The organism is Filomicrobium sp., assembly GCF_025698805.1.
Lineage (GTDB): Bacteria > Pseudomonadota > Alphaproteobacteria > Rhizobiales > Hyphomicrobiaceae > Filomicrobium > Filomicrobium insigne.
On record NZ_JAILWT010000003.1, the window covers coordinates 513,576 to 571,246 of the forward strand.

General features: G+C 58.2%; 48 protein-coding genes and 2 tRNA genes (2 of these 50 cut by a window edge). 12 read left to right on the forward strand and 38 right to left on the reverse strand.

Going from position 1 to position 57,671, the window contains the following annotated elements:
• From surE to K5845_RS09870, 12 genes are all read right to left on the reverse strand, one after another.
• Positions 1 to 268 carry the start of a 5'/3'-nucleotidase SurE gene (gene surE / locus K5845_RS09815; protein ID WP_046479120.1) on the reverse strand. The gene continues 524 nt to the left of window position 1, outside the view, so the window shows 268 of its 792 coding nt (coding positions 1-268); it begins with the start codon at positions 266 to 268; its stop codon lies beyond the left edge, outside the window.
• 19 nt (positions 269 to 287) lie between these two features.
• Positions 288 to 1,568: a serine--tRNA ligase gene (serS, locus tag K5845_RS09820; protein ID WP_287958900.1), complete on the reverse strand. Its 1,281-nt coding sequence runs from the start codon at positions 1,566 to 1,568 to the stop codon at positions 288 to 290.
• Positions 1,569 to 1,676: 108 nt separating this feature from the next.
• Positions 1,677 to 2,489, reverse strand: a complete 813-nt coding sequence (tatC, locus tag K5845_RS09825; protein ID WP_046479122.1) for a twin-arginine translocase subunit TatC — start codon at positions 2,487 to 2,489, stop codon at positions 1,677 to 1,679.
• Positions 2,486 to 2,962, reverse strand: coding sequence for a Sec-independent protein translocase protein TatB (gene tatB, locus K5845_RS09830; RefSeq protein ID WP_287958901.1), 477 nt, complete (start codon positions 2,960 to 2,962; stop codon positions 2,486 to 2,488). Before tatB ends, tatC begins: the two co-directional genes overlap by 4 nt.
• Positions 2,963 to 3,048: 86 nt before the next feature.
• Positions 3,049 to 3,285 carry a twin-arginine translocase TatA/TatE family subunit gene (locus K5845_RS09835; protein ID WP_046479123.1) on the reverse strand — a complete coding sequence of 79 codons (237 nt, stop codon included), beginning with the start codon at positions 3,283 to 3,285 and terminating at the stop codon, positions 3,049 to 3,051.
• 116 nt (positions 3,286 to 3,401) lie between these two features.
• Positions 3,402 to 4,568 (reverse strand): ABC transporter ATP-binding protein, encoded by a 1,167-nt coding sequence (locus K5845_RS09840; RefSeq protein ID WP_244512421.1) that lies wholly within the window; start codon positions 4,566 to 4,568, stop codon positions 3,402 to 3,404.
• A gap of 116 nt (positions 4,569 to 4,684) precedes the next feature.
• Complete coding sequence (scpB, locus tag K5845_RS09845) at positions 4,685 to 5,509, reverse strand: SMC-Scp complex subunit ScpB (protein WP_082101119.1); 825 nt, start codon at positions 5,507 to 5,509, stop codon at positions 4,685 to 4,687.
• A 36-nt stretch (positions 5,510 to 5,545) separates the two neighbouring features.
• Positions 5,546 to 6,364: a segregation and condensation protein A gene (locus K5845_RS09850; protein ID WP_287958902.1), complete on the reverse strand. Its 819-nt coding sequence runs from the start codon at positions 6,362 to 6,364 to the stop codon at positions 5,546 to 5,548.
• A gap of 67 nt (positions 6,365 to 6,431) precedes the next feature.
• Positions 6,432 to 7,460: a beta-N-acetylhexosaminidase gene (gene nagZ, locus K5845_RS09855; protein ID WP_046479125.1), complete on the reverse strand. Its 1,029-nt coding sequence runs from the start codon at positions 7,458 to 7,460 to the stop codon at positions 6,432 to 6,434.
• A gap of 13 nt (positions 7,461 to 7,473) precedes the next feature.
• On the reverse strand, positions 7,474 to 9,354 hold the full coding sequence (locus K5845_RS09860) for an SPOR domain-containing protein (RefSeq protein ID WP_082101118.1): 1,881 nt from the start codon (positions 9,352 to 9,354) through the stop codon (positions 7,474 to 7,476).
• 56 nt (positions 9,355 to 9,410) lie between these two features.
• Positions 9,411 to 11,168, reverse strand: a complete 1,758-nt coding sequence (argS, locus tag K5845_RS09865) for an arginine--tRNA ligase (RefSeq protein ID WP_046479128.1) — start codon at positions 11,166 to 11,168, stop codon at positions 9,411 to 9,413.
• Between the two features lie 82 nt (positions 11,169 to 11,250).
• Positions 11,251 to 12,492, reverse strand: a complete 1,242-nt coding sequence (locus tag K5845_RS09870) for a deoxyguanosinetriphosphate triphosphohydrolase (protein WP_046479129.1) — start codon at positions 12,490 to 12,492, stop codon at positions 11,251 to 11,253.
• Positions 12,493 to 12,616: 124 nt separating this feature from the next.
• Here K5845_RS09870 and erpA point away from each other — a divergent pair, with 124 nt between their 5' ends.
• Complete coding sequence (gene erpA, locus K5845_RS09875) at positions 12,617 to 12,958, forward strand: iron-sulfur cluster insertion protein ErpA (protein ID WP_046479130.1); 342 nt, start codon at positions 12,617 to 12,619, stop codon at positions 12,956 to 12,958.
• 20 nt (positions 12,959 to 12,978) lie between these two features.
• Positions 12,979 to 13,761: an exodeoxyribonuclease III gene (gene xth / locus K5845_RS09880; RefSeq protein WP_287958903.1), complete on the forward strand. Its 783-nt coding sequence runs from the start codon at positions 12,979 to 12,981 to the stop codon at positions 13,759 to 13,761.
• Positions 13,762 to 13,827: 66 nt separating this feature from the next.
• Here xth and K5845_RS09885 read toward each other — a convergent pair whose 3' ends face one another.
• The 6 genes from K5845_RS09885 to K5845_RS09910 form a co-directional block, all read right to left on the reverse strand.
• Entirely contained in the window at positions 13,828 to 14,871 is a 1,044-nt protein-coding gene (locus K5845_RS09885; protein ID WP_052743899.1) for a tetratricopeptide repeat protein, read from the reverse strand.
• Entirely contained in the window at positions 14,858 to 16,582 is a 1,725-nt protein-coding gene (gene ilvD, locus K5845_RS09890) for a dihydroxy-acid dehydratase (RefSeq protein WP_046479132.1), read from the reverse strand. Before ilvD ends, K5845_RS09885 begins: the two co-directional genes overlap by 14 nt.
• A 540-nt stretch (positions 16,583 to 17,122) precedes the next feature.
• Positions 17,123 to 19,945, reverse strand: coding sequence for a valine--tRNA ligase (locus K5845_RS09895; RefSeq protein WP_287958904.1), 2,823 nt, complete (start codon positions 19,943 to 19,945; stop codon positions 17,123 to 17,125).
• 219 nt (positions 19,946 to 20,164) lie between these two features.
• Positions 20,165 to 21,520 carry a DUF2497 domain-containing protein gene (locus tag K5845_RS09900; protein ID WP_287958905.1) on the reverse strand — a complete coding sequence of 452 codons (1,356 nt, stop codon included), beginning with the start codon at positions 21,518 to 21,520 and terminating at the stop codon, positions 20,165 to 20,167.
• A gap of 281 nt (positions 21,521 to 21,801) precedes the next feature.
• Entirely contained in the window at positions 21,802 to 23,277 is a 1,476-nt protein-coding gene (locus tag K5845_RS09905; protein ID WP_076605345.1) for a TolC family outer membrane protein, read from the reverse strand.
• Between the two features lie 672 nt (positions 23,278 to 23,949).
• Positions 23,950 to 24,633: a protein-L-isoaspartate O-methyltransferase family protein gene (locus K5845_RS09910; protein WP_090229405.1), complete on the reverse strand. Its 684-nt coding sequence runs from the start codon at positions 24,631 to 24,633 to the stop codon at positions 23,950 to 23,952.
• A gap of 321 nt (positions 24,634 to 24,954) precedes the next feature.
• Here K5845_RS09910 and K5845_RS09915 point away from each other — a divergent pair.
• The 3 genes from K5845_RS09915 to K5845_RS09925 all read left to right on the forward strand — a co-directional run bounded on the left by K5845_RS09915 (position 24,955) and on the right by K5845_RS09925 (position 25,693).
• Positions 24,955 to 25,028 (forward strand) — tRNA-Cys (locus K5845_RS09915).
• 163 nt (positions 25,029 to 25,191) lie between these two features.
• Positions 25,192 to 25,266 (forward strand) — tRNA-Asn (locus tag K5845_RS09920).
• 19 nt (positions 25,267 to 25,285) lie between these two features.
• On the forward strand, positions 25,286 to 25,693 hold the full coding sequence (locus K5845_RS09925; protein WP_287958906.1) for a TetR/AcrR family transcriptional regulator C-terminal domain-containing protein: 408 nt from the start codon (positions 25,286 to 25,288) through the stop codon (positions 25,691 to 25,693).
• A 33-nt stretch (positions 25,694 to 25,726) separates the two neighbouring features.
• Here K5845_RS09925 and K5845_RS09930 read toward each other — a convergent pair whose 3' ends face one another.
• From K5845_RS09930 to K5845_RS10000, 15 genes are all read right to left on the reverse strand, one after another.
• A complete protein-coding gene (locus K5845_RS09930; RefSeq protein ID WP_287958907.1) occupies positions 25,727 to 26,842 on the reverse strand; it encodes an alpha/beta fold hydrolase in 1,116 nt (371 codons plus the stop codon).
• 13 nt (positions 26,843 to 26,855) lie between these two features.
• Positions 26,856 to 29,336, reverse strand: a complete 2,481-nt coding sequence (locus K5845_RS09935; RefSeq protein WP_287958908.1) for a plasma-membrane proton-efflux P-type ATPase — start codon at positions 29,334 to 29,336, stop codon at positions 26,856 to 26,858.
• 162 nt (positions 29,337 to 29,498) lie between these two features.
• Entirely contained in the window at positions 29,499 to 30,869 is a 1,371-nt protein-coding gene (locus K5845_RS09940) for a L,D-transpeptidase family protein (RefSeq protein WP_287958909.1), read from the reverse strand.
• Between the two features lie 261 nt (positions 30,870 to 31,130).
• Positions 31,131 to 32,141 carry a thiamine-phosphate kinase gene (gene thiL / locus K5845_RS09945; RefSeq protein ID WP_287958910.1) on the reverse strand — a complete coding sequence of 337 codons (1,011 nt, stop codon included), beginning with the start codon at positions 32,139 to 32,141 and terminating at the stop codon, positions 31,131 to 31,133.
• Complete coding sequence (gene nusB, locus K5845_RS09950; RefSeq protein WP_287958911.1) at positions 32,134 to 32,751, reverse strand: transcription antitermination factor NusB; 618 nt, start codon at positions 32,749 to 32,751, stop codon at positions 32,134 to 32,136. The genes thiL and nusB overlap by 8 nt, the downstream gene beginning before the upstream one ends.
• Positions 32,748 to 33,269, reverse strand: coding sequence for a 6,7-dimethyl-8-ribityllumazine synthase (gene ribH / locus K5845_RS09955; RefSeq protein WP_046479137.1), 522 nt, complete (start codon positions 33,267 to 33,269; stop codon positions 32,748 to 32,750). Before ribH ends, nusB begins: the two co-directional genes overlap by 4 nt.
• Positions 33,270 to 33,411: 142 nt before the next feature.
• Positions 33,412 to 34,563, reverse strand: a complete 1,152-nt coding sequence (gene ribB / locus K5845_RS09960; protein ID WP_425284163.1) for a 3,4-dihydroxy-2-butanone-4-phosphate synthase — start codon at positions 34,561 to 34,563, stop codon at positions 33,412 to 33,414.
• Complete coding sequence (locus tag K5845_RS09965) at positions 34,560 to 35,153, reverse strand: riboflavin synthase (RefSeq protein WP_046479138.1); 594 nt, start codon at positions 35,151 to 35,153, stop codon at positions 34,560 to 34,562. The genes ribB and K5845_RS09965 overlap by 4 nt, the downstream gene beginning before the upstream one ends.
• 11 nt (positions 35,154 to 35,164) lie before the next feature.
• Positions 35,165 to 36,274: a bifunctional diaminohydroxyphosphoribosylaminopyrimidine deaminase/5-amino-6-(5-phosphoribosylamino)uracil reductase RibD gene (ribD, locus tag K5845_RS09970; protein WP_210184029.1), complete on the reverse strand. Its 1,110-nt coding sequence runs from the start codon at positions 36,272 to 36,274 to the stop codon at positions 35,165 to 35,167.
• 205 nt (positions 36,275 to 36,479) lie between these two features.
• Positions 36,480 to 37,034 carry a transcriptional regulator NrdR gene (gene nrdR / locus K5845_RS09975; protein ID WP_082101116.1) on the reverse strand — a complete coding sequence of 185 codons (555 nt, stop codon included), beginning with the start codon at positions 37,032 to 37,034 and terminating at the stop codon, positions 36,480 to 36,482.
• 98 nt (positions 37,035 to 37,132) lie between these two features.
• Positions 37,133 to 38,443 carry a serine hydroxymethyltransferase gene (glyA, locus tag K5845_RS09980; protein WP_046479140.1) on the reverse strand — a complete coding sequence of 437 codons (1,311 nt, stop codon included), beginning with the start codon at positions 38,441 to 38,443 and terminating at the stop codon, positions 37,133 to 37,135.
• A 227-nt stretch (positions 38,444 to 38,670) separates the two neighbouring features.
• Complete coding sequence (hemA, locus tag K5845_RS09985) at positions 38,671 to 39,903, reverse strand: 5-aminolevulinate synthase (RefSeq protein WP_046479141.1); 1,233 nt, start codon at positions 39,901 to 39,903, stop codon at positions 38,671 to 38,673.
• A 261-nt stretch (positions 39,904 to 40,164) separates the two neighbouring features.
• Entirely contained in the window at positions 40,165 to 41,433 is a 1,269-nt protein-coding gene (locus K5845_RS09990) for a L,D-transpeptidase family protein (protein ID WP_244464939.1), read from the reverse strand.
• Between the two features lie 366 nt (positions 41,434 to 41,799).
• On the reverse strand, positions 41,800 to 42,309 hold the full coding sequence (gene ldtR, locus K5845_RS09995) for a transcriptional regulator LdtR (protein ID WP_046479142.1): 510 nt from the start codon (positions 42,307 to 42,309) through the stop codon (positions 41,800 to 41,802).
• Positions 42,310 to 42,587: 278 nt separating this feature from the next.
• On the reverse strand, positions 42,588 to 43,688 hold the full coding sequence (locus K5845_RS10000; protein ID WP_287958912.1) for an enoyl-CoA hydratase/isomerase family protein: 1,101 nt from the start codon (positions 43,686 to 43,688) through the stop codon (positions 42,588 to 42,590).
• A gap of 421 nt (positions 43,689 to 44,109) precedes the next feature.
• Between K5845_RS10000 and K5845_RS10005 the strand changes: the two genes are divergently transcribed.
• Positions 44,110 to 45,150 carry an extensin-like domain-containing protein gene (locus K5845_RS10005; RefSeq protein WP_287958913.1) on the forward strand — a complete coding sequence of 347 codons (1,041 nt, stop codon included), beginning with the start codon at positions 44,110 to 44,112 and terminating at the stop codon, positions 45,148 to 45,150.
• 155 nt (positions 45,151 to 45,305) lie between these two features.
• Positions 45,306 to 46,355 (forward strand): porphobilinogen synthase, encoded by a 1,050-nt coding sequence (gene hemB / locus K5845_RS10010; RefSeq protein ID WP_287958914.1) that lies wholly within the window; start codon positions 45,306 to 45,308, stop codon positions 46,353 to 46,355.
• A gap of 14 nt (positions 46,356 to 46,369) precedes the next feature.
• On the opposite strand, the gene K5845_RS10015 is transcribed toward hemB, so the two are convergent.
• Both K5845_RS10015 and K5845_RS10020 read right to left on the reverse strand, forming a co-directional pair.
• Positions 46,370 to 46,876, reverse strand: coding sequence for a DUF2155 domain-containing protein (locus K5845_RS10015; protein WP_046480652.1), 507 nt, complete (start codon positions 46,874 to 46,876; stop codon positions 46,370 to 46,372).
• Between the two features lie 166 nt (positions 46,877 to 47,042).
• A complete protein-coding gene (locus K5845_RS10020) occupies positions 47,043 to 47,438 on the reverse strand; it encodes an NADH:ubiquinone oxidoreductase subunit NDUFA12 (protein ID WP_046479145.1) in 396 nt (131 codons plus the stop codon).
• Between the two features lie 766 nt (positions 47,439 to 48,204).
• Here K5845_RS10020 and K5845_RS10025 point away from each other — a divergent pair.
• Together K5845_RS10025 and K5845_RS10030 are read left to right on the forward strand one after the other, a co-directional pair.
• Positions 48,205 to 51,885: a vitamin B12-dependent ribonucleotide reductase gene (locus K5845_RS10025; protein WP_287958915.1), complete on the forward strand. Its 3,681-nt coding sequence runs from the start codon at positions 48,205 to 48,207 to the stop codon at positions 51,883 to 51,885.
• Between the two features lie 102 nt (positions 51,886 to 51,987).
• Entirely contained in the window at positions 51,988 to 52,626 is a 639-nt protein-coding gene (locus tag K5845_RS10030) for a hypothetical protein (protein ID WP_139165335.1), read from the forward strand.
• Between the two features lie 87 nt (positions 52,627 to 52,713).
• On the opposite strand, the gene K5845_RS10035 is transcribed toward K5845_RS10030, so the two are convergent.
• Together K5845_RS10035 and K5845_RS10040 are read right to left on the reverse strand one after the other, a co-directional pair.
• Positions 52,714 to 53,964, reverse strand: coding sequence for a septal ring lytic transglycosylase RlpA family protein (locus tag K5845_RS10035; RefSeq protein ID WP_090228824.1), 1,251 nt, complete (start codon positions 53,962 to 53,964; stop codon positions 52,714 to 52,716).
• Between the two features lie 202 nt (positions 53,965 to 54,166).
• Entirely contained in the window at positions 54,167 to 54,958 is a 792-nt protein-coding gene (locus K5845_RS10040; protein WP_287958916.1) for a competence/damage-inducible protein A, read from the reverse strand.
• Between the two features lie 156 nt (positions 54,959 to 55,114).
• Between K5845_RS10040 and sfsA the strand changes: the two genes are divergently transcribed.
• The 3 genes from sfsA (at position 55,115) to msrA (ending at position 57,290) form a co-directional block, all read left to right on the forward strand.
• Entirely contained in the window at positions 55,115 to 55,828 is a 714-nt protein-coding gene (sfsA, locus tag K5845_RS10045; protein ID WP_046479148.1) for a DNA/RNA nuclease SfsA, read from the forward strand.
• Positions 55,829 to 56,018: 190 nt separating this feature from the next.
• Positions 56,019 to 56,531, forward strand: coding sequence for a peptide-methionine (R)-S-oxide reductase MsrB (gene msrB, locus K5845_RS10050; RefSeq protein ID WP_082101114.1), 513 nt, complete (start codon positions 56,019 to 56,021; stop codon positions 56,529 to 56,531).
• Between the two features lie 93 nt (positions 56,532 to 56,624).
• Entirely contained in the window at positions 56,625 to 57,290 is a 666-nt protein-coding gene (msrA, locus tag K5845_RS10055; RefSeq protein ID WP_046479150.1) for a peptide-methionine (S)-S-oxide reductase MsrA, read from the forward strand.
• A gap of 64 nt (positions 57,291 to 57,354) precedes the next feature.
• Here the strand turns inward: msrA and K5845_RS10060 are convergent, their stop codons facing one another.
• Positions 57,355 to 57,671, reverse strand: the 3' end of a protein-coding gene (locus K5845_RS10060; protein WP_287958917.1) for an elongation factor G. The gene runs 1,750 nt beyond the window's last position; the window shows 317 of its 2,067 coding nt (coding positions 1,751-2,067); its start codon lies off the right edge, out of view; it ends in the stop codon at positions 57,355 to 57,357.

Consider the following 57,671-nt stretch of genomic DNA (forward strand, 5'->3'; position numbering starts at 1 on the left):
ACAGGACTAAGTCCGGCGGAGTGTTCAGGAGGATATGGCGCACACCCATAATGACGCAGTCCGTGGGTGTCCCGCGGATGGCAAATTTGCGCTCGGCAACCTCGCGGCATCGCAATGGCTCATGGATCGTCAGGGAGTGTGCCGAGCCAGACTGATTTGTCTCAGGAGCGACAACCCAGACATCATCGGACAGCTCATGTGCGATCTCCTCCAGGACCGTGAGCCCCTGAGCATTGATGCCGTCGTCGTTGGTTACAAGTATGCGCATATCACCTCATGCAGCCGCATCAGGCGGCCGGTTCGATCCGTTCCATTCCTCCCATATAGGGACGCAACTCCTTCGGGACGATGACAGTCCCATCGGCCTGCTGGAAGTTTTCAAGGATCGCGACCATCGTGCGACCTACGGCGAGCCCGGAACCGTTGAGCGTATGGACAAAGCGTACGTCCTTATCTCCGGCGCGGTAACGCGCATTCATACGCCGCGCCTGGAAGTCACCACACACGGAGCAGCTTGAAATCTCACGGTAGGCATTCTGACCTGGCAGCCACACCTCAATGTCGTAGGTTTTACGCGATGCAAAGCCCATATCCCCTGTGCACAGCAACATGGTGCGATACGGGAGTTCGAGACGCTGCAGCACCTTTTCGGCGCTTGCCGTCATGCGCTCATGCTCATCAAGTGATGCTTCCGGCGTCGTGATGGAGACCAATTCGACCTTAGAGAATTGGTGCTGACGGATCATTCCGCGCGTATCCCGGCCGGCTGAACCCGCTTCCGAGCGGAAGCACGGTGTCCATGCCGTACAACGCATCGGCAGTTGATCTGCCGGTATGATTTCATCGCGGACCATGTTGGTCAGCGAAACTTCCGCGGTTGGAATGAGCCAGAAACCTTCCGTCGTACGGAATAAGTCTTCGGCGAACTTGGGCAAGTTGCCGGTACCATACGCAGCCGCATCCTTCACCAGCAGAGGCGGATTGTATTCCGTGTAACCGTTCTCGCCGGTATGCAGATCGATCATGAAGGATGCGATCGCGCGTTCGAGCCGCGACAACGCTCCCTTCAGCACAACAAAACGTGCGCCAGAGATCTTTGCCGCTGTTTCGAAATCCATAAGGCCGAGGGATTCCCCCACCTCAAAATGCTGTTTGGGCTCAAAATCAAATTTCGGAGGTTCGCCCCAACGGCGCACTTCAACGTTGTCGTTCTCATCGGCTCCGAGTGGCACATCGTCGAGCGGCAGGTTGGGGATGGCCGAGAGCACCTCATTAAGCTGCATCTCGAGCTCGCGCGCTTTCTCCTCGCCGGTCTGGATGCGCTCCTTCAAATCCGCGACTTCAGCCTTGAGTTTGTCGGCCGCCGCCTGATCCTTGGCAGCCATGGCCTTGCCGATCTCTTTGGAGGCTGCGTTTCGGCGGCTTTGCGCGTCTTGAAGAGCTGTCAGATGGCTGCGTCGCGCCTCATCAATTTCGATGAGCTTGCCAGCAGCGGACTCCAGACCGCGCTTTTTTAAGCCTGCATCAAAGGCGTCGGGATTTTCGCGAATCCACTTGATATCGAACACGTGAGGCCTCGTAGTATCGTTCGGAAAGTAGGGCGAGCTATAAAACGGGTAGAGCTGCCGGTCCAGCGGCGTACTCCGGACCGGCAATCGCAGCAGCATCAAGCCGCGTCAGGATGACGATTCAGACTTCGCCTCTGCCTTTTGCTTTTTCTCGACATGCCGGACGGCGATGATCGAAGCTTCATAGAGAAGGCACGTAGGCAAGGCCATTATGATCATTGAAATAGCGTCCGGTGGGGTCAAGATCGCTGCTGCAGCAAAAATGCCGACGAACGCATACCGCCGCGCAGCTTCCAGTGCTTTGGAATCCACAACGCCAGCACGTGCCAACAGCGTCAGTACGACGGGAAGCTGAAAGCAAATCCCGAACCCCATGATCAACGTCATGACCAGAGACAGGTACTCGCTGACCTTCGGAAGCAGCGCGATTTCGGCATGGGTGGCATCGCCCAGCTGTTCGAAACCAACGGAGAAGCGCACCAGAAGCGGCATCGCGATGAAATAAACGATCGAGGCGCCGAGCAAGAACAGAAGCGGCGTAGCGATCAAGTAGGGACGGAAAGCCGCTCGCTCGTTCTTGTAGAGACCGGGCGCAACAAATTTGTAGACTTGCCACGCGACGACCGGGAACGACAGAAAGGCGGCGCCGAACATGGCGACTTTGATGTCGACAAAAAACTTTTCGAGCAGGTGCGTATAGATTGTTTTAGCGTTGCCGGCGCCGACAACGCTCACAAACGGCCAGAGCAAAATATTGTAGATCTGCTTGGAAACCGTAAAGCACAGCAGGAACATGACAAAAAAGGCGCCGACCGCGTAGATCAACCGGGTGCGTAGCTCAATCAAATGTTCGAGCAGCGGCGCCTTCGATGCGTTGATTTCTTCCTGGCCGTCCCGGGTGCCGGTGTCCTCGACACTCATAATCGGCTCTTCTCTTCTTGCTGGGTCGGTACGGGTGTGCCGGCAGGCACAGCAACAGGAACTGGCTCAGCCACCGCTTCCGGTGCCTTCTGAGGTGCGTCCACGGTTTCAGTCTGCACCGCGCTCGCCGCCTCTGTCGACCCTGCCTTCGGAAGGGCGGGGGTTTGCGCGCTTTTGGCTACAATATCCGCCTCTCGGGTAGCTTCCGCCAACTCGCTTTCGACGGAACTCTTCGCCTGCCGCACCGTGCTGGAGACTTCATCGCGTAGCCCCGCCACATCCTTGCGGATCTGGTCCAGTTCGGTGTCTCGCATCGCCTCGTCAAACTGGGCGCGGAATTCGGCCGCCTGCTTGCGGACGACGCTTGTAAAGCGTCCGATGGTGCGCAGAAAAACGGGCAACTCTTTAGGCCCCACAAAAAGCAGGGTGATGATGCCCAGGATCAGCAGCTCGCTCCAACCAATGTCGAACATGGAATGCGTACTCGCCAGACCGCGGTGTCAAAGCGTCCCGGCAGCTCAGATAGCTACCGGTTACGCCCTTCTCCGCGCGCGGCCCATTAACCGACCTTGGTGCTCTGCGTCTCAGACTTCTCAGACACGGTCGAGGCGTGATCGATGGTCTTAGGAGCGTCGGACTTAGCCTTGGCGGTATCTTCTTCGTCCGCCATGCCCTTCTTAAAGCTCTTTATACCCTTGGCGACGTCGCCCATTACTTCCGAGATCTTGCCGCGGCCAAATAATAGCACCACGATCAAAAGTAGGATGACCCAGTGCCAAATGCTAGTTGCACCCATAGGTTGCTAGCTCCTGCGACGGTTGTCGTCGCGTTATGTTGGATTACTCGAAGGGAGACTATCGCAGAAAGGTTGCGAGCGAGCAAGCAAGTGGCGGTTCATCCATCACAAACCGACTAACTCGCTGGCAATGTTCCATTATTGCTGCCGTTCGAGGGGAAAACAAGCACGCCTTCCGGATCAATCGAGACGCCCACTTCTGCGCCTTTGTGCCAACTTCCATTGCCCGCTGGAAGGCGCGCGTGCAGCGGCACATCGAAGCCGCTCACGCCAATTTCAACAAGTATGATGTCTCCGAGAAAGCGAACGTGCAAAATACGGCCAGCCAAACCCTCGCCCGCAGACCTTAGTTCAATGCCGCGCTGGCGGATACACAACGTCGCCTTGGTGCCGTCTGACATGCCCAATGCGGGGATGCGTCCGATGGGGCTCGCGATTTCGCCGCCCGTCACAGTCTGGGGGACTTCATTAATTTCCGAGAACATGCGCGCGATGAACAGCTCGGATGGGCGGCTGTACATATCCTCAGCTTTACCGACCTGAACGACGCGCCCCGCACGCATGACGGCGATGCGATCACCCAGCCGCATGGCTTCCTCGGGGTGATGCGTCACGATGATCGATGTGGAGCGCGTTTCGCGTAACAAGGCCAGGGTTTCCTCCTGCATTGTTTCACGAAGTTGTACATCAAGGCCGGAGAACGGCTCGTCCATCAGCATGACAGACGGACGAGGGACAATGGCACGGGCAAGAGCCACGCGCTGTTGCTGGCCGCCCGATAGGATGTGCGGATAGCTGCTCGCATATCGCTCGAGGCCGACGCGTGCCAGGATCGCCATGGCCTCGCGATGTGCCTCTTCCCGCGGCAGGGCTCTCAGACCGAACGCGACATTGTCTAGGATCGTCAAATGTGGGAAGAGCGCGAAGTCTTGGAACATCAAACCGACGTTTCGGCGCTCTGGCGGTTCGAAGCGATCTGGACCGGCGACTTCCCGGTCGTTGATTAGCAAGCGGCCTGCAGACGGTTTCTCGATTCCAGACGTAATGCGCAGCAGCGTTGTCTTTCCGCAGCCCGATGGCCCCAACAAGCAAACAACCTCGCCTGGAGCAATGTCGAGGTTAAAATCCCGCAGCGCATAGATGTCGCCATAGCGGCGAGAAACGTCTTCGAATGTCACACGTGCTGCGAAGGATGCGGCCGCCCGCCCACGCGAACTCGCAGCCGGCGCTTCTGCGGTGGCTGACGCCCCAGACCAGCGCGGTATCCATTCATTCAGCCGCACCGTGTACGCCCCATGCTCTGCTCTGTCCTCGGCTATGTTGATTTGTCCGCTCAAGAAACGAGCATATAAGGGCTATGATGATTTGTGCAATCGTGATGGCCGTTACGACTTCTGGGTTAGACCGTGGAAGCACCGGATTCGTCGGTAGAATCCGGCTCCTCCGCATCGCGAATAGGTAGATCCATTTCGCTTTGCTCTTCGGGCTCCTCGTCTTCGGCATCCAATGGTAATTCATCCGGCATCAACGCGGCCACGTCCTTGGGTTCGGGCATGTTGAAGCCCGTCGGCAGTGATGAGTCCAGGAGCCCGGCACCTTTCAACTCGGAAAGGCCCGGTAAATCCCTTATGCTATCAAGGTTGAAGTGCTCCAAAAACCGCTCGGTCGTCCCATAGGTTACGGGGCGCCCGGGAGCACGACGGCGTCCCCGCGGCCGTATCCATCCTGTTTCCAGCAGGATGTCGAGTGTGCCTGCCGATGTTGAGACACCCCGGACATCTTCAATCTCAGCCCGCGTGACGGGCTGGTGATAAGCAACAATCGCCAACGTCTCGAGTGCTGCTTTCGATAGCCGCCGCTCGGTAACAGAGTGGCGCTCCAAGAGATACGACAAGTCGGTCGCAGTCCGAAAAGCCCATTTGCCCGATATGCGTACGAGGTTGATACCTCGATTAGCGTAAAACGCCTGCAGTTCCCTCAAGATGCCAGCGACATCAGCATCTGCTTCTAAGTGTTCCGCAAGCTGCGCTTCTGCCATTGGCGCGGTAGCCTGAAACAATAAGGCTTCAACGATGCGCAACTTGTTGTTCTGATCGGCCAGAGGCAACGTCGCGACATTATCTGTGTGCGTCGCCTGGGTATCGTCGGGCTGCGAAGCCTCAGGTCCCGTTGGCACCAATGTCAGCTTCGGCCCGTTGGCAGGAGGCCTGTTAAAAGGATTCATCCGTCACCTTTCACAGCGTCGCGCAACGTTGCCGCCTCAGGCGGCAGGATCGCGTCGACGCATAAAAATTGCAGCGAAGGGCGCTTCCTGACGTAGTTCGACAAGTCCTTCACGAGCCATCTCCAGGGTCGCACCGAAAGAGCTGGCACGCACAGTTCTTTCCTCCTCGTCGAGAGGCAAATACTCAGCGATGAAACTATCAAGCTGAACCCAGACGCCTGTCGTATCGCCGACGAGTCTTTCCAGACGGCGACGCGCATCCTTGATGGACCAGACCTTCCGCGCCGCAACCCGGTGCACGACCTTGACGGTCCGCTGCCGTTGTATAGCGTAGGCCTTAAGCAGCTCATATAGATCCGCCGTCCACGCCGTTTCCCGCACAGCCTTGATCGTTTCAGGCATCCCGCGCGCAAAGACGTCGCGGCCGAGGCGCGGCCGCGTCATAAGCTCCGCTGCCGCCTTGCGCATCGCTTCAAGCCGCATAAGGCGGAATGCCAGCCGTTGTGCCATCTCTTCGGCGCTTATCTGATCGTCCGGCGTATCCTCGCGCGGCAGCAACAATCTGGACTTAAGATACGCCAGCCACGCCGCCATCACGAGATAGTCGCCAGCGAGCTCAAGACGCAGCCGCCGTGCTTCAGCAATGAACGTGAGATACTGCTCGGCGAGCGACAGGATCGAAATTTTGGAAATGTCGACCTTCTGCGTGCGCGCCAATGCCAACAACAGGTCGAGCGGCCCCTCAAACCCCGCGACGTCGACAACAAGGGCCTCCTCGTCGCCGGCCACAGCCTGTTCTACCGGGCTGTTCCAATCGGAAGTCTCAACAGTCGGGCCTTTGTCATCATCGTCCATAGCGATGGTTCTTTACGTCCTGATTTCAGGGTTTGCGCGCAGTGGTCTTGTTTGCGGCTCTTGCAGTTTATACCGATTCAGCTGCGGAGCCTTGATCCAGGATCTGCGCCAAGGCAGCTTCGGCCTCGGCCTTATCATAGGGTTCTACGGCGGTCGTTGTCCGCCACGCCACGTCAAATCGCCGGGCCGCCTCCCCGTCCAAAGACGGAACACCGCTGGCAACCAATTGCATCTCGTCGAGGCGGCCGTTGCAATGCAACGCCACGTCGCAGCCCGCTGCCAGTGCGCGTTCCGCCCGAGAGCGCAGAGATCCTGTCAGGGCCTGCATGGACACGTCGTCGCTCATCAGTAGGCCGTCGAAGCCGATCGCCCCACGGATAACTTCAGAAATGACTTTGCTAGACGTTGTCGCAGGCTCGTCTGGATCGATGCTAGAATAAACGACATGCGCCGTCATCGCTGCGGGCAGGTGGGCAGCCGCTTTGAACGGCGCAAAGTCACTGGCCGCTAATTCGTCGGCGGACGCATCAACCGTGGGTAGCTCGATATGGCTATCGCACACGGCGCGTCCGTGGCCAGGTATGTGTTTGATTACGGGCAAAACGCCGCCAGCGGCGAGCCCCTTCGCAACTGAGAGCCCCAATTCGGCCACCGGTGCCGCTGCTGTTGCATAAGCGCGATCGCCAATAATGTTGTGGGATCCCATGACGGGGACATCAAGGACTGGCGCGCAATCAGTATTGAGCCCGAGCGCTCGAAGATCGTCGGCCAAAAGCCTGTAGACGAGTTCTGCGGATTTTGCTGCCGGCGCGACATCGCCACCTGCCGCCGTGAGATAGGCACGTCCGGGTGGAAGCGCGCGGCCAAGCGGTGGTCGCAGACGCTGTACGCGCCCGCCTTCCTGATCGATGAGTGTGAGAACCTCATCGCTACCGATGGCTTGCAGCGCATCGTTGACAAGTCGCCGGATCTGCTCATGGGAGACGCAGTTCCGCGCGAATAGGATGATGCCAACCGGCTCTGTTTCGCGCAGAAAAAGCGCTTCATCCGGACCAAGTTCGGGCCCCGCAAGCCCGGTGATGAATGCGTGACGCATGTGGGGTGCGCGACTAGTACGTCGTAATCCAGCAACCGGAATATCCGGCGACCTTAAGCTGGCTGCAGAGCTGCGCGGCGCTTTCCTTGGAACCCGGCGGCCCAACCATCAAGCGATGATAGCGTCCCCGAGAGCCGAGGTTTGCCTCACGGACGTCCGGCGTACGCGACCCTAGGACACTCGAGTAATTCTGCTGCAGGTCTGCGTATTGAGCCAGAGCATCCACTCGACTTGTCGTAGAGACCGGAACGGAAGCCAGAACAGCAACGTACCCGGCAGATGCTGCTGCTGAAGTACTCGGACCGGTCGAAGCCGTTGTGACAGGTGCGGTATTCTTCGGCGCTGCAGCGGCGACGCGCGCACTCGTGACACGCTCAGACGTATCGGCCGGCTTTGCTGCAGGTGGAGGCGCAGCGCTCGACGAACCCGACGTTCCCTGATCGCGTGTAATTACGACAGGGCGTGCCGGAGAGCGAGGCCCGGTAGAAGCCGGCGGCTGTACGACAATCGGTTGCTGAGGCGTATTGGTGGCCGCAGTCGGAGTAACTGGCGGGCGCGTTGCAGCCCCGCCAAACCCATCGACCAGCGTCAAACCGGGGACTGCCACAACGGGGTTGTTCGGCGGTGTCTCCGAAGGAGTTGGTGCGGAGCGCGGGGTAACGATGTCGCCGTTGCGGCCGATCATCACTGTCGAAACACGGCGCGAGCCATCGTCGGCAGCACCGGAGTTACGCGGCTCGCTCAGACGGCCGAGAATTTTCGAATCAGTGTGATCGAAGCTGCGTCCGCCCGGGTCTTCAGGACGCACCTTGGGTGGCTGGGACGCCCCCTTTACGACAGGTGTGCTTGCGACTTGCGTCGCACTCGGGCCAACGACAATCTTGTAGCCATAGGCCATAGCGCCGCCGATCATCACGGTACCGACCAACGCCATTACGATCCAACCGATGCGAGAGCGCGGGCGCTCTGCCGGTTCGTCGTCTTCATATTCTTCTTCGTCGTCATACTCCGCATGCAGCGCTAAATCCTGCGTCGCATCGTAGCCAGCGCTGGCGAAGATCGGGCCAGAATCGAGGGCAAAGTTGCTACCAGCCTCCTGCTGTCCCCAACCACCATCGGCATACTCACCGTGCGCGGCAGCTGCCGGAGTGAATTGGGACGACGGATCGTAGCCGCCAAAATCGTGATTGCCCTGCTCTTCGTTGCGAGGCCAATCCTCGAATTCCGAACCGCGTAGTCCTGGGCGCTCAGTATCGAACGCATTGCGCGAGCCCAAATCGGGATATCCCGGCACAACAGGTTCTTCCGGCATAGAAGGCGCGGTCGGTTGCAGATAATCTTGGAATTGACCGTGCATATCCCCCGCAGCGGGGTAGCCCCGTCCCGGATCGAGATGGGGTTCGCGCGTAGGCTGATACTGCTGAGGTTCATATGGCGGCGCATACCCACCAAGCGCCGGCTCAGGGTAGGACGGGAACTCCGGTGGCGCGCCATATCCCGCTCCGGGATTTCCTTGATTTGGAATCCCTAGGCTTGGCTGCGATGCGGAGTCGTAAGGCTCGAAGCCCGGCGCTTGCGGGTAGTGATAGCCATCTTGGCCGCCCCCATACGGATTGTGCTGGGGGGCTGAGGGATATCGCGGATCAGGCGGCGGCACAGGCTCGATTGGTTGGCCGTATCCGCCAGGGGCGACGGGTTCATACCGACCTTGCGGCGGAACAGGCTGCTGCCAATAGGGGTCCTGCGGGTACTGCCCACCATAGTCCTGGCCATTCGGCCAACCGCTGTTTTGCTGACCATGTTGCGGCGCTGCGGACTGGTCCAACGGGTGACCATGTTGCTGTTGCGGAGCCGGATGGCCGGGGCGCGTACCATATCCATCTGAACGTGCCATCTCGGGTAACCCTCTTTCTAACCGCCTGCGCTAAACCCTCTTTACGAATCGTGAGTCTAACGCATTGCGTTCGGGGCCTCGACACCGAGCACACCCAGTCCAGAGGATATTACCTGCCGAGTGGCTGATATGATGGCGAGCCGAGCTGCGGTTACGCCCATGTCGTTGCTGTCGATAAAGCGCAAATGTGGCGAATCATTGCCACGATTGTATTGAGAATGAAGGGCTTGCGCCAAATCATAGAGGTAAAAGGCAAGGCGATGCGGCTCGTGGGCAGCGACCGCGCCCGAAATGACCCGAGGGAAGCTTCCGAGCAGCTTAACCAATTGAATTTCCCCAGGATCTGTCAGCTTGGACAGGTCGGCCGCCGCTAAAGCTTCATTTGACGTGCTCAAGCTGGGGAAAGCCTGTGTAGCGTTGCGGAAAACCGACGCGATACGAGCATGCGCGTACTGAACGTAGAACACCGGATTGTCTTTTGACTGCTCCGTCACCTTGGCAAAGTCGAAGTCCAGGGGCGCGTCGTTCTTCCTGTAAAGCATCATGAAGCGAACAGGGTCACGGCCCACTTCATCGACGACATCACGCAGCGTTACGAAAGTGCCGGCACGCTTTGACATCCGGACAGGCTCGCCCGCGCGAAATAGTTTAACGAGCTGGCAGATCTTTATGTCCAGGCTCGCTTTGCGGTCGGACAGGGCCGCAACAGTAGCCTTCATGCGCGATATATAGCCGATGTGATCCGCACCGAAGACGTTGATCAGCTGTTCGAAGCCGCGCTGCAGTTTGTTGTAATGGTAGGCGATGTCGGACGCGAAATACGTGTATCCGCCGTCAGATTTTACCAAGGCCCGGTCAACGTCATCGCCAAACTCCGTAGAGCGGAACAAGATCTGCTCACGATCTTCCCACTCGTCATCGTCGTGTCCTTTCGGCTTCGGGAGCCGGCCCTCATAGATCAACCCCTTCTGCTTTAAGAGGTCTATAGCCGCGGCTACCTGGTCCGTGCCGTCCTGGATGAGGGAGGCCTCCGAGAAGAAGACGTCGTGACGAATGTTGAGTGCGGCCAGATCCTCTCGGATCATCGCCATCATCATTTCGATGGCGGTCTGGCGTACGACGGGTAGCCAGTCTTCGTTCGCTTGAAGCAGTTCGCGGCCATGCTTTTTGGCCAGTGCCTCTCCTACCGGCTTGAGATAATCGCCGGGGTACAACCCTTCCGGAATTTCGCCGATGTCCTCGCCCAGCGCTTCCCGATAACGCAGGAAAGCCGAGCGCGCGAGGACGTCCACCTGATTCCCGGCATCGTTGACGTAGTACTCACGCGTCACGTCATAGCCCGCAAATGCCAAAAGATTGGCGAGGGCATCACCGAACACTGCGCCACGACAATGGCCGACATGCATCGGCCCTGTGGGGTTGGCGGAGACATATTCGACGTTGATCTTCGTGCCCTTGCCGATAGGCAGGCGGCCGTAGGTCTCACCTTCAGCAAGAATGGCGCCGACCAAGCGCTGCCAGAACGACGCCTTGAACCTGATGTTCAGGAAGCCCGGCCCGGCAACTTCCGCCCCCTCAATGTCAGGGTCGGCCTCAAGTCGGGCTTTTAGCTTCTCGGCGATGTCGCGCGGTTTCTGCCGGGCTTTTTTTGCCAGGACCATGGCTGCGTTGGTCGCGAAGTCCCCGTGTGACGGATCGCGCGGCGTTTCAGCCTCGATTGCCGACACTTCCAAATCGGACGGCAGTTCGCCGTCGGCTTTCATGGCTTCCAGCGCGGCGCGGATCAGCCCTTCAACGTGTTCGAACACGTTCATGCGGTGTGAGACCTCAATTTAAGAAGTTAGAAACGGCGCCCGCAAACGCGAAAGCTCGCGCAGCAGCAACCGGCATGCCCGGCTATCGCAATTCCGGCGTGGCGTCAAACAACCGCCGATGCTCGGCGATGGCCAAGCGGTCGGTCATTCCTGATACAAAATCACCGACGAGGCGCGCATAGCGCCGGTCACTCAGGCCCTGCGCGGCGGACCGCCATGCCTCTGGTAATTCATCGGGTTCATTCAGATAGCGCTGAAATAGGTCGCAAACGATGGTTTCCGCCCGCGTCATCACCCGCATCACCCGCGGGTGGCGGTAAACGCGGTCGAACATGAAGCGCTTGAGATCCTTTATCTGAGCTTCCAATTCGGGAGAAAACGCAACGACGGACATCGTTGCTCGCCGGATGTCGTCTGGTGAGCGCGGTGCCAGCGCTCTAAGGCATTGCCGGGAGTGGTCAACGCAGTCACTAATCATGATTGTGATCATCCTGCGCGTGATTTCGTAAATGACGCGGGGATCATCATGTTCTCGGATCGTGGTCTGCACATTGCGCGCCACTTCTCCGGCGAGAGGGGCCTCGGCAATATCGGCGATAGAGAGAAGCCCCGCACGCAGGGCATCATCGATGTCGTGGTTGACGTAAGCGATATCATCGGAGAGTGCAGCTACCTGAGCTTCGGCGCTTGCATACTGATCCAATTCAAGGCTCCGCCAGCGCTCCAGCACCCGCAGCACCTTCGCAACCGGGTGGTCGGGTCCGTGGGCGACGGGCCCATTATGCTTAGCCAAGCCTTCCAACGTCTCCCAGGTGAGATTGAGGCCGTCAAACCCCAGATATTTGCGTTCCAGGCGCATAACGACACGCAGTGACTGAGCGTTATGGTCAAAGCCGCCGTAGTCGGTCATGGCATGGTCCAGAGCGCGCTCACCGGCATGTCCGAAAGGGGAATGTCCAAGGTCATGGGCAAGCGCCAGGGCCTCGGCCAGGTCCTCATCAAGCCGAAGCTGCCGGGCCACGGTGCGGGCAATCTGTGCGACTTCCAAACTATGTGTCAGGCGCGTACGATAGTGGTCACCCTCGTGAAAAACGAAGACCTGCGTCTTATATGTAAGACGGCGGAAGGGCGTCGAATGCAGAATGCGGTCACGGTCGCGCTGAAAAGGACTACGTGTTGTACACTCCTGTTCAGCATGCTCGCGACCGCGACTGGGAACGCTGCTAGCCGCATAATCCGCCATACTGCGCGCTCCGGGCGGCAGTGTTTCGCCGTAATCGTCCCTATCGGGCGATGAATCTAATTGGCGCCGGCCGATTGTCATGAAGCGCGTCTTTCTCATTAGGCCGCTTGCCGTTTGACAGGGTGGCGCGGCGCCCTATCTTCATGAGCGAGTCCCCTATACGAGAGCAAGCCTTGTTGGCAAACCTCTCGGAAGACCGCCATTAATGATGGATGCGATGGATCATAAAGTCACCGTCACCGAACGCGCCGCCAAGCGCATTGCGGAAATTGTTGCTACCGAAAAGGACAACTCGATGCTGCGTGTCAGCGTCGATGGTGGCGGCTGTTCAGGCTTTCAGTACAAATTCGATCTCGTGGCGCAACGCGAAGATGACGATACCGTACTAGAGCGGGATGGCGCGACAGTCTTAATTGATCCCGTCTCTCTTGGCTTTTTGGTCGGCTCCGAAATCGACTTCGTCGACGAATTGATCGGCGCCTCGTTCCAGATCAGGAACCCCAACGCAACCGCTTCCTGCGGCTGCGGCACAAGCTTTTCGATCTGACCTCCGATCGGTGCCATTGCATGAAAATCGCGACTTGGAACATCAACGGGGTCAAAGCCCGGATCGAAACAACTTTGACCTGGTTGCGTGAAGCGAACCCGGACGTCGTCTGCCTGCAGGAAATAAAGAGTATCGACTCCAACTTTCCCGCTGAGCCGTTTCAGGATCTTGGCTATCAGGTCACAACGCATGGCCAGAAGGGCTTCAATGGCGTTGCCATCCTCTCCAAATCCAGTGTCGAAGACGTCATGATCGGACTGCCGGGCGATGATGATGATGTGCAGGCCCGCTATCTCGAAGCAACGGTTTCTACAGCGAACGGAGCGGTTCGCGTCGTGTCGCTCTACCTGCCAAACGGCAACCCCATCGGGTCGGAGAAGTTCTCTTACAAGCTTTCCTGGATGATGCGACTGGAAGCGCGCATGAAGGCTTTACTGGCAGAAGAGATGCCCGTTGCCGTTGCGGGCGATTACAACGTTATTCCGACGCCGGAGGATGCGAAGAGACCTCAGGCCTGGACCAATGATGCGCTTTTTCAGCCCGAAAGCCGGACGGCTTTTCGCAGGCTGATCAACCTCGGATATTACGACGCTGTCCGCGCAACGGCACCGGGACCTGATCAGCATACGTTTTGGGACTATCAGGCTGGAGCCTGGCAAAAGAACGATGGCATTCGCATCGATCATATTCTGCTGTCACCGCAGGCGGCAGATCGACTAGATTCGGCCGGAATCGACCGTGAAACGCGCGGCTGGGAAAAGCCTTCGGACCATGTCCCTGTGTGGGTCGAATTGACGATGTAAGGAGGGTCGGCTGCCGTCAATCGTGTGGCCGGTCCGAAAATCAACGATAAAAAACTGAGGCCTGCGTTAGCGACCGCCTTCTGTCGACGCACCGACGTTGCGGAACTCACCCGTCCCAGGTGCTGTCGTTCCCGTCATAAAGCGGGTCGACGATGTGCTGCTCGGGCGACTTGAAGCTTCGATTTGATTGGAGGATCCCGGCGCTTGCTGGTCCAATCGCAATGGCACGACTTCGCCGTTAGAACATGTGCGCTCTGGGCTCTGGTCCAGCAAGCCCAAGGAACTCTGGTCGCGGACTTCGGGCTTGCGGCCATAACGCGTGTCCCACTCAGCGACCATGCCAGTCACTTGACTGCGGACCCCCTTCGAAGCGCCACAATAGATGTTCTGATATGTGTCCTCGATCCAGACGCGATCTTGCGGCGGGGCATTCTTTACGGCAACCGAAATCAGCGCCAAAGCGCGTACCGGATCGTTAGGCATGAACTTGCCGCGCCAGTAGAGATCAGCCAAGAACGCCTGCGCTCCGGCATGCCCTTTCTGGGCTATGATTGCCAGCAGATGCTTGGCGCGTGCAATGTCTGGTGCGACGCCGTCACCATGCAACTGCAGCTTTGCCAACTCGAATTGCGCGTCTTCATCATTGAAGAACAGAGCCGCGTGATTGAGATATTCAGCGGCCAGCGCCGGGTCTGCTCGCAGTCCGATTTCGGGGAGACCAAGCCGAACGTATCCGGCAAGCGCAGTCAGGGCACGGGCGACATAAGGTGCGCGGGTATCATCATCGGGATCGGCGTCGGCATACTCGTTCGCAATCTTCTGATAGAGCATGTACGCCTTAGCATGATCCGTATGCGCACTGTTATTGTCAGCGTAAAGTCGCGCGAGATAGTATTGCGCGAGGAACAGGTCCTTAGCTGCCGCGTGCTCCAACGCAGGAATCGCGATTTCGTAATAGCCGCCGTTGTAAGCGCTGACACCTTGGCGCAGCGCTTCTTCCGCCGACACGAACTGCGGTACGGCAGCGTGGCCCGTCACCGGACCCGCCATCGTCACAGCCGCCAAGCAGGCTGCGGCAATCAACCCATTCTTGCGCTTATATGTCCGCATAGCAGTGAACTTCCGCCTTTCCACCAGCGTGGGTGACCGCACCGTACCGCGCGGGCCCAACCTGATTTGCGTACTTCCTCAACACACCGCTCTGATAGGCGTTGGCAGGTTCCTGCCATTGCGCCCGACGAGCTTCGAGTTCAGCTTCGGAAACTTCGAGGTCGAGCGTGCCCTTGTCGGCATCGATCGAAATCATGTCACCATTGCGGACGAGCCCAATGGGACCACCTACGGCCGCCTCAGGCCCAACGTGCCCGATGCAGAAACCGCGGGTCGCGCCAGAGAACCGGCCATCTGTGATGAGAGCGACTTTGTCGCCTACGCCTTGTCCATAGAGAGCCGCTGTCGTCGAGAGCATTTCACGCATACCGGGCCCACCCTTCGGTCCCTCATAGCGGATGATGAAGACGTCGCCCTCGTTGTATTCACGGCGATCGACGGCTTCGAATGCATCCTCTTCACAGTCGAACACACGCGCAGGTCCACGGAAGGTCAGCTTCTTCATGCCGGCCACCTTCACGATTGCTCCATCGGGAGCCAACGTGCCGCGCAGTCCCACAACACCGCCAGTCGGCGATATGGGATTTGAAACCGGGTAGACAACCTTTTGTTCCGTATTGAATTTCACGTTTTCGAGATTCTGCGCCATCGTTTTACCGCTGACCGTCATACAGTCACCGTGGAGATAACCGCCCTCCAACAGCGCTTTCAGGATCTGCGGTACGCCGCCGATATCGTAGACGTCCTTCGCAACATATTTGCCGCCGGGCTTGAGGTCGGCGATGTACGGCGTACGCTTAAAGATCTCTGCTACTTCGAAGATATCGAGATCAATTCCTGCCTCGTGCGCCATGGCTGGAAGATGCAATGCGGCGTTGGTGGAACCACCCGTCGCAGCGACGATGACAGCCGCGTTCTCGAATGCTTCACGCGTGCAGATGTCTCGCGGGCGGAGCCCATCGGCAACGAGACGCATAACGGCACGGCCGCTCTCAGCAGCATATGCGTCACGGCTTTCATATGGCGCGGGCGCGCCGGCCGAGCCGGGCAGCGCCAAACCTATAGCTTCGGACACACAGGCCATCGTATTGGCCGTGAACTGTCCGCCGCACGAGCCTGCGGAGGGGCAAGCAACGCATTCCAGTTCATGCAAATCGGAATCCGACATCCGGCCCGCCGAGTGCATGCCAACGCCCTCGAACACGTCGACAACGGTGACGTCCTTGCCCTTATAGGTGCCGGGAAGGATTGAGCCGCCGTACATGAAGACAGATGGGACGTTGAGGCGAAGCATCGCCATCATGATGCCCGGCAGCGATTTATCGCAGCCGGCAATGCCGACCATGGCGTCGTAGCAGTGGCCGCGCATCGTCAATTCGATTGAGTCCGCAATCACCTCACGGGACACGAGCGAAGACTTCATCCCCTGATGGCCCATCGCGATGCCGTCTGTGACGGTGATCGTGCAGAATTCGCGCGGCGTTCCGCCACCTTCATCAACCCCGGTCTTCACCGACTGGGCTTGGCGCATGAGAGAGATGTTGCAAGGCGCTGCTTCGTTCCAGCAGCTGACGACGCCGACAAACGGATTATGAATCTGCTCTTCCGTCAGACCCATCGCGTAATAATAAGAGCGATGCGGCGCGCGCGTCGGCCCTTCGGTCACGTGTCTGCTGGGCAATTTCGCCTTGTCGAACTTCTTGGCGCTCATCTCTCTCCCTTTAACCTTCAAATACGCGCAGTGAGAGGAAGCAAAACGCCCCGGGGCCACATTGCGCACCCCCGTGGATCATTCCGACCCGACAATGGATAAGGCTGACGCCGGGCCCGCAAACCCGCTCGCGTCGAACGCCTTAGACCCCGCCCACTCTGCGACTGTTCAACCGTGGTGGACATTGATCGGGGTTTGTGGCCCAAACGTGGCGTGGACGCCGCATAGTGGCGACACAGACACAGTGAAGGAGTCGCAAACAAATTTCCTCCAATCCAATCCTGCCCCGTGGATAACTCGCGGGACTGGCGGATACGCAGCCAAGAATTGAGCAACGGAAGTTTGACCGTGCAATTCGTGTAGCGCCCGACTCCGGCGATCAAAGGGCTATCGGTGGGCGGAAGTTTTGTTTTGGGACGACCAAATCATGTCCAACCGGCTTGCTACATGGGCGCTTGATGCGGCACCAGCAAGGCGGGAAAACGGAAAAGGCCCGCGAAATGAAGTCGCGGGCCCATCTTTTTAAGAATTGAAGTTAACTTAAGCGGCTTCGAGACGCCTCAAGGCTGCGGTCAACCGCTTGATGATGCCTTCCAGCTCCGCCTTACGCTCCCGGGTCTCTTCAACAGCTTCCGGCTTTGCCTTGGCTACGAAGTTTGGATTTGCGAGCTTGGCATCCATCTTGTCGAGATTGCCTTGCGCTTCGCCAATCTCTTTGGCCAGACGACGGCGCTCGGCCTCCATGTCAATGACGCCTTCCAACGGGATTGCTGCCGTCGTCTCGCCAACGACGATCATCGCAGCTCCCTTAGGCGCAGTCGCATCAAAGCTGATCGAGTCGAGACGGGCCAAGCGGCCGATCGTGTCCTCGTGGCGATCCGCCCGCTCGCGCGCCGCCTTATCAGCGCCGGTGATCACAAGCGGTATTTTGGCGCCTGCCGGAATATTCATTTCGCTGCGAACCGAGCGAATTTCCGAGATCAGGGCTACGACCCAACCAATTTCGGCATCGGCCTCCGCGTTCTGCAATTCGGACAGTTTAGGCCACTGAGACAGCGTCAAGAGACTGGTACGTTTTTCTCCGTGCTCCACCATGTGTGCCCAAAGCTCTTCCGTGATGAAGGGCATGAACGGATGCAGCATTTTCAGAATCTGATCGAGCACCCAGGCGACGCAGGCGCGTGTTTCCGCCTTTGCCTCTTCGTCATCCCCATTGAGGATCGGTTTGATGAGTTCGAGATACCAATCGCAGAATATACCCCAAACGAACTCATAGGCAGCCGTCGCCGCTTCGTTGAATTTGTAGGCTTCAAGGCCGGTTGTTACTGCTGCAGAGGCTCGTTCGGTTTCGCCAACAATCCACTTGTTGAGAGTTTCATCGAGCGCGGCAGGATCGAAATCGAACTTGCGGACACACTCGTTCATCTCTGCGAAGCGTGCCGCGTTCCAGAGTTTGGTGGCGAAGTTCCGATAGCCTTCAACACGCTGGGTCGACAGTTTGATGTCGCGTCCCTGAGCGGCCATCGCCGACAAGGTGAAGCGCAACGCATCGGCGCCATAGGAGTCGATGACGCCTAAGGGATCCATGACGTTGCCCTTCGACTTCGACATCTTCTGCCCCTTCTCATCGCGGACGAGGGCATGGATGTAGACGTCGTGGAACGGGACCTCCTTCATGAAATGGAGGCCCATCATCATCATGCGGGCGACCCAGAAAAAGATGATGTCGAAGCCTGTGACGAGAACATTCGTCGGGTAGTAGCGCTGCAATTCCGGCGTTTCGTCCGGCCAGCCAAGGGTCGAGAACGGCCAGAGCCCGGATGAAAACCACGTGTCGAGCACGTCTTCATCGCGTTTCAGCAGAGCATCTGCCGTCCCGGCACGGGCGATTTCGTCGGCGCGCTCTGTCGTTAGAGTTCCGTTCTGAACGTAATGCGTTAGGGCTTCGGCCAACGCTTCACCCTCGTCAGTGGCGACAAATACCTGACCATCCGGCCCATACCATGCCGGGATCTGGTGCCCCCACCAAAGCTGTCGTGAAATGCACCACGGCTGGATATTGCGCATCCATTCGAAATACGTCTTTTCCCAATTCTTGGGCACAAAACGCGTACGACCGTCCTCGACCGCCTTGACGGCGTCCTTGGCAAGTTCAGCGGCATTTACGTACCACTGGTCGGTCAACCAGGGCTCGATAACGACATTCGAGCGGTCACCGTGCGGGACGGTATGGGAAGTCGGCTCGATCTTCTCAAGCAATCCGGCGGCGTCCATATCGGCGACGATCCGCTTTCTCGCAATGAAGCGATCAAGCCCGCGATAGGCTTCCGGCGCGTTTTCATTGAGCTGGGCGATCTCGTCGAGAATGTTGATCTGCTCAAGATTGTGACGCTTGCCGACTTCGAAGTCGTTGAAGTCATGCGCCGGTGTGATCTTCACTGCGCCCGTTCCCTTTTCGGGATCGGAATATTCGTCAGCTACGATCGGTATTTCGCGCCCGACAAGCGGCAATGTCACGGTCGCCTTGGCTGCAAGCAAAGCCGCGTACCGTTCGTCTTCTGGGTGCACGGCAACACCGCTGTCGCCCAACATCGTTTCAGGCCGCGTCGTGGCGACAACGATATAGTCCTTGTCGTAACCATCGACCTTTTGCGTGAGCGGATAGCGGAAGTGGTACATGTGTCCACTCGGATCGCGCGCAAGGGCTTTGTCCAGAGCGGCGGCGTCGAAAGCCTCTTCTGAATCCCGGTCCCATTTAAACGAACCTTGCGAGTCCACCTGCACGACTTCCAGATCGGAAATCGCTGTCTGGAATTTCGGATCCCAGTTGACCAGGCGCTTATCCTTGTAGATCAGCCCCGCGCGATATAGCTCGACGAATACCTTGAGAACGGCGCGCGAGAGCCCTTCATCCATCGTGAAGCGTTCGCGCGACCAATCGCAGGAAGCGCCGAGCCGCTTCAGCTGATTGATGATGACGCCGCCAGACTCTTCCTTCCAGGTCCAGACCTTCTCGACGAACGTATCGCGCCCAATCGCGCGGCGGTCCGGCTCCTGGCGCTCCATCATCTGCCGTTCGACGACCATCTGCGTGGCAATCCCGGCGTGATCCGTACCCGGTTGCCAGAGGACGTCCTTGCCGCGCATACGCTCGAAACGGCACAGCACATCCTGCAACGTGTTGTTGAGGGCGTGCCCCATGTGCAGAGATCCCGTCACGTTCGGTGGCGGAATGACGATCGTGAATGGTTCGGCAGCATCACCTTGACGATCAGGGCGGCCAGCTTTGAAGGCTTCAGCCTTCTCCCACTCGCCGTGGATGCGCGGCTCGATTTCAGCCGGCTGATAGGTCTTTTCGAGCATACGGGGTTTTCGCGTTCGCTTCGGTCAATAACAGAGTTGGGCGACCCTTGCGCACCGCACATGGGCCAACACTTCAATTGATTTCGTTGGTCAACGGCAGGAAGCGGTTTGTAGCCGCCCCAATCTGCCGAGTTCACCGGTGTTCGTTAGCACAAAGGCGCCCCGAAGGTGAACTCTTGTGGAGAATGATGACGTTGCTTCGCCCGTAAGTCCTGTTCTTCAGGCTTTCGAACCGGGGTCGGTCTTTACCTTGACAGCGTTTGAGACCTCGCGCCGCACTGTATCCTCGATGATCCGCGGCAGGTTATCGTCCAGCCATTCACGCAACATGGGCCGTAGAAGCTCCATGACAGCGTCCTCAAGCGAGCGCCCCGCTGCGGCACCTGTTTTTGCTGCTGCCTCTTTACCCGACACAGACACCAATGGCGCGCCAAGATTGGTCGCGCCGCTCACTGGTTTTACGGATGCGCCAACGACCTTTTCCGCTTCCACCTTCTTTGTGTCAGACGGTCCCGCAGCAGCCTCCGCCGTTTTTGAGTCAATTTTCTCGAAGGCCTTCAAAACAGGTTCAATGCTGGGAAAGTTGGGTGATGCCTTATTGTCGCTTTGGCCGTCCTTCGCGGGCGTTGTCGGTCGGGAATTGAAGAACGACGGGAAGGATGAGGCTCCTTCACCTTTACTTACCGGCGCGGAAGGCTTGGATTGAGGCGGCGTCGGCAGGGCCGGTGACTTTTCCTCGGAACGTGTGCTTTGTACTGGAACGGCGTCCATCCGGTCCGGCAACGGTTTGCCGGTTAACGGCCCAGGGAAGAATCTTCCGGGACTTTCTTGGGCAGGTTGATCCCCGCCACGTGGATCGGCGTGCGAAGTCACGGACTTTTCGGAGGCCAAGCCCGCAAATCCATTCGCACTGCTTCCTGCTGGCGGCGATGCCGCCGATTGAGGTTCTGACGGTGCTGGGGCGGCAGACTCGTTATGCGCCGCCTCATTGCTACGCATGGAGTCTGCCCAGCTTAGGGGTTGACTGTCGTTTGGCGCTTTCGCGTGCGGAGGCGGTGTAAAATCGCTTTTGCTTGTTGCTTCGCCCGGCCGGCTCAGTCCAGGCGTTGGTGGGCCGCTTCCATTCGACGGTTCATGATCTCGACGCGGCACGAGAGAGCCAAAATCGAAACCAAGGGACGCAGCTCCCGTATTTGGGGGGCTCGGTGCTGGACCATTTATGGGTGCGGCCTGCTCCTCAGCCGAGAACGGACCCGGTGCAACGGCAGCTGGTGGCAACGGTTCTTCCAGAAGATCGGCGAGATCGTCGTCGTCCTGCTGGCCTAATAAGCGCTGCTTCCCTAACTGGTCTGGCTGACTATTGAATGCCGGGCCGGAATGTGGCGGCAAATGCTGCGCAGGGGCCGCACCGTTCAGTTCGCCGCCCGTGCTTTGTTGTTGTGTCGGCGTGGGATTCGGAAGTTCCGGGGCGGCCGTGCCTGCTTCTCCGGGAGAGGGATCTTGAGAGACCATGTTGCGGATGGAGGCCAGAATTTCCTCCATGCTGGGCTCACGGCCGTTGCCAGGTACGCTCATTGCCATTCTCCGCCATTTCAACTGCCTTAACCGGCCGCGATCGGCGCGTCGCAGTTGTTACCCTTAGGCTTGGTACAATGGCTGGGCCTGGACTTCAATGCATGGCGGTCTTCTTGTCCCGGATCAGCAGGGGAATACACGCTGGTTTTCGCCTTAAACGCCCGAACACTCTAGGTGGCCAGAGTTATTTCGGCGAGGTTGGAGGGGGTCAGCTTCAAACCCAAAATTAAACTGGCGCCGGTCAAGAATGACACGGCGCCAGATAAAATTGCGCAACCAGATTACTTGTAAGACTGGCGGCTCCCGTGAGAGTCCCACAGATCTAGATTTTCTCTGCGTCCGTCGGCGTGGGTGATGGAGATGCCCCACCACTTGCGACGCACCTCAAAGTAATGCGCTTCCGGATCATAAACCTCTGACGCGACACCAAGGGTGGCCGCGTCAAGCCGCCCAACGGACGACAATAATCCGTAAGCCGCCACAATTAAGTTGCGTCGTGACGTCTCCAGCTGCACCTGAGAATTCAAAAGTTCTTGCTCGGCATTAAGGACGTCCAAGAGCGTTCGCTGACCGACCTTCTCTTCTTCGCGCACGCCGGCCAAAGCTGTCTGGTTGGCTGTCACCTGAACTTTATCGGATTCGATCTGAGCGACGGCGGCTTGATACTGCGACCATGCCGTCACAGTGACTTCGCGCACCTGCGTGCGAACATCTTCAATGTCCTGAAGGCGGCTGACATGCGTATGCTTGGCGGCACGTACGCGTGCCGAAACCTCACCGCCCTGATAGATGGGGACGTTGATGCGGCCGGTGACCGTAGTCGTCTCGGATTCAGCAATCGAGTCGCTTGACTCAAACCGGTCCTGGTAGCGGGCTTCAAGCGTGACCGTCGGCAACAGTTCACCGCGGATCGTGTCCACGTTGTAGCTGGCAGCTTGTTCCAAGTAGAGAGCCGTGATGATCAGCGGGTTCTCGTGCTCCGCTCGCGCGATCGCCGCCTCAAGCGTCTTCGGCATTAGCCTGTAGGGAACAGTTGGCTCGCGCAGATTGCTTGGCGGCGAGCCGATGACGCGTTCATAACGTGCGCGGCTGGATTTCAGATTGGCCCGCGCCAAATCCAGGTCCGACACGGCGCCCGCACGACGCGCTTGAGCTTGCGCGACATCGGTTCTCGTGACTTCGCCAACTTCGAAACGATCCTGCGTGGCGCTTAGCTCACGGCTCAGAACGTTGACGTTGTTCTCCTGCAAACCAACGATAGCCTGGTCCCGGACCACATCCATATACGCGGTGACGCCGTCGAAAAGGACCTGGCGCTCAATTTCGCGCAGATTTTCGCGGCCAGCGCGGACGTTGGCTTCTGCCTGATTTACCAGGTTCGTGGTGCGAAACCCGTTAAACAGGTTCTGCTGAACGGATACGTCGTACCCGCGAGGCGTGCTGCGGCGGCCACTGCGTCCACCACCGACTTCATCATCGAACCGTACGCGGCTGTCCTGAACACCCAGGTCGGCATTACCTTCGACAAACGGCAAGTAGCCCGAACGTGCTTGAGGCACGCTTTCGTCCGTGGCGCGCAACCGGGCCCGCTCGGCATCGATGCGTGGGTTATAAGTATAGGCCGCTGAGAGCGCCTGATTGAGAGTTTCGGCAGTCGCCGTATCCGAAAATGCTGAACTGGCCGCTATCAGCGCCGCCATGGCGGCGGATCTGAAGAGCGCACCCAGTCGCATCTGGACAGGACTGTTCGTCATCATCGCGACTCGCTTCCGTTGTGAAATCTGGCACTGCGGCGAGACTGGTACGCTGTCTCTTGGGCATCGACGCCTACACCCAACGGCATATCCGATTCCAAGACCACACTGGATGTAGCCCCCAAGCTGTCCACATGCGATGCACCGGTTTTGCATTACCCGTGCACACACCCGACGCGCTGCCAAAGCTAGCTGCTAGTTCAATAATATCCGCTGAGTGCTCGGCAAAGCCCCGTTACTCGTTCCGAGCCCCCTCCGTTGTGCTGCGTTGCACTTCGCACACAGTTTAGGCAGAAGCCGACTAATGCATGTTTACGCTAGCGTAAGCTTTTCATCGTAGGCGGAGGGCAGAATCAACGACACGCAACGACTAGCCTAACCAACAGACTTTATTTGTTTTTTTGCCATGCCTGCAACGAGCGATAGGCCCCGCATGACTCGCGTGTGTGTTCATTCATTTTACGCGATTCTGTCCGTGCGGAAATCACGACACGCGCGCGAGTCAACGATCGTGTTTAAATCGGTCGATCACGATTTCTCGCGCCAGAAAATCTGCTGATAGCGTCCGAGGCCGGATGATTCGCGAATCACTGCGCGGCCGCCACCTTTTCGTTTGCTCATCCGCAGCCAACAAACGGGCCGAACTCTAGAGTGAAAGACGGACGCGTCCTTGACTCACAACGTGAAAACTGCGGGCTTTGCAAAACCCGGGAGAGGGGAAGCCGCTGCCTCAAAAGCTTCGCGCTCATCGAACGTCGCACCAAGGCGTCGCCACAACACAGCCCGGGAAAGTGGTCCCTTCTGATAAATTGCCACCAGTCGGCCACCGTCCTTTAGCTGATCCAAGAGGCCGAAGGGGACCTCTTCAACCTGTCCTTCCAGAACGATCGCATCGTACGGTCCTTCATCAGGGTAACCCGACGCCAATTCGCCAGAGACGACAGCCACGTTGTCATAGGACGTCTCAGACAAAAGATTCCCTGCCGTTTCTGCGAGCTCGGGATCTACTTCCAGCGCGACGACTGTCTCCGCAAGGCGCCCTAGCACAGCAGCGGAATATCCCGTGGCGCACCCAACGTCGAGAACAACGTCGCTCTCAGAGATTTCTGCGAGTTGTACGAGCCGTGCAAAGTCACGTGGCGCCATCAGGGATCGGGTCGCCCGATTCGCACCATTCGGTGGCATCGTTACAGGCACTTCGTCATCGATGTAGGCCAAAGGCTTCATTGCGGTCGGGACGAACTGCTCACGCGGGATTTCCAGCATTGCCCGAATAATGCGCCGGTCGGTCACGTCACTCGGACGGATCTGCGAATCCACCATGTTCGTGCGTTGCACAGCGGCATCTACAGAAACCATGTCATATCCTTCATCGCGTTGTGGCCTGACGCCTGTTTTGATGGGCGCCATCAGGGCCGAGCAGGCGCTGTTTGTCCGTTGCAATGGGGCGAAAATTTTACTTCGAGCCCACTTAGCAGGCCCGCGCCATCTCGCCAACGCTCCTCTTGACCGATTTTGCTTGGCCCAAGCTTGGCTGAGCTTCATGCCGCAGCGGCAAAGGGACGATTGCACAAAGATAGATCATTGTGATAATCGCTTATCTCCCGCGGTCAGGAGACCTCCAATCGCGATGCCCTTCGGGGCCGGCCGTTCGCCACCACCGGCGGTCGCAGGTACTTTGGCCACGTGGCGGAGTGGTGACGCAGCGGACTGCAAATCCGTATACGCCGGTTCGATTCCGGCCGTGGCCTCCAGCTTCTTTTGCTGGGACTTTCCTTGCCGTATCGGGCTTCTGAAGCAGGCTCGTTGCGGTTAAGGGTGCGCCATTGAGGCACATCCTTGTTTTTGCTTCTTTGGGGCTTCTAATCTCTGCGCACTTCATGCTATCAAGCGCGCTCTGATTTGGTTCCCGAATATTCCGCGGTAGCTCAGCGGTAGAGCATCCGACTGTTAATCGGACGGTCGTAGGTTCGAATCCTACCCGCGGAGCCATTCATCTGTACGTCTAACGGTGCAGCCCCTGGGTAACATCGGAGATATCGGCGACTATTTGCGTGCCTATGCCGCACGGCAGCTTTTGGTGGTCCTGACACCGCGCCTGATGCAGCTTCGTCGCCTTGTTATTGGCGAAGCCGGTCGATTTCCGGAACTGGGGCAAGCTCTTTACGAGGGTAGAGCCGCACGTGCCATCGCCGCCCTGGCGGCGGAATTCGAGCAATTTGTCGAGCGTGGTTGGCTCGTGCTCGAAGATGCGCACTCCGCTGCTACGCATTTCAATTGGCTGGTCATGGGCGAGCCCGTGAATAAGGCCATGTTGTTGGGCGACGAGGCGATCCCGAGCCCTGCAGCACTCCGTCAGCATGCCGCTGACGCGGTGAGGGTCTTTCTTGCAGCTTACGCGCCGCGCCGTCCGAAGTGACGAGTTGCATCCAGGTCAAACGCCATAATACGCTCAATGCCTCGCAATCCACTGAGCTATGTGTGGCCAATGATCGGACAGAGTTCGCGCGCCCATGAACAATCCGATGTGGCCTCCAGGCACGGTCTCCTGGACGATATCGCGCCTCGGTGTCCCAATCAGTTTTGCAGCGCCCAGGACCTGCTCGGGCGCGGTGATGTCATCCTTCTCGCCCGCTAACAGGTACACGGGGCATTTGATCTTCCGTAGATCGAGCGTCCGCCCGAGGCCCACGAACGTTCCCTTCGCAAGACGGTTTTCCATGAACAACTGCGTGATGACCTGGAGATACCAACGACCAGGCAGATCAATCGGGTTTTCATACCAACTTTCAAACGTCTCCTCCTTCTTGAGGTACGCAGGGTCGTTAATGTGTTCGTAGAGATCGATGAGATTCTCGAAATAGTGCTGCTCCGGATGCATGTTTTTCCAGCCCTGGAGCATGAACTTTCCGCGCATCAGGCCGCCACCCAGCGCGACCAATTCCTCATAGAATGAGCGTGGTGAGGCATGGACCATATGCTTCAATGGTCCTGAGCCCGCATCGGTGTCGATCGGGGCGCCTGCAAGAACAAGGGAATTCACCTTTTCGGGGAAACGTGCTGCGATCATCGCGCAGACCCAGCCCCCCTGACAAAGCCCCACGAGGTTCACGCGGCCGCCCAGATCATCGATCGCAATCACCATTTCCTCAAGATAGTTGTCGATCTCCAGGTCCTTCATATCTTCGGTCGCCGACTTCCAGTCGGTCAGAAGGACGTGGCCAAGTCCGTTGGCTAACAGCGTTTCTATAAGGCTCTGGCCGCGATGATAGTCGGCGATCACGGCGGTGTGCCCCGCGTGCGGAGCATCGACAAGCGTCGGGATTCCATCGTCGGGATTTCCGTATTCCCGCAAACGCATGGTGCGTAAATTCAACCTAGTGCAATGCGGTGTTGCGAGAACGGGACGCAGTTCGTCGTAGATTTTGATCTCTTCTTCTACAAACTTGAGGTTCTTCACATAGAGTTCGGTTCCCGCTTCGATCATCGTGGCCGCCATGTTCATAGGCCAGAACGCAGGAACGCTCATTGGGATGGGTTTTTCTACGCCTGCATGTTTTCGGGCCATTGATCCATCTCCTTCAAGACCGTGGTCCCGGTGCCGCCGCGTGCATTTCGATACGATTGAGATGTCGCGACTGGAGTGCCGAGCGGTGATCCAGCAGTCGGTAGACTGAGATTTTGATGAGACTTCCGAGCAGGAAGAACACCAACGCATACCCCCAAACCATGAGCGCAAGAGGCCAGCCGGTCGGTGCCATGAACCATCCGTAGACGACGGCGAGCGTCCCGACGATCTGCGTCGTTTCACAGGGGACGACAAGCTTCCAACTCGGCCATGGCCGTTCCCAGATCGGCCCCTTGTTGCGCGTCAGATAAATCGTCATGTGCCCGGCGACGAGCAATTTGAGAAATACGAGGGATTGAACAACGGCGGGCTCGAGCTGAAGATAATCACGCGCAATCCAGAACATGCCGAAACTACTGAACACGCCGAAGATGCCCAGCGCGGAGGCTACCGTTAAAACGCGTGTCATATCCCAACGCACCGGCTTCAAGGCAACAGGTGCGTTGTCGTAAGCGATCATCATGATGGGAAGATCGTTCAACAATGCGAGCAGCACGACCATGATCGCTGTGACGGGATAGAAGTTGAAGATCAGGATGCTGGCCGTCATGAACAGGAGAACCCGCGTCGTCTCCGCGATGCGATAGATGGCATAGCCAGTCATACGCTCGAAGATCTGGCGCGCTTCTTCAATAGCGCGGGTGATTACCGAAAGGCCCGGCGCCGTCAGCACCAAATCAGCCGCTGCTCGTGCAGCGTCCGTTGCACCGCTTACGGCAATTCCAACATCGGCCTGCTTCAGCGCAGGCGCATCGTTAACGCCGTCTCCCGTCATTCCGACGATGTGACCCGCCCCTTCCAGGACGTTCACAATTTCGAACTTGTGTTCGGGAAAAACGCGGGCAAATCCATCCGCTGCACGGATGGCAGGAAGACGATCCTGCGCGGCGCCATCACCAAAGACCTTCTCCGCCACGACGATATTTTTCCCGAGGCCCAACTCTCCCGCGATTTGGCGAGCAATCGCTTCGTGGTCTCCAGTGACCATTTTGATATCGAGCCCCATCGACTTGGTCGTGGCGATCGTACGCGCGCTGTCATCCCAAGGGGGGTCAAACATCGGAAGGAGGCCGAGGAACCGCCAGCTTCCCGTGTCGTCTTTGCGTGCTACGCCGAGTGTCCGATATCCGCGACTGGCATCTCTGTCGATTTTCTCTGTTACGTCTTTGCTCTGTCCCGCATCCAACTTACACAGATCCAGAATGACTTGGGGGGCGCCCTTCGCGACACTGAAGCGTTTTGCATCTTTCTCGACGTCAGCGCTCGCGTGTTTGATTACGGGATCGAAGGGGTGAAAGGCGAGGATGCGATAGCCTTCGAGTGAGGCGGTGGTTTCTTTCAAAGCCGCGAGGATGGCACTGTCGATCGCATCAGGCGCATCACTGCGTGAGGCCAAAGCCGCCGCCAACACGAGTTCCTCCGCCCGCACACCGTCGGCTGGCTGCACTTCACCTAGTTTCAGTTTGTTCTGGGTCAGTGTGCCTGTCTTGTCGGTGCACAGAATATCCATGCCCGCCATCTCTTCGATGGATACAAGACGCGTAACGATCGCTCGCATCCGGGCCAAGTGCTCGGCACCGACCGCCATAGTCACGGACAATACGGCAGGTAACGCAACGGGGATTGAGGCGACCGCGAGAATGAGCGCGAATTGCGCGGTTTCGATCAGCGGATCCTGGCGGAATAAAGCAGCAAGGCCGATCAATACGACCAATCCGATAGTCACTAAGATCAGAAAATTACCGATCCGCAGAACTGCGCGCTGAAAGTGCGAGACGGTCTTGGCCTCTTCAACGAGATGCGCTGTCTTGCCGAAATAGGTGTCCATTCCCGTCTCGGTAACGAGCGCTGTCATTTCTCCGAGTTTGGCAATTGAGCCTGAATATGCGACGTCGCCAGGCTTTTTGTCGACCGGCAGAGACTCTCCCGTCAGTGCCGACTGATCAACGCTGAGATAGGCACCTTCGATGAGCTTAACGTCAGCGGGGACAATACTACCGAGCGTGATCTGCACCACATCGCCAGGCACAAGCAGGCGCGCGGCAATCTCCTGCCACTGGCCGTCTCGCAGGACATGAGCCTTTGGGGCGAGCCGCTGTTTCAAAAGCGCAATGGCGTTGTCGGCCTTATATTCCTGCCAGAAGCCCACGCCCGCATTCACAAACAACATGGTGAGAATTACGGCGAAGTCAGCCCAGTGACCGACGACGGCGGAGAGAACCGCTGCAATCTCAATCATCCATGGAATAGGTCCCCAGAAGAATCCCGCTAATTTCTGAAGGAGGCTTACAGCGTGTTCTGCTAGCGCATTTTCCCCGTATTGGGCGAGACGCCGGGCTGCTTCTTCTCGGGACAAACCGGCTGCTTCCGCGCCGTTCAATTTCGATTGAAGCGGTTCGTCCGGCGACTTGGCGGAGGCAAAATCATTCCGCATGCATATCGCTTCCCGCCCTCAAAAAAGGGCCTGGGCTACACAATCAGGACAATGCGTCGCCGTCACCCCATAAAGGCAGGCGTCGGACGACACCGCCTTTCATGTAGGAGGCGACCGCGTGATATGCGATGGGACAGACCTGCGGCGGGTCGTCGTCCGTGGTCAAGGAGCCAGTGCGTTAACCGGTTGCGCAGGCGGCGCGTCTTCTGGATCGATATCACCAGCCAGTTCGCGAGCCCCGTCGCGGTCATAAATGTCGGGACGGAACTGCACTTCGCCGTTCGTTTCACCCCAAGCGGTGATGTAGACAAAGTAAACGGGTATCGGACGCGATAAGGTCAAATCCAATGGATCACCCTGGTCGAGCACTGCCTGAACGCGTTCCGGCTGTTCCCAGCCAGTCTCCTGCTGCGCGATCCAACTCACGAGATCCATGACATCCTGAACACGAACGCACCCTGCGCTATAGCTTCGGGCAGGCTGCTTGAAGAGCTGCTTCATCGGCGTGTCGTGCATGTAAACAATATGCTCGTTGGGCATATCGATCCGGACAAGACCCAACGCGTTCCAGGGGCCGGGATCCTGACGGAAAAACGTCTGGGAGAGATCGACGTTGTGCCAATCGATGGTGGCGAGATCAATCTCCGGGCCGTCGAAGCTGCCGCGGAAAGCGCGAATGTGTTCTTTCTCCAAATAATCCGGCTCACGCTGCATGCGCGGCACGAGATCGAGGCGCGCAATACTTCCAGGCACGCGCCAGTAAGGGTAGAAATTCAACCCGCGGATCGTCGATTTGATGGACGGTGTTTCGCGTCCCGGCCGTCCGGCGATTACCCGGTGCCGCTGCTGGACTTCGTGACGGTTGACGGCTTCGAGCTGATAAGCTGGCACATTTACGAGCACGTATCTATCTTCGACGCCGGAGGTCCATAGCTGCTGGATGCGGTTCAGATTAAGCCGCAGCTGATTGAGGCGCATTTCCGCGGTAACGTTGAGCGCGGCGAAGGTCGGCCGATCGACGCGGCCTCTCATGCGCAAACCGTGACGGGCCTGGAAACGCATTACCGCTTGTTCAAGCTCACCGTCGAAAGCGAAGCTGTCATAATAGCTTCCGGTCGCAGGCATATCGCCACTAGCGCGCAGACGTCGGCGCAGAGCGGGGACGCGTTCATCATCATCACCCGGGCGCATAAGCCGCGGCCCTGGGACCATCGGCCAACCGCCGTTAGCGACAATCTGTTGATACCGCTTGATGGCTTCGTGCATCGACTGGATCATCACGTCGCTCAGCCACGGCGTAGGCCCGTCGCGCAGATCGTCAAGCCGGATCGTGCTCGATTCACGTGGGCCGGCACGGGAGCGGCGATCGAGCTGCGCGCCATGGCCGATAATCGATTCCCACCACTGGCCATCCTGAGCAAAAGCACCGCGAGAGAATGGAACTAGTCCAGCCGAAGCGGCAAGTGCCGCAGCACCGCAAAGTAAGCCTCGTCGTGTCGCGCCAGACACCTTCTTGGTGCGCTCCATAGTCATCGCAAATTCCTGATGAATCCCGTGTGCCCATTGCCCGTTGCCGTCAGCTTTAATTGCCGCAGCACGTTAGCTCCGCCGCTTTTACCTAACAACTATGCCTGTGGCCAAACAAAGACGTTTGACGTTCCCGTGAAATTGCTTCTCCGACTGGCCTTGGGAGCCAGCAATATCATGCTGCCGAGACCCCGTAGAAACGACTTTCACTTTGTCGAAGTTCCGTTCAAAGCATTGCTCATTGGCGCAAATCGGGCGAGCGCTCTGTCAACCGAGATGATCCCAACCTTTACGGGTTATGCTCAATGAGTTTCCATCGTCTCCGACGACGCTGACCCCTAGCGTCGCAATTATTTCTCCAACCTCAGCAATTGATACGCCGGCGTGCCGCGCAGCCTCTGCGAACGCTCCGAGCGCATCCGGCGGTACGGCCGCCAAAATTTCATAATCATCGCCTCCGCTCAAGGCGTCCGTCAGCGATACTTTCTGGTTGTTAACCAGTTGCTGAATTGGTGCGCTCAAGGGGACCTGAGGCGCGCGCAGACATGCCCCTACTCCGCTGGCGCGGCACATGCGTTCCAGATCGAGGATCAGGCCATCCGAGATATCCATCGCGGCCGATGCATATGTGCGCAGGGCTTCGACGATGCCAAGTTTCGGCCTCGGACGCTGATAGCGGTTTTTGAGGAAATCCGCGTCGGTTCGAGAGAGATGCGCGAAGGCCTCTGATGACTGGCATACATGCAGTCCCGCCCAGGCATCTCCGATTGTTCCCGTTACGATAAGCCGGTCACCGGGTCGGGCGTTACGGCGCAACACCGCGGTTTCCTGCGGCACGCTGCCAATTGCGGTCACGGTCAGCGCCAGCCCGCTCGTTCCACGAACCGTGTCCCCGCCAGCCAAGTGGATGCTCCAGTCTGACTGCCCCTGTCGGAAGCCCTCTGCCAACCCCTCAAGCCAATCGGTAGAACCGACGGCTGGCAATGTCAGCGAGAGCATATAGGCAAGCGGATCGGCAGCTTTCGCCACGAGATCGGACACGTTCACCGCGAGAGCTTTGTAGGCTGCGTCGGATGCTTGCTGCACCGAGCCGTCGAAAAGGAAATGGACGCCCTGGACCAGCGTATCCATGGTCAAGACCAGCTGACGTCCGGACGGTGCGGAAAGAATTGCTGCGTCGTCAGTCAGCCCAAGCGCGCCGGGCAGGCCTGCCGTCAGGGGTGCGAACACCCGAGCGATCATGGCTTGCTCGGCGTCGGACTTGGAAAGCTCAGCCATTGGCCCTATCGGGAGATGGATCCGGCTCGGTATCGGCAGGCGGTTCGTTTTTATCCTGCGCAGAGGTCCGCCGCATCTCAAACTCGGAAACGCGGAGGCGGCGCGCGAGGCGATCCAACACGCCATTGGCGACTTTGGGCTCATCGTCGTCAAAGAACGCATGCGCGACTTCGATGTACTCGTTGATCACAACGCGGGCAGGAATGTCGCGTCGCTCGATCAATTCGAATGCGCCTGCACGCAAAATAGCCCGAAGCGTAGAGTCGACGCGCTTGAGCCGCCAATTCAACGCAAGCTGATGATCGATCATAGGATCGATGTCGCGCTGTCTGCGCACGACGCCGCGCACGAGTTCTGCAAAAAACGCAGCGTCGGTGGCGGGCGTCTTCGGTTCAGTCGTCTCTTCGGCTGGATTTGCTTCCGTCTCTTCGGTCGGAAAGCGGAGCGTTGTGAATTCGTGGATGACGTCGGTCACGTCGGTTCCAGCAAGGTCCATCTGGTAGAGAGCTTGCACGGCCGCCATGCGGCCAGCGCTACGGGCTGCACGGTTTGCGCTGCCGGTAGCCTTTCCTGAAGCCCGGCGAACAACTTTACGTGGCTTGACGGTCATGCCCCTTGCCCCTGGAATTCACGCGAAAGTTCAATCAATCGGAGGCAGGCTGCAGCGGCGTCGGCGCCTTTGCTGGAGCGGCCGCCCCGCGCGCGTTCCAGCGCCTGGGCTTCGTTTTCCACCGTCAGAATACCGTTGCCGACGGGCACGTTATGTTCAATCGCAATCTGCATCAGCCAGTGGTTGGCGTTGTTAATGACGACATCAAAGTGTGAGGTCTCCCCTCTTATGACGCAACCCAACGCCACGGCGCCACAATACTGAGCGCTGGCGGCGCTGCGGGGAATTAGGCCGGACGTCACGGCCTGCGCGAGAACCTGGGGAATCTCCAGCGCCCCGGGGACGATAATATGATCATAGCTTGCGCCCTGCGCCTCTAGCTCCGCGAGCGCCCCGGTAAAGAGCTCGTCGGCAATCTCCGGATAAAACCGTGCTTCAATGATGAGCACTTTAGCGCGCCAGCGCGGTGACTTGTGATCGACGGCTGGTGCATCCGGCCGCCCTGTTCTGGTTACCATGTCGGTCCACCTAGAGGTCTTGATTTCTTACAAATTTTTCGAGCGTTGAAGCTCACGAGCCAGCGCTGCTCCCGCAGCACACAAGGACATTCCGCCCATGCGTTTTCCGAAGACGGCTATTTCTTATGTCAAAAGCGAACCCTCAGTAGAATTCGCGCGTGTCGACAATAGATAGTCCGAAAGCTTCTAGTCCGACATAGATATGCGCCGGGGAGTTTGTGAGCAGCACCATATCGCTTACGCCGAGCGAGCGCAGTATTTGCGATCCCACGCCGATCTCAACTTGGCGACGGTCGTTGCGGGTATGCCCACCTTCAGATGCCGGGCGTGCCGCGATATACTCGGACACCCCCTTCGGCCGAAGATCACGGATCAATACGATAACGCCCCGGCCTTCATCCGCGACAGCGCGCATGGCAGCGGCGATCTGGGATTCGCCTGCTGTCTCGGAGCCCACGCCAAGCAGGTCCACGAACGGGCTCACAGCATGTACACGCACAAGCACGGGCTCTGAACCGGAAATGTCGCCTTTGACCAGCGCCAAGTGTTCCCCCGGCTCCACCAACGTCTCGAAGACGTGCAGTTTGAATTCTCCGCCGAACGCGCTGTTAATATCGCTCACGGCCAACGGGCGGACGATGTGATCATGCCGCAAGCGGTATGCGATCAGGTCTTCGATCGTGCCGATTTTCAGTCCGTGCTTTTGGGCAAACACCATAAGGTCCGGCAGGCGGGCCATGCTGCCGTCGTCATTCATGATCTCGCAAATTACCGCTGCGGGCAAAAGCCCCGCCAGGCGGGCTAAGTCCACGGAAGCTTCCGTATGCCCCGCACGCATCAAGACACCCCCTTCGCGCGCGGCGATCGGAAAGACATGTCCTGGAGAAACTATGTCGTCTGCACCTTTACTGGGATCAATGGCCGTCGCGATGGTCCGCGCACGGTCGGCCGCCGAGATGCCGGTGGAAATTCCTTCACGCGCCTCAATCGACTGGGTGAACGCCGTGCGGTTCCGTGAAAGGTTGGAGCGCACCATGGCCTCGAGCCGCAGCGTCTGCGCGCGTGCCCGCGTCAACGTCAAGCATATGAGGCCACGGCCATGCTTGGCCATGAAGTTTACAGCATCCGGCGTAGCCATCTGTGCGGGTATGACGAGATCGCCCTCGTTCTCCCGGTCCGGGGCATCAACCAGGATGACCATGCGGCCATTACGCATTTCCTCGATAATTTCCTCGGTCGAGGACAACCCGAGTTCGGTCTGCGGCGAGGCTGATGTTTTCGCCTGATCTATCAATTTCGAAACTCCATCATGCGCGCGACGTAACGCGCGAACACATCAACCTCAAGATTGACGTTCTCGCCTGCGCTTTTCGCTCCCCATGTGGTGGCGGTCAAGGTGTGGGGGATGACATTTACGCCGAAACGCCCACCACTTACCTCGTTAACGGTCAGAGAGGTGCCATCCAGAGCCACAGAACCTTTGGGCGCGATGTAGATTGCGAGATGCTCAGGAACCTCAAATGAGAAGCGCCGGGATACATCATCGTCCTGACAATCAATAATGCGTGCGACACCGTCGACATGGCCGGTCACGACGTGTCCCCCCATCTCATCTCCCAATGCCAGGGCACGCTCGAGATTGATCCTCCGGCCCGGCTTCCATTGGCCTACCGTCGTTTTGCTACGGGTCTCATTGGAGACATCGACGGAGAAAAGACACCCCTCAGCACGCGCTCCGATCTTCGTGACGGTGAGACAAACGCCATCGCAGGCGATCGACGCGCCGATCGCGATATCGGCGGCCGGATAAGAGGCGCTGATCTGGAAGCTGCCGTCGTTTTGGTCGGCAATTGTGCCAATGTCGGTAATGATACCGGTGAACATCGCCTCAATCCTCAATTCTTACGATACGTTAGCATTACATCGTGGCCGACGTGGTTGATCTCCGCCAATGACAGAGAAAGACCTGGGAGAAGTGCTGCAAGTTCTTCGGGCCCGGGAACTTGCCGGGGCGGCGGCAAAACTGCAAACGATGAATCCGTGGGCGGTGCGCGAAACATAATCACTTCGTCCGCGAGACCCGCCCCCGCGAAGGCCCGCCACATGGTTGGGCCCCCTTCAACGAGGAGCCGCGTGACGCCCTCTGCCACGAGTGCTTCCGCCACTGCGGGGAGCCAGGGAAGTCCACGGACGTCGTTCACTTCAATCAGCTTGGCGCCCAAATCGGATAGCTCACCCGCCACTCCAGCTTGTTCCGCAAAGAGTTTCCTGCTCCCGACAATCCACACGGGTGTCTGTTGTGCAGAACGCACCAGTCGGCTTCTGGGCGATGGAAGCTCTCGCCCTGCGAGCACAATACGAACAGGCGAACGGTCAGCCAAACCCGGAAGGCGACATGTCAGATCAGGGTCATCATCGGTGACGGTACGGGCTCCGACGAGAATTGCGTCTGCGCGCGCGCGCAAAAGATGGCCCCGCAAGCGTGCCAACTCTCCCGTTACCCACGTGGGCGCGCCGCTGTTTCCCCGGGGGACGCTCAATGCGTGGTCGACCGCCAGCTTCAACTGAACAAGCGGGCGTCGCTCCGTCACGCGTAGAATATGGCCCCGCGTTACCCAATTGGCTTCCTTGTTAAGGACCCCGCGTTCAACATTTATGCCGGCTGCGCGCAAACGCGCCGTACCGCGACCCGACACCCGCGGATCCGGGTCCTCTTGAGCGAGAACGACGCGCGAGAGGCCGGCGGCAATGACGGCGTCCGCGCACGGTGGCGTTCTTCCGACATGGGAGCAGGGCTCCAACGTCACGTACATCGTCTTGCCGCGCGCGCACTCACCCGCCTGCCCGATAGCTATAGGCTCGGCGTGTGGACGCCCGCCTGGGGCCGTGGCCGCCACCGATATGATCGTTTGTGTCGTCTCGTCGGCAATGACTGCACCAACAGTCGGATTCGGCGCCGTCGTGCCCAGCGCACGGCGCGCGGCGCTCAAAGCAAGCGACATCATCTGACGATCGAAGGCAGTCGTGGTGGTAATCGGACTATTCCAGTTTCAGCCGCAGGCCCACATGCGGCGGTTCACGATGAGGATTGTGAGCAGGCGGACATTTGAGCCCGACTAAGCCGGCGAATGCCGCCAGCACAGATTTGTGTCCCAGGGGATAATCCGCGCAAGCCGTACTCTGAACGTCCGAAACGCTCTTTTACACCCCTTAGCCCCGCTTACCAACGACTGCGATATCCACGATGCGCTCAGGCTTCGCCGGAGAGTTCGGAGGTTCAGATATGCCCGCTGCCTGCTCGCGCGGTGGGATTGCATCGCCAGCAATCTCGCCGAGAACGCCCGCGAAATCCGCAGCCTCGCGGAAATCGCGGTACACGGAGGCAAACCGGACATAGGCAACGGGGTCTAATCCGCGCAGCGCGTCCATTACAAGCTGACCGATCATGGCGGAATCGATTTCGGTCTCACCGCTCGCCTCAAGTTGGCGAACAATGCCGGACACCATCCGCTCAATGCGCTCCGTATCGATGGGCCGCTTGCGCAGCGCGACCTGCACGGAGTTCATCAGCTTATCGCGGTCGAACGGGACTTTGCGCCCGGAACGCTTCGTCACGATGAGTTCGCGCAGCTGCACGCGCTCAAACGTCGTAAAGCGGCCGCCACAGTCCGGGCAGACGCGACGCCGGCGGATCGCGGAATTTTCCTCCGTCGGCCGGCTGTCCTTTACCTGCGAATCTTCGCAAGCGCAGTAGGGGCAGCGCATAGGTCTCTCTTCTCCGCAAAAGCTAAAGGCGCCGCGCAGGTCGTTGGCCCGCGCGACGCCTCTATCTTATAGCCCGTTACCGATGCTCCGGTTAAGGCTCAATTCTGGCTGTAGATGGGAAAACGTTTGCAAAGCGCAATCGCTTCCGCCTTGATCTTCTCTTCCACAGCTGCATTGCCGTTTTCGCCATTCTTCGCGAGGCCATCTAGCACTTCGGCGATCATACGGCCGATGTCACGGAACTCAGCGACGCCGAAGCCGCGTGTCGTGCCAGCAGGCGCGCCGAGACGGATACCCGAAGTCACCATCGGCTTCTCGGGGTCGAACGGCACACCGTTCTTGTTGCAGGTGATATGCGCACGGCCCATCGCCTTTTCCGAGATGTCGCCGGTCACCTTCTTCGGACGCAGGTCCACCAGGATGAGGTGGGAATCGGTGCCGCCCGAAACCAGCGCAAAGCCGTTTTCAACGAGGACTTCGCCCATGGCCTTGGCGTTATCGATGACGTTCTTGATATAGACTTTATAGTCCGGCTGCAGAGCTTCACCGAAAGCAACAGCCTTAGCGGCGATGACGTGCATCAGCGGGCCGCCCTGAATGCCAGGGAAGATCGCCGAGTTGAACTTCTTCGACAGGGCTTCGTCGTTGGTCAGGATCATGCCACCGCGCGGGCCGCGCAGGGTCTTGTGGGTCGTCGTGGTGACGGCGTGCGCGTGCGGGAACGGGCTCGGATAGAGACCGGCGGCAACAAGGCCAGCGAAGTGGGCCATGTCGACCATGAAGTAAGCGCCAACTTCATCGGCGATCTGACGGAACGTCGCGAAGTCGATCTTGCGCGGATAAGCGGAACCGCCTGCGATGATCAGCTTCGGTTTGTGCTTCTGCGCGAGCTCACGAACCTCATTGAAGTCGATCAGGTGCTTTTCGCGGTCGACGCCGTAGTGGACGGCATTGAACCACTTGCCCGACTGGTTGACCGTGGCACCGTGGGTCAAGTGACCACCGGCGGCCAGACTCAAACCAAGGATCGTGTCGCCTGGCGCAAGCAGTGCGTTGAAAACGCCCTGGTTTGCCTGGCTGCCCGAATTCGGCTGAACGTTGGCGAAGCCACAGCCGAAGATCTTCTTGGCGCGATCAATCGCCAGCTGTTCAGCGATATCGACGAACTGGCAGCCGCCATAGTAGCGGCGGCCGGGATAGCCTTCGGCGTACTTGTTTGTCAGAACGCTTCCTGCTGCCTCAAGAACAGCCTTCGACACGATGTTTTCAGAGGCGATCAGCTCAATCTCGTGCTGCTGACGGTCAAGCTCTTTCGCGATCGCGTCGGCAATCTCCGGGTCGCGCTCAGCGAGTGACTGAGTAAAGAAGTTATTGGTGTCTGCGCCCGCTGCGGCCGTGGCTGTCGACATGAAGCTGTCCTCGTGCTTGCAAAAAGTTGCGGCGTTTCAAAGAAAAAAGGCTGGTTCGCCGCAAGAACCCCGGCATCTCCAGCGTTGGTTGATCGTATGCCCTACCATAGTCGAATACGGTGGAACAAGATGTCGGACTAAACGCGGCGCTTTGCCGCCACGCTGTAAAAGGCCCTACAAACCCGGCAGGAAGTGCCTTTTCTATCTAACTTCTTCAAATTCTGGATTTATTCCGCAGCGAGGCGCACATATTCGCCCTTGGCGACTGGGCAGCGCTGCCAAAGCTCTCTCAGCGAAGCTACGAGATGGTCCATGTGCGCGTCTGTGTGGGTCGGACCAGGCGTCAGGCGGATACGCTCGGTGCCCCGCGGTACGGTCGGATAATTGATGGGCTGCACATAGACTCCGTAATGATTGAGAAGCGCATCCGTGACCGCTTTGCAGTGCACAGGATCACCAACCATCACTGGGACGATATGGCTCGGGTTTTCCATAACCGGGAAGCCTTCGTCCGCGAGGCGCCGTTTCAGCGTTGCCGAGCGCTCGTGCATGTGTTCCCGCTCAACCTTACTGGACTTCAAGTGGCGAATGGACGCCAGCGCGCCAGCGGCAATGGCGGGCGCGAGCGAGGTCGTGAAGATGAAGCCTGCCGCATAGGAGCGGATGGCATCGCAAATGACGCGGCTTGCCGCGATATAGCCACCCATCACGCCAAAGCCCTTGGCAAGGGTACCGTTGATGATGTCGACACGGTTCATCACACCGTCACGCTCGGCTATACCGCCGCCACGGGGGCCATAAAGACCAACTGCATGGACCTCATCGAGATAGGTCATGGCGCCGTACTTTTCTGCGAGATCGCAGATCGCGGAAATCGGCGCGATATGACCGTCCATCGAATAGACACTCTCGAATGCAATCAACTTGGGCGTTTCCTTGGGATACTGCGCAAGCTGAGCTTCAAGATCCGTGATGTCGTTGTGCCGCCAGATGTGCTTCATGCCGCCACCGTGGCGGATACCAGCAATCATCGACGCATGGTTTTTCTCATCCGAGAACAGCACGATGCCGGGGATGAGCTGTTGGATGGTTGACAGTGTCGCGTCATTCGCGACGAAGGCCGAGGTAAACAACAGCGCCGCTGGCTTACCGTGCAGGTCGGCCAGTTCAGCTTCCAGTTCGACGTGATAATGCGTCGTGCCGGAAATGTTCCGCGTTCCGCCAGAACCTGCCCCCACCAGATCAATAGCCTCGTGCATCGCATTGGTGACCACGGGGTGCTGGCTCATGCCAAGATAGTCATTGGAGCACCACACCGTGATGTCGGACGCCCCATGTGTATCAACATGATAAGCGTGCGGGTAATTCCCGCGCTGGCGTTTCAGGTCCGCGAAAACGCGGTAGCGCCCCTCCCGATGTAAGGCATCGATAGCGTCCTGAAACTTCTTGCCATAATCCATGTTGCGGTCCCGAATGCCCGTGGATGGCCCAGTTCCAGAAAACCGAGCTGGTTAATCGGTGGAGTCATAGAATGACTATAATCTGCGATAGAGCAAGACAATGCGGCGCATAGTCATAAATGCCGTTGAAATGCCCGATTTTCCTCGGCGTCCAGTGAAGAGCATCGTGCAGCCGAGTTCAACCCTCGTTTTGAGGGTAAATCTGCGCAGATAGCAAAATTAGGATCAGGCACACCCGCGGCAAGGGGAGAACGGACTACCTCAGTAAGAAGCGACGTCTCGCCCCACGCCATCTTTGAGGTAGAGATCGCGGCGAAACTGCACCACGCCATCTTCCGTGGCCCAAGCCGTGATGTAGGCAAAATACAGCCGTACAGGCTTCTTAAGCCGCACATCTTCGCGTTTCACTTTGGCCTTCATCTCGTCCACACGAGAACGGTCCCAACCACCTTGATTCGCCAACAGCCATGTCGCGAGTTGTTCGATATTTTGCACACGCACACATCCGGAACTCGCCGCCCGGAAATTTCGGCCAAACAGGGAATCGGAGGGCGTGTCGTGCATATAAACGGAGTGGCCATTGTGGAAGTTGATCTTCAGGAAGCCCATCGGATTACCCTCGCCGGGCTTTTGCCGATAAGACAGCGCGTGCGGACGGCTTGAGTTCCAATTGATCTTCTCGGGGTCCACCTTGCGGCCTTCGCCATCGTAGGCGTCGATGCCATATTTCACGAGCACGCTCTGGCCAGCGCGCTGCATTTGCCGCCCCTTGGGGATCAAGTCTTGAGAAATGACCGTTGGGGGAAGGCGCCAGATCGGGTTGAAATTCAGTTCGTGGATACTCGAGGTCAACAGAGGTGTCTTTCGATCCGTTTTGCCGACGACGCCGGCATGGCGTGACACAACGCGATCATTCTCGATAGCTTCGATCTGGGCGGCGGGGATGTTGACGACGACGTAGCGTCCTTTTGCAGTGTGACGCGTGTATTCCTTCAGTCGCTTCAAGCCCAACTTAAGCTGGCGCAGCCGCACTTCGGCCGACACATTCAATGCAGCTCGCGTGCGCTTATCTACGATCCCGGTCGGTGCGAGCCCGTTCGATGCTTGGAAGCGCTTCACCGCCTTTTCAAGATAATAGTCAAAGTGCTGCGGCATCCAGGACTCATCCTGGAGATCGCCAGACAGCTTAAGACGATCGCGCAGGTCCTCAACAGCTGGACCATTGGACCCCATTGCCAGCTGATCGGAAGGTAATTCTTTCCAGCCGCCGCCTTTGACGATTAACTCGTAGCGTTTGATTGCAGCGTCTGTCGCTGCGATGTTGCCGGGGGACAGCGTTGGATATCCCGGTGGGGGATTGGCTTCCCAACGTCGGATGAAGTTGCGATCAACCGCGCCTGTATTGGGCTTGTTGAACGACATCCAGTCGTTGGGCCCCACTGCATGTGCGGGCATGACAACCGGCGCAGCAAACAAGGCCAGCACACACACAGCACGCCACAAGCTTGACTTGAAACGTTGATCGAGCACGGTCCCACCCTCGCAATAGCGCCCACGTCTTGTGAACCTTTTGCAGAGCCGCCAATCCGTCGACGTTCGGTGTTAATTGGCTCAATACAAATAATCAGCCCAAGCCGCGCGGGCCGAGCCAAGGCTCACGAAAATCATGATCGTGAGGTTGTGCTATTCGCCGCCAAATGGAAAGCCGTGTCCCAGCGCCTGCGTGCGTCCAGACAATAAGTGGTGCGGCCGGGCCACATAGTCGCCGTGAGGAAGCCTTTGAGAGGGCCGGTCGCTGGACAAAAAAAACGGGACCGCGGTTCGGCGCAGTCCCGTTCATATGAATGCGATCACGTTTTTTGTCCTTGGCTGGGACTTATCCTTCCTCAGCCCTAATTACAGACGGTAGCGGATCTGATCGGTCCAGAAGCGCTCAAGGCGAACCAAAGCCCGGTTCAAGCGGGAGAGATCGTCTTCCGCAACTTCGCCAACAGCTTCGATCGAGCCGAGTTGGCGGCGATAGAGATCATCAACTACTTCACAAGCGCTTAGCCCCTTATCGGTAAGGCTTACGCGGACCGACCGACGGTCGACCTCGGAGCGCTTGTAGTGGATGTAGCCCATGTCCACGAGCTTCTTGAGGTTGTAGGACACATTCGAGCCAAGATAGTAGCCGCGTGTCTTCAACTCGCCCGCGGTCAGTTCGCTATCGCCAATATTGTAGAGCAGCAGCGCCTGAACTGAGTTGAGGTCGGAGCCGCCCTTGCGATCAAACTCGTCTTTGATGACGTCAAGAAGCAGACGATGGAGCCGTTCAATCAGGCGAAGAGCCTGCATGTATTCGGAACGGAACGTTTCATCGTCCTCTACTGCGGCGTGTGGGGTCACGTCGTAAGCTAGATTCATTGGACTGCCTCATACCTGTTTACGCCCCGATTTTGTTCCGGGTTAGGCACAAGGTACCTTGGACAGCTAAATCTTGCCTAAATAGATATAGTAAAAGAATAGTAACGGGGGGTTCCAGAAAAGGATTTATTAACTCATCAGCTCTCGCACGCCCGTTTTTTGGGCTTTTGCCATTACTGAACATTGCGCGCGTGCCACCAAAAATACTTTCTTTTGGCGATGGCGGACGCTCATGAAGCTCTGAATATTAACCTCGTTTCGCAATTCGGGCGACAATCTCAGACACGTGCGGCCTGCATTTCGGAACGGGTCGGCAAATCCAAGCCATCATCTGTAAGTTGTGAAAAATGGTGGGCGACCATCTCTGCCGTCACCCCGGACAAGTCGGCCGGCTGCCAGTTTGGCTTGTTGTCTTTATCTATAAGCACAGCGCGTACCCCCTCGCGGAAGTCCGAGTCTTCCAAGAAGCGGCACGCTAACTTGTAATCGACACCCAATGTCTGTCTCAGGTCCATGGCCCGCGCCTCGCGGATATGGCGCAGCGTAACCTTGAGTGACAATGGCGCCTGCTTTTCGAGATCCGCAACGACCGCTTGCGCCCATTCCGCATGAGGCCCACTGGCCGCCTTCAGGCGCCCAATGATCTCTTCGACCGTATCTGTCGCAAAACATTTGGCGATGAGTTCATTATAGGGCTCCAGTTCTCCGGGCCCCGGATCGCTGTGACGCTCGTCCAGCAGCGTGTCCACCGGCCATGCCTCACTTAAGCCCGCTTTAATCGCGGCAAACTCACTTTCCGGAATGCAGTGAGTTGCAAGGCCCAGCTTAAACGCATCGGACCGGGAAATGGCGCGTCCCGTTAAGCCCAGATAGGTTCCGATTTCATGGGGCAAACGGGCTAGGACGTAAGCAATACCGACGTCCGGAAACAGGCCGATCGCCGTCTCCGGCATGGCAAACTTGTAGCGCTCCCCAGCGACGCGGTGCGTGTTGAAGGCGGTCAAACCGACGCCCGAGCCCATAACAATGCCGCTTATCAGAGAAACGGTTGGCTTAGAGAAGCACTCCAGGAGCCAGATCAGCTCATATTCTCTTTTGAATGCCACGCGTGCTGCAGGCATGTTGCTTCTCGCAGCACTTACGCTTTCGCGTACATCGCCGCCTGCACAGAAGGCCCGCTCTCCAGCCGCTTCAATTGCCGCGGCGTAGATATCCGGATTGCGGGCAAAAGCCGGGAACGCCTCCGCCAGGCGCGCTTTCATGGGGGTATTGAGAACGTTGAGGACCTGAGGGCGATTGAGCGTGATCAAGCCCAGCGCGCCATTCTCACTTACGGTGACGCCTTCGACATCAGGTGCAGTCAAGTCTGATGTGCTCATAATCCCCCGACATTGGCTATCTCAGGCTTTATCCCAAGACTGTGGTTCATCGCGCATTGGTTAGTTGCGTTGACACGTTTCGCAGGTATATGGCGACTTATAAGCATGGCGAATCATCGGGGGCAACTGCACCTCGCGCGTCCATTTGCTAGGGGTTATGTTGCCGGCGTAATGGCGATCTGAAAGTCAGGGGGAAACTTTGCGTTCCGTCGGTTGGATCACATTATGCTTGGTCAGCTTAACCGCTTGGCCAGTCGCCAGCGCTTATTCACAATCCTTCCCGGACGTTGTCAGTCAGACAGCGCGATCCGTCACAAGCTCATTTAAAGCTGTGGAACGGGCGGCTCAAAATTTGGCTGCCGAGGGACCGCAAACTGGCACGCCAACACGCAAGCAAGCCAGCGCTCGTCGGGATCAGGCGATGCGCCTCGCGCCTCCGGATCCGGAACGCAAACCTCGTGCTCTCCTCGCGAAACCTCAGATTACTGCCTCTTGGCCAAAGGTGCTTCCACCTAACGGCGAGGAGACACGTACGAAGGCCGCTGAAGACAAGTGGAGCGCCGTCGAGATCAACCTGGCGCGGGCGCGCTGCGTGCATCTCTTCAAATCTTTGGACGCTGTGACGCTACCAGAAACTCCCATCAAAGAGGGAGCTTGCGGCGATCCCGCCCCCGTACGACTCATCAGCGTCGGTACGAACCCGGCGGTTAAGCTGTCGCCCGCACCGATCGTCAATTGCCAGATGGTTGCCGCCCTCCACGATTGGGTCGAAAAGGATCTTCAGCCTCTCGCCCGCAAACATTTTCGCAGCCCCATCGTTGCGATCAATGTGATGAGCTCCTATTCCTGCCGCAACACGTATGGACGCTCGAAGGGGCGCCTATCGGAACATGGTCGCGCCAATGCCCTGGATATCCGGGGGTTCGTGACGAAAAAGGGTGTCGAGCCAGAACTTCTAGCCCATTGGGGACCGACGAAACGGGAGGTGACGGCCGCTCGTAGAATTGCTGCAGAGAAGGCGGCCGAGAGGAAGGCCCAGCGCCTCGCAGAAGCAAAGCGGCGTATTGAAGCCCGCCGCCAAGCCCAGGTGGCTCGTCTCCAGAAGGCTGAAACCGCCCCAAGTTTGGCCATGTTGGGCTCTACCGGCAGTGCGCTCTACCAAACTATTGTCAACGACGACAAGGATGAGGTGCAAGCCGCAAGCTTTAACGCGAGCAAGCTTGGCGGCCCCAAACCGCCCTCTCAAGCGCCACTACCCGAATTCAAAACCGAGGTCACTCCGACCGCCGCCCCCACCGTGCGCGCGCCCGTTAATACGCGATATGCGCGCTTCCTGCGCGATGCGCACACGAGCGCTTGTGCGATTTTCGGCACCGTGCTTGGCCCAGAGGCTAATCGGGCGCATAGTAACCACTTCCACGTCGATATGGCAGAACGCGATCACGGCAACTATTGCCGGTAAGTCCAGCTTTTTATGCGCGCTCGCCCCCGTGCATTTTGCTGGACTTTACGGTAATCCGTGATGGCGTGCGCTTAAGCCCTCGCGATGTTTATGCTGGATTTACATCCGGCAAATGTTTCGCCAATCGCCCCCCTGCAATCCTGGCCATCTGATCCATGACGAAGTCAAACGAGCGATCCCTCGCAGCTCCGCTGGAAAATGTCAGCCCTGGGAGCTTTCCCCTCGTGCGTCCGCGGCGCGTGCGTCAAGCGGATTGGAGCCGGCGCTTGGTGGCTGAGACCCGCCTCAGCGTCGACGATCTCATTTGGCCAATTTTTGTGGTCGAAGGTGAAAACCAACGCGTGGCCGTTGCTTCGATGCCAGGGGTGGAGCGGCTGTCAGTCGACCTTGCCGTCGCTGCAGCCCAAGAAGCCACAGAACTCGGCATTCCTGCCCTTGCGCTCTTTCCTTACACCGATCCCGCTTTACGCCGTGATGACGCACGCGAAGCGTTCAATCCTGACAATCTCGTTTGTAAAGCGACGCGAGCGATCCGGGAGGCGAACCTCAACATCGGGATCGTTCTCGACGTCGCGCTCGACCCTTATACGAGCCACGGACACGACGGCCTGCTGATCGAAGGCCGGATTGCGAACGACGAGACGCTTGAAGCCCTGGTCAAGCAGGCGATGGTTCAAGCGGAAGCTGGCGCCGATATCCTGGCTCCCTCAGACATGATGGATGGCCGCGTCGGCGCGATCCGTCGGGCGCTCGAAGCTGGCGGTTATCGCGACACGATGATCATGTCCTATGCGGCTAAGTACGCATCGGCCTTCTATGGCCCGTTCAGGGACGCGGTCGGATCTTCGTCGACGCTGAAGGGCGACAAACGAACCTATCAGATGGATGCCGCCAATACCGATGAGGCTCTGCGTGAGGCGGCGCTCGATCTCGCTGAAGGCGCCGACATGATCATGGTCAAGCCTGGCATGCCGTATCTCGATATCCTGCAGCGCATCTCCCAGGATCTGCGCGCTCCGACGTACGCGTACCAAGTGTCGGGAGAGTACGCGATGCTGATGGCTGCGATCCAGAATGGATGGCTCGACGGAGATCGCGTGGTGGTCGAAAGTCTGCTGGCGTTCAAGCGTGCAGGCGCGTCAGGGATCCTGACCTACTTTGCGCCGCGTGTTGCGCGCGAGCTGCGTGACCGGCCGACGGGCTGAGGCTTTTGCGCGGATCAGCGACGGATGCGGCGGCGCGGAAACGGTGCTGGTGAGGCGTCTTCGCTCTCGGCGGCTGTCGCTGCCGAAGGATCGGTTGCAGGTGACGTGGCCACGCTGCCACCGATGGGCTTACGGCATTCGGTCAGCCAGATATCGAAAACGGGATGCTCCACAGCGTTCAGGCCCGGGCTCTCAGCAAACATCCAGCCCGCAAAGAGCCGCTTAACGCTGCCATCCAGTTCCGTTTCGTCGATCTCAACAAATGTTGTGGTTTTGGGTCGCTCAGTGGGTGGGCGCGAATAGCACACGCGCGGCGTAATCTTGAGCGCGCCGAAGTCGATAGTTTCGTTGAGCGGAACTTCAAGGGTTTTGATCCGCGCCGTCACTTTGTCGAGCGCAGCAAAGACGGCGACCTGATTCGATAGCCGCTCGGCCATAGCCGCGCCTGCGCTTGCAGTTACCCCGACAGCGACAACCGCAAGGGTAATTGTAAGATACTCGGAAGCAGGTCGGCTGCGCATCGTCATCCTAAGTGTGGGATCATTCCCCTGAACGGGGCCTGTCCGGCGGCTGTTGCACGCCCGTCGGACCTCGCCGTTATCGACAGTGAATTTGTCTGCAGCAAGATGCCCCGCACCTCTGCGGGGTGCCGCGGGCGGCACTTTTCACTTCATATTGCCAACCGGGTCATTCCGGCTTCCAGGCTTTATAATCACCTGTCGCACGTTCACGCTTTTGCGGACGCAGAATTGAGCCCTTCGGGCGATAGGCTTTTCCGGTCCCAGTCATATTCATCTTGTGAGGTTTTTGCCACGCTCGCGGCTTGTAGTTTTCGTCGGGTAGATCGTCGACGGTGTAGTGCAGCCAACCGTGCCACTCCGCCGGCACCTTAGAGGCATCCGCCAAGTCCTTATAGACTACGAAACGGCGGGGCTTCCCAAGTGGCCCCACGCCACTGCGCTGCAGGTAATAGCGATTACCGAACTCGTCCTCGCCGACTTGGCTCGCAATTTTCCAGATCGTGAAGCGCGTCCCCCAGGTGTTGCCACCCCACCAACTGAAGATTTCGCTAAGGATGCTCATTGCCGCTCACCTCATCCCGACGGCGCGGTTGCGCCGCTAAAAAGTGACCACAGCTTAGAGCAAAGCCGGCCGATGATGTCCATATGCTGACGAGGCTTGCTGGGATGCCACAGTGTCTCGGATCGGAATCGCGTTAGCCTTAGATGCGTAGCTCTTCTCGGGGTTCGATTTGTCCTGAACGCCTAAGATCAACATTGGCGGGCGCTTCAGAAGGTTCTGTGCTCGGTCTGTCCCGTACCGGTCCACGGGTTTTCCACATACCCTCCCCACACACCCCACATATAGTCCCTCAGCAACACTCGAGCCCCTAGAGGTTGTATGGATGTCTTTTGACGAGGGTCGAATCGACCTAGTGTGGTCGACGTGGTGGGACGACGTTGTTGCATTGCTCTGGATTGATCTTTGAGCGTCTCAATCGAACCAACACACCTGTAGCGTTCAAGTTTTCAGTCACAGTCAAAATCGTAGGGAAGAGCTGTGCGACGTGCAGCGCAGCTGGATTTTGGTGTGTGTTTTCACGGGGTTGTTCTGCGCTCCTTTCTTAATGGCCGATTCAAAGCATCGGCCAAATGAGAGGGTGTGTGCTCAGGACCCCGACTGTGGATCTTGATCGAGCCAGGTCGCGTCCCGTCTCAAGTGTTTGCGTTCCCAAAAAATAACGCAGCGTCATCCTCGTCGTACGTAGGCGCCGCATCCTGCGAAATTACTGTCGCAGCGATTTCCTTTGTATCGCGCGCAGTGCCTATGACCTTGGGGGTTTACGAGAATGAAGATCACACGGCGCTTCACCAAAGCCGGCACTTCGCCTTACGCCAACATCCCCTTCCGCAGCGCCACCTCCGAGATCAAGAACCCAGACGGCTCGATCGTTTTCAGCCTCGAAAACTTCGATGTTCCGGAACATTGGAGTCAGGTTGCCGCTGACATTCTTGCGCAGAAGTATTTCCGCAAGGCCGGCGTTCCCGCACGCCTGAAAAGGGTTGAGGAAAACCAGGTCCCGTCCTGGCTGTGGCGCTCGGTGGCTGACGCTGACGCTCTGGCTGAGCTCCCAGAAGATGAACGGATCATCGGCGAAACCGACTCTCGCCAGGTCTTTGACCGGCTCGCCGGTACCTGGACCTACTGGGGCTGGAAGGGCGACTACTTCAGCAGCGAGGAAGATGCGCGCGCATTCTTCGATGAGCATTGCTACATGCTGGCCATGCAGATGGGCGCGCCGAACAGCCCGCAGTGGTTCAACACTGGATTGCACTGGGCCTACGGCATCGATGGCCCCGGCCAGGGTCACTATTATGTCGACCATGTTACGGGCGAGCTGACTGCTTCAGCTTCCGCTTACGAGCACCCGCAGCCGCATGCTTGCTTTATCCAGTCGGTCGAGGACGATCTCGTCAACGAGAACGGCATCATGGACCTGTGGGTGCGTGAAGCGCGCCTCTTCAAATATGGGTCCGGCACCGGCACCAACTTCTCCAGCCTGCGCTCCGCAAATGAAAAACTGTCAGGCGGCGGTCGCTCGTCAGGTCTGATGAGCTTCCTGAAAATCGGCGATCGTGCTGCCGGTGCTATCAAGTCCGGCGGGACGACACGGCGTGCGGCTAAGATGGTCGTTGTCGATGTCGATCACCCGGATATCGAGGAATACATCAACTGGAAGGTCAAGGAAGAGCAGAAGGTCGCCGCTCTGGTGACCGGCTCCAAGATCTGCGAGAAGCGCCTCAAGGCCATCCTCAAGGCGTGCATCAATTGCGAGGCCGACGGTGAGGACTGCTTCGATCCGGCGAAGAATCCTGCTCTGAAACGAGCGATCAAAGAGGCTCGCCGTGAGTTCGTGCCGGACAACTATATCCGTCGCGTTATCCAGTTCGCGCGTCAGGGTTTCAAGGATCTCAACTTTGCGACCTACGATACCGACTGGGATTCGGAGGCTTATCTGACCGTCTCTGGCCAGAACTCCAACAACTCCGTTCGAGTTAGCGACGACTTCCTGCGTGCTGTCGAAGCGGGTTCGGATTGGAACCTCGTGTCGCGTATCGACCGCAAGCCGGTGAAGACTATTAATGCGCGTGATCTGTGGGAACAGATTGGTCATGCCGCTTGGGCATCAGCCGATCCCGGTATCCAGTTCCATACGACGATCAACGACTGGCACACATGCCCGAACAGCGGTGAGATCCGCGCCTCTAATCCGTGCTCGGAATACATGTTCCTGGACGACACGGCGTGCAATCTGGCGTCGCTCAACCTGATGACCTTCCGGGATGCGGATGGCAACTTCGATACAGAAATGTTCGAGCACGCCTGCCGGCTGTGGACGATCGTGCTCGAAATCTCGGTCACGATGGCCCAGTTCCCGTCTCGTCGCATTGCGGAATTGAGCTATCGTTACCGTACTCTGGGCCTGGGCTTTGCCAACATCGGCGGCCTGTTGATGGCTTCGGGTATTTCCTATGACTCCGCACAGGGGCGAGCCATCTGCGGTGCGATCTCCGCTATCATGACCGGAACCTCCTACGCGACCAGCGCCGAGATGGCTGGCGAGATTGGAGCTTTCCCGGGTTACGAAGCCAACGCGTCCGAGATGCTTCGGGTCATCCGGAACCATTGGCGTGCGGCACACGGCGAAGCTGGCGGTTACGAAGAACTCTCGACGCTGCCGGTGCCCCTCGACCACAATGCATGCGAAGACAAGCGTCTCGTCGACGCGGCTATGCGGGCTTGGGACAAAGCCATCGAACTGGGCAACCAGAATGGTTTCCGCAACGCGCAGGCCACGGTGATTGCGCCGACGGGCACAATCGGCCTTGTTATGGATTGCGATACGACGGGTATCGAGCCGGACTTCGCGTTGGTGAAGTTCAAGAAGCTTGCCGGAGGCGGCTACTTTAAGATCATCAACCAAGCCGTGCCGGGAGCACTCCGCAAGCTCGGGTATAGCCAAGCGCAGATCGCAGAGATCGAAGCTTACGCGGTTGGACATGCCTCGTTGGCTCAGGCGCCCAATATCAATCACACCAGCCTCAAGACAAAGGGTTTCGATGATGCGGCCATCAGCCGGATCGAAGCCGGACTGGAAAGCGCATTCGACATCAAGTTCGTCTTCAACAAGTGGACCCTTGGTGAGGAATTCCTGACCGGAAAACTCGGTGTGCCTGCCGAAAGTCTCGTTGACCCGAAGTTTGATTTGCTGAGCCATCTTGGATTTACGGCGAAAGAAATCGAAGCGGCCAACGATCACGTCTGCGGTGTGATGACTCTGGAAGGAGCCCCACACCTCAAGGCTGAGCACTTGCCAATCTTTGACTGCGCCAACCCATGCGGACGTACGGGCAAACGCTACCTTTCGGTCAACAGCCACATCGACATGATGGCCGCAGCCCAGCCGTTCATTTCCGGCGCGATCTCTAAAACGATCAACATGCCGAACGATGCGACGGTCGAGGACTGCAAGCAGGCCTACACGCGTTCTTGGCGGTTAGCTTTGAAGGCGAACGCACTCTATCGCGACGGCTCGAAGCTCTCACAGCCGCTCAATTCTCAGTTGCTCGGTGAAACGGCCGAAGAGCAGGACGAGGCGGTAGAACAGCTCAGCAGCGAGAGGCCGCAAGCTTTGCGCGCAGCCGCTGCAGCCGAGAAGATCGTGGAACGTCTGGTTCCACGCGGTCGGGAACGCTTGCCAGGCCGTCGCAAGGGCTACACTCAGAAGGCGACCGTTGGCGGACACAAAGTCTATCTAACGACGGGCGAATACGAAGATGGCCGTATCGGCGAGATCTTCATCGACATGCATAAGGAAGGCGCGGCTTTCCGCTCGTTGATGAACAACTTCGCAATCGCCATTTCGCTGGGCCTGCAATACGGCGTGCCGCTCGATGAGTACGTTGATGCCTTTACGTTCACACGCTTCGAGCCTGCTGGCTTGGTGCAGGGCAATGAAACAATCAAGAACGCGACCAGTGTTCTCGATTACTTGTTCCGCGAGCTTGCCGTCTCTTACCTTGGCCGCAATGACCTCGCGCATGCTGACCCTGGTGAGATTTCAGCTACGGCACTCGGCGGCAAAGAAGCGGAATCCGAAACGCCATCGGTGCCCGCGGCTCAAATCGTGTCGCATGGGTTCACGCGTGGTGCTCTCGTGGGTCGTATCGGCCCCCGTGACAGCTCAACTGTGCAACTCGCACCGAGCGACGTAACAACGGCTTATTCCGGCTCGGGTGTGAATGATGGCGGTACGCAGTTGTTTGCGCGTCAAACCATCGAAACATCCCGCGTGGTCACCGAAGGTGCTCTGGCGCTTAAGCCGGATCTGGTGTCCGATCGGATCACGGAGGCGCGCATCAAAGGCTACGAAGGCGAAGCTTGCGGCTCTTGCGGCAACTTCACTCTGGTGCGCAACGGTACCTGCCTGAAGTGCAACACATGCGGCGGAACCAGCGGCTGCTCGTAAGACTGGCGCAGTACACAACCAATACACAGGTTTCACCACATGGTGTCCACAGCCCTCGGGAATCCCTTTACACTGGGATTCCCGAGGGGACAGGTTGACCTTATGAGCAGATTGAAACGAAACGAGCAAATCCCGCCATGCGTCTATCTGGTGGCCGACCATTTGGATGCGGCTTTGGCTGCGGGCGAGGATCTCATTGCTGCGGCTCAGTCGTGGCAGCCAGGCGAGTGTTGTGATCCGGCGATAGTCGGAGTACAGCGCTGGACGCTCTCACGCGTGATGACCTATGAAATGGCGCTGGTGACGCGGGTGGTCAAAGCGCGCGAGCATGTAGCAGATCTCGCCGATGCTGCGCCTCACTTCAGACCTCTGGCTCAGCTGTTCGTTTCCGGAACGCGGGACCTTTATGAAGCTTTGAAGGTCATTGGCGACACGGCTGCGCTCGACTTCGATACGGGTGACGGGACGATCGCGTATTTGCGGTCTCGCGGTCTCATTGCAGCAGACGCGCCGGGCCTTGCCGATTACGCACCGCTTACTGTGAATGACGATTTCCTCGTGGCGAGCCGCATTCCTCTCGGGGTCGTGCTCGACCTCATCTCGGAGTTCATCGAAGCTCTTGATGCACAGTTCGAGCTCTATCCCGATGAGCCAGAATTCGCATCGGACTCATCACCGGATGGTAGCTTCTCCGTGTTGCCAGGCGATGAGCCGTCAGTCCGGGCAGATTCGGCCGCTTAATCGCGCAATCGACCCCAATAAAGTTAGCCCTTCATGTCACGTGTTTAGCCCGACAGTTTGTCTGCCGGGCTAAATCTTTTGTCGTCCTCATGCAAAAGCGGCGAGGCGTGCAATTTTGGGGACGGCCACTGCGTAACGTGGCCGCTGTGGTGTCGGCGAACGCCGGTCCTCATCCCATTGGCTCAAGCGGCCCCAGCTCCCGTCTTTCGCTTCGATTTTCAGATACTCGTAAAGCAAATACTGCCAGGAATCGGATCGTGCGGCCCCTACTTCCTTCGTTCTGATCACCATAACAGGCGTGGTGCTTGAACGCGTGTGTGCCGCTATTATCCGTCCCCGGAGCCCTGCTTGGACGCTCGCGGGCCTATCTTTGGAATTGCCGGAAGCAGGCTGTGCAACGGCTTCTACCGCCACCGCAGATGCTCGGCCCGTCTTCGATGCCATGTCCTTCCGCAGCTCCGCCGCCCTTGCAGCCGGCTCAACGGGTTGGACCCAAGCGTCCGTTAGAGCGCTGGCCGGCGGCGACGGTATTGTGACAGCGCGTACCGGCAGTTCCTCGATCCGGTGCAGCGCCTCGCGGATCGGTTTCGCGCGCCGCGCGCGTTCCATACGCGCATCTGCTTCCTCGTTTGTTTCCGCCTGCGTCGCCATAGCCATCGCGCCAGAGGATGGCGCGATCATGCTGGCGGCGATTGCGCTGACAGCCATGGCCGCAACGGCGGCACGCTCAGCATCCTCAACGTTTTCGTGCTTGCCAATGTAACCGGGCACAGGCCGATAGCGCCGATGCTTCCTGTATGTCGCTTCACGCTTGTCCGGGGCTTGAAGAATGCGGGTCTTAAGCGTCGCCACCCCGCGGTTGCGGAACCCGAGCTTTTCGGCGGTTGCAATAGAGACGTCCAGCTTCCGGTTTCCCCAATAGGGGCCAGCGTTGTTTATGCGGATCACCGCAGCATCCTGCGTGACTTCATTCCAAACCAAAAGGACGGTGCCATCCGGATAGATGGGACTCGCAGCGTTGTCCGCGCGATCTGGATGGAATCTCTCACCCGATGATGTCAGCCCACATGGATTGTACCGATCAAAACGGCAGTCATTGTAGTGAGAAGCCGCGAGCGTGACGTCCTCTCCGACAAGAGCCTTTGTTTCATTGAGGCTCTTCACGCGGTGGCACTTTTTATAAAAGCAGTAAGTTGAGCCGGGCGTCTTCGCTTCTACCTCTGTGACAGCAAGCCCAGCAAAGATAGCTGCGAGAGCAATCATCAGTCCCGTCGCGGCAATCAGATACGCGCGGGATGGCGAGCACACGCTATCGTCCGCTAAAAAGCTTGTACGCATTTAAGGTACCCCTCGTATCAACAGTCTTCGTCTTATTGCGATGCAGACACGGGGGTTTCAGTCAGAACCCCCGCCCGCGCCTGAATCGGAGTTAACGGCGGGGGACACGAGCAGGAGTTGTTGGCACAATCGAGTTGTTATAATGAATTATGGTTAACGGTGCATATTGCGCTCGCTACGGAGCCGTCCGTGGGCATGTTCTTTAACTTTCTGTTTTGGAAAATGAAATTCCAGAATCTGCGAGTTTCTGACACAGCGAAATCATCGCCTTTTCAAGCTCTTCTGCGTCGATCGACCGCAGTACCAGTTCGCACCTGAGGCCGTCTGCAACGAACTTTGGGTAGCTGCCCATCGCCACATCGGGGAATTCGGCTTGATGCGCGGCGAACATGTCGGCGATGTCGCCTTCCGGTGCGGCGACGACGATGCTTTCGGACAGCATCCTGGCTCCCGTCCGAAGATACTGCAGGGCGTCGTCGAGCATCACCTGCATGATCTCAGGGACCCCGGCCATCACCGTGACGTTGTCCAGCTGGAAGCCGGGGGCGATGGAAATGCTGTTGCGGATAAGACGGGCCCCTTCGGGAATACGGGCCATGCGCAAACGCGACGGCGTCAATTCCAAACCACGGCGCTCGTAATAAGGCCGCATCAATGCCAGCGCGCGCTCGTCCACATCAATCGGGACGCCGAACGCTTTGGCGATGGCCGAGGCAGTGATGTCGTCATGCGTCGGACCAATCCCACCCGTTGTGAGGACGTACGTGTATGCGGCGCGCAGTGCGTTGACCGCGGCAACGATAGCTTCCTCCTCATCCGCGACGACACGCACCTCACACAATCTAATTCCGGAACGGGTCAGATGATCGGCGAGGTAACCTATGTTCCGGTCTTTCGTGCGCCCCGATAGGATCTCGTCGCCGATGACGAGCACTGCTGCCGTTACCTCATCCTTCGCCGTAGCCTGATCCGGATTAGCCTGTGTTTTGGTCATCTCATTCACACTCTCGTCGTCTTGCCCCCTGCTTCAATTTCCCGCCGCGGGCGAGGGCACATTGCCGGAAATTGCGTTCCGGCAGAAGCAGGCAATTTCTCCAGCGCTGTGATAGGGCTGCCCGTTCGTCGTCAAACCTCACCAGGCTAACACTCCATGCGATTTCCGAACCCTCTTGTCCGCGGACGCCTCATCAAGCGTTACAAACGCTTTCTTGCTGATGTCGAACTTGATAGCGGGGAACTCATTACGGCAAGCTGTCCCAACACCGGCGCCATGCTTGGCTTGTCCGCCCCTGGCACGTACATCTGGCTGTCAACTAATGACAACCCGAAACGGAAATACCGGTACACATGGGAGCTGGTTGAGAACGATCTCGGCTTTGGTCCGGTTCTTGTTGGGATCAACACAAGCCATCCGAACAAGCTTGTTGCCGACGCGATCGGTGATGGTCAGCTTGAAGCGCTTGGTGGATATGAGAGCCTCAAGCGGGAGCAGGCCTACGGGAAGGCGAGTCGCATTGACCTCCTGCTGGAGGATCCAGCGAAAGGCCGGGCTTATGTCGAAGTCAAGAACGTGCACTTGATGCGCGAACGCGGTCTGGCGGAATTCCCCGATTCAGTCACGCAACGTGGCCTCAAACATCTTGAGGAGCTCGGCGACATGGCTGAGGTTGGGCACCGCGCGGTGATGCTTTATCTGATCCAGCGCAGTGATGCTCGCCAAGTTCGTATGGCCGCGGATATTGATCCAGCTTATGCGAACGGGTTAGCGCGTGCTGTTAGCCGTGGTGTCGAAGCACTGGCTTACAAATGTGATCTATCCAGCGAAGAGATACGCGTGACGGATGCGGTCCCTGTTATCGTTTAGCTTTTGCGTCTCATGCGTTTTCATCCAGCGCGCGAGATTGGCTGTTGTCTTGCCTTTGCGCACATTGATTTGATGTGGGGGTGACCTGACAAATACGGTGTTATGCCCCCAAGTTACGGACACCAATCGATATGCCCACGGAAGGGCCCCACGAACCCACTCCGCTCCTGCGGATCAGGGAGGACACGCGATGCTAAGCCGCCGTACATTTAGTATAGCCGGATTGAGTACCGTTACCGCCGCCGTGTTTACGTTGGCGTCCAACCGAGAAGGTGCAGCGGAGAACTCTATGACAACGACATTTCCAATAACGAAAACGCCGGAAGAGTGGCGTGCCCAGCTCACCCCCGAGCAGTTTCGCGTGCTGCGCCAGCATGGCACGGAGCGCGCACGCTCTCACCCCTTCGACAAGAACTACGATGCAGGTACCTATTTGTGCGCAGGTTGCGATCAGCCGGTGTTCAGCTCTGACACCAAGTTTGACAGCCGCACCGGATGGCCCAGTTTCTGGAAACCGATTGAGGGCGCCATCGGCACCTCTACGGACCACAAGTTTTTCATGGTTCGCACCGAAGTCCATTGCAGCCGATGCGGCGGGCACCTCGGACACGTATTTGATGACGGCCCAGAGCCGACGGGCCTGCGTTATTGCATGAACGGCGTCGCGATGAAGTTCGTCCCTGAGGGGGGTGAGAAGCCGTAACTGTCTCGGAAAAGATTTTGTGTTGGCCGGATCGTCGGCTCCGGCCACTGCTCTAATTTTTCTAGATTGCATCGCCTTTTCGGAGATTTATCGATGCGTATGAGCCGCGGATTTTGGTTTAGCATTTCAGGCTTGGTTATTGCTGCCCTTGCCGCAGGTGTAGTCGGGCTCGGAGCTCAGGCGCCATCGCATGCCAAGACCGAGGGCTCCGTATCGAAAAATGCGAAGCTTGACGTCGCAACGTTCGGTTCAGGCTGCTTCTGGTGTACTGAAGCCGATTTTGACAAGGTCAAAGGCGTTGTGTCGACCATTTCCGGATATATGGGTGGCAAGACGCCCAACCCCACATACGAAAGTGTCTCGGCCGGTGGCACCGGCTACGTCGAAGTCTTGCAGGTGACATATGATCCGTCCCAGGTCTCCTACAAGACGCTACTCGATTACTACTGGCGGCATACCGATGTCGTCGATGGCGGCGGGCAGTTTTGCGATCGCGGCGATCAATACAAACCCGTCATCTTCGTTCACACGCCGGAGCAACGGCAGCTTGCCGAAGCGGGCAAGGCCGAACTGGAAAAGAGCGGTCGCTTTTCAAAACCGATTGCCGTTCAGATTGTCGCTGCGAGCACCTTCACGCCCGCCGAGGACTATCATCAGGACTATTATGAGAAGAACCCGCTGAAGTATCGCTACTATCGCTACAGTTGCGGCCGGGATGCACGCATCAAGCAGCTTTGGGGCAGCGGTGCGACTCATTGAGCCAAAGCACGAATAAAAAAGGGCCGGCGCGTCAATCATCGTCCGGCCCTCGAAATTTTGTGTGTCACGCTGTTGCGTGCATCTGATCCGTGATCGCGTGATCGGCCAGTTTGCCGGTCAGTTCGGCCAGATGATCAAATCGCGCCGAGTATGACCCGACGCCAGCGGTGGCCGACCGCAACTCAATAATCAGATCTTCCATCTCAGCTGCCGGGATGTGCGCTTCGAGAACATCCCAACCGGGCCAGCCTGGTCTTGCGTCATATCCTAAAATCTGCCCCCGTCGTTGTGGGATCATACCGTTGACTTTCGCGGTGGCCTCAGTCGGGACGGCGATCGACACAGCCATAATGGGCTCAAGCAAGACAGGCGAACACTTGG

Bases quoted from the DNA above. Each gene is read 5' to 3' on its own strand.
- tatC (WP_046479122.1), bottom strand. From the start codon at position 2,489: ATGAGTGTCGAGGACACCGGCACCCGGGACGGCCAGGAAGAAATCAAC.
- tatB (WP_287958901.1), bottom strand. From the start codon at position 2,962: ATGTTCGACATTGGTTGGAGCGAGCTGCTGATCCTGGGCATCATCACC.
- K5845_RS09835 (WP_046479123.1), bottom strand. From the start codon at position 3,285: ATGGGTGCAACTAGCATTTGGCACTGGGTCATCCTACTTTTGATCGTG.
- scpB (WP_082101119.1), bottom strand. From the start codon at position 5,509: ATGAATCCTTTTAACAGGCCTCCTGCCAACGGGCCGAAGCTGACATTG.
- K5845_RS09850 (WP_287958902.1), bottom strand. From the start codon at position 6,364: ATGGACGATGATGACAAAGGCCCGACTGTTGAGACTTCCGATTGGAAC.
- nagZ (WP_046479125.1), bottom strand. From the start codon at position 7,460: ATGCGTCACGCATTCATCACCGGGCTTGCGGGGCCCGAACTTGGTCCG.
- K5845_RS09860 (WP_082101118.1), bottom strand. From the start codon at position 9,354: ATGGCACGTTCAGATGGATATGGTACGCGCCCCGGCCATCCGGCTCCG.
- argS (WP_046479128.1), bottom strand. From the start codon at position 11,168: ATGAACGTGTTCGAACACGTTGAAGGGCTGATCCGCGCCGCGCTGGAA.
- K5845_RS09870 (WP_046479129.1), bottom strand. From the start codon at position 12,492: ATGACAATCGGCCGGCGCCAATTAGATTCATCGCCCGATAGGGACGAT.
- erpA (WP_046479130.1), top strand. From the start codon at position 12,617: ATGATGGATGCGATGGATCATAAAGTCACCGTCACCGAACGCGCCGCC.
- xth (WP_287958903.1), top strand. From the start codon at position 12,979: ATGAAAATCGCGACTTGGAACATCAACGGGGTCAAAGCCCGGATCGAA.
- K5845_RS09885 (WP_052743899.1), bottom strand. From the start codon at position 14,871: ATGCGGACATATAAGCGCAAGAATGGGTTGATTGCCGCAGCCTGCTTG.
- ilvD (WP_046479132.1), bottom strand. From the start codon at position 16,582: ATGAGCGCCAAGAAGTTCGACAAGGCGAAATTGCCCAGCAGACACGTG.
- K5845_RS09895 (WP_287958904.1), bottom strand. From the start codon at position 19,945: ATGCTCGAAAAGACCTATCAGCCGGCTGAAATCGAGCCGCGCATCCAC.
- K5845_RS09900 (WP_287958905.1), bottom strand. From the start codon at position 21,520: ATGAGCGTACCTGGCAACGGCCGTGAGCCCAGCATGGAGGAAATTCTG.
- K5845_RS09905 (WP_076605345.1), bottom strand. From the start codon at position 23,277: ATGATGACGAACAGTCCTGTCCAGATGCGACTGGGTGCGCTCTTCAGA.
- K5845_RS09910 (WP_090229405.1), bottom strand. From the start codon at position 24,633: ATGGTTTCTGTAGATGCCGCTGTGCAACGCACGAACATGGTGGATTCG.
- K5845_RS09930 (WP_287958907.1), bottom strand. From the start codon at position 26,842: ATGGCCCGAAAACATGCAGGCGTAGAAAAACCCATCCCAATGAGCGTT.
- K5845_RS09935 (WP_287958908.1), bottom strand. From the start codon at position 29,336: ATGCGGAATGATTTTGCCTCCGCCAAGTCGCCGGACGAACCGCTTCAA.
- K5845_RS09940 (WP_287958909.1), bottom strand. From the start codon at position 30,869: ATGACTATGGAGCGCACCAAGAAGGTGTCTGGCGCGACACGACGAGGC.
- thiL (WP_287958910.1), bottom strand. From the start codon at position 32,141: ATGGCTGAGCTTTCCAAGTCCGACGCCGAGCAAGCCATGATCGCTCGG.
- nusB (WP_287958911.1), bottom strand. From the start codon at position 32,751: ATGACCGTCAAGCCACGTAAAGTTGTTCGCCGGGCTTCAGGAAAGGCT.
- ribH (WP_046479137.1), bottom strand. From the start codon at position 33,269: ATGGTAACCAGAACAGGGCGGCCGGATGCACCAGCCGTCGATCACAAG.
- K5845_RS09965 (WP_046479138.1), bottom strand. From the start codon at position 35,153: ATGTTCACCGGTATCATTACCGACATTGGCACAATTGCCGACCAAAAC.
- ribD (WP_210184029.1), bottom strand. From the start codon at position 36,274: ATGATGTCGCTTGCTTTGAGCGCCGCGCGCCGTGCGCTGGGCACGACG.
- nrdR (WP_082101116.1), bottom strand. From the start codon at position 37,034: ATGCGCTGCCCCTACTGCGCTTGCGAAGATTCGCAGGTAAAGGACAGC.
- glyA (WP_046479140.1), bottom strand. From the start codon at position 38,443: ATGTCGACAGCCACGGCCGCAGCGGGCGCAGACACCAATAACTTCTTT.
- hemA (WP_046479141.1), bottom strand. From the start codon at position 39,903: ATGGATTATGGCAAGAAGTTTCAGGACGCTATCGATGCCTTACATCGG.
- ldtR (WP_046479142.1), bottom strand. From the start codon at position 42,309: ATGAATCTAGCTTACGACGTGACCCCACACGCCGCAGTAGAGGACGAT.
- K5845_RS10000 (WP_287958912.1), bottom strand. From the start codon at position 43,688: ATGAGCACATCAGACTTGACTGCACCTGATGTCGAAGGCGTCACCGTA.
- K5845_RS10005 (WP_287958913.1), top strand. From the start codon at position 44,110: ATGCGCCTCGCGCCTCCGGATCCGGAACGCAAACCTCGTGCTCTCCTC.
- hemB (WP_287958914.1), top strand. From the start codon at position 45,306: ATGACGAAGTCAAACGAGCGATCCCTCGCAGCTCCGCTGGAAAATGTC.
- K5845_RS10015 (WP_046480652.1), bottom strand. From the start codon at position 46,876: ATGCGCAGCCGACCTGCTTCCGAGTATCTTACAATTACCCTTGCGGTT.
- K5845_RS10020 (WP_046479145.1), bottom strand. From the start codon at position 47,438: ATGAGCATCCTTAGCGAAATCTTCAGTTGGTGGGGTGGCAACACCTGG.
- K5845_RS10025 (WP_287958915.1), top strand. From the start codon at position 48,205: ATGAAGATCACACGGCGCTTCACCAAAGCCGGCACTTCGCCTTACGCC.
- K5845_RS10030 (WP_139165335.1), top strand. From the start codon at position 51,988: ATGAGCAGATTGAAACGAAACGAGCAAATCCCGCCATGCGTCTATCTG.
- K5845_RS10035 (WP_090228824.1), bottom strand. From the start codon at position 53,964: ATGCGTACAAGCTTTTTAGCGGACGATAGCGTGTGCTCGCCATCCCGC.
- K5845_RS10040 (WP_287958916.1), bottom strand. From the start codon at position 54,958: ATGACCAAAACACAGGCTAATCCGGATCAGGCTACGGCGAAGGATGAG.
- sfsA (WP_046479148.1), top strand. From the start codon at position 55,115: ATGCGATTTCCGAACCCTCTTGTCCGCGGACGCCTCATCAAGCGTTAC.
- msrB (WP_082101114.1), top strand. From the start codon at position 56,019: ATGCTAAGCCGCCGTACATTTAGTATAGCCGGATTGAGTACCGTTACC.
- msrA (WP_046479150.1), top strand. From the start codon at position 56,625: ATGCGTATGAGCCGCGGATTTTGGTTTAGCATTTCAGGCTTGGTTATT.